The sequence below is a fragment of the Kribbella sp. NPDC048928 genome (assembly GCF_043197975.1).
Classification (GTDB): domain Bacteria; phylum Actinomycetota; class Actinomycetes; order Propionibacteriales; family Kribbellaceae; genus Kribbella.
The window spans coordinates 373,606-428,516 of sequence record NZ_JBICUC010000001.1; the positions used below are offsets into that span (position 1 = coordinate 373,606).

Consider the following 54,911-nt stretch of genomic DNA (forward strand, 5'->3'; position numbering starts at 1 on the left):
CCAACCCACCCCCCCCCCCCCCCCCCCCCCCCCCCCCCCCCCCCCCCCCCCCCCCCCCCCCCCCCCCCGCCCCCCCCCCCCCCCGCCCCCCCCCCCCCCCCCCCCCCCCCACGACCTGCTTCACTGCAACGCGCGGAAGTCGTCGATCCAGGCATAACCCGGTGTCGACATGGCGTCGCCGCGAGGTTGCACGGTCAGCGTCGCGAAGACGCTGTTCAGCAACCACGGCGCCTTGGTCGCACTCCAGTTGGCCGTCATCGACGGGATCTGGCGGAAGCCGTACGTCGCCACTGCGAGCCGTCCGGTGCTGCGGAAGCGCTGCAGTTCGTCGCGCAGAAAGTGCTTCCTGGACTCGAACCACGGGCTGCCGGCCAGCAGATCGTTCCACTTCCGCGAAGGGAACGGATGCTTGATCGCATCGCCGACGACCTGCCAGAACTGCATGTCCGCCGGGTAGCCGTACCGCCGGGCGAACGCCTCAGGGATGGGGTCGGTCAGGTGCTGTTGCCAGTACCAGACCAGCGAGAACTCGGTGACCAGGAAGGTCTGGTCGGGCCTCAGCCTGGGCAGGGCGTAGTCGAGAAAGTCCTGGATCGCGGCCTCGTCGGCGACGTGCGGATGCAGGTCGACGCCCTCGAGCTCGGGCGTCTCGCGGACGAACCGCAGGTACCGCTCGACCGCCGGGGTGCGGTTCTGTGGGAGATCGAGCCGGTTCAGTGCGCCGAGGTAGAGATGGGTCTTCGCCGCCATCCGGTCGCGCACCGAGATCACGTGCCGCGCGACCGTTTCGTAGAACTCGTTGAGCCGCTGATCACGCTCGGCGGGCAGGCTCTCGATGAACGGCTCGTTGCCGATGGTCACCACGTCGGCCGTCCCGAGCACCTCCGGCAGCACCCGATCGAGCCGCGCCAACTCCGCCGCCATCTCCGGGCTACCCGGCCGCGGAAACGACACGTTGGTCTTCGGAAACTTCAAGCTGAGCAGGGTTTTGTAACCGCGCTCGTGGGCCTGACGGATGACCTTGATCGTCTCACTCTGCGCCGGCGGCAACTTGTCGGCTTCCGGCAGCGCGTAAAAGCCCCGCACCCAACTGGCGTCTGCCGACCGCAGCTCGCGGTAGTTCAGCTGGTCGAGGTTCTCGTTGTAGTTGGCGCCCAGGGCTCCCAGTGCCGGCAATGGCTCGGCCAGTGTCGGCGGCAGGTCTGCCTTGTGCGCCGGGGCGGCAGCCGCTTGGCTGCCGCTCACCAGGATCAGCGCACCGACCAGTGCGACGAGTCGGCGTCTCACACGTGCCGCCGGCGTTGGACGTACAGGCGGTTGCTTTGTGGGCCGGTCCATTCCATTCGGACGACGCCGGGGACTGCGGCGTCGGCGGTGCGGGAGGGGTCTGCCCAGTAGCCGAAGGCGGGATTGCGGAAGAAGGTGGCCCACAGGTGGCCGGAGGCGTCCTCGAACACGTTGTTGTGGCCGGCGCCGACGCCTGCGGTCCATCTGTGCGAGTAGGGACCTTCGAAGCGATCGGAGACCGCCATGATCAGGTCGTACTGGTATTGCGTCCGGCCCGGTGCTGGTGGGTCGTACGCGTTGCGCGCACTGCCGTCGGGGTTGGTCGAGGCACGGTCCCAGGCGGCGTGCATGAGGTAGTACTTTCCGCCGTACCGGAAGACGTACGCGCCCTCGAGATAGGGCTCCGGCGCGTACGGCGACTGGTCGAACGTGGGCAGCGCCGTGGTCGGGACGATGTCCTCCATGTCATCGCGGAACGGTGCGTACAGGTTGTTGTGCAGGACCAGCCACGCCTTGTCGTCCTCGGAGTACAGCCCGCCGTCGATGTGGTGGTACGCACCGGGCAGCACGAACGCGGGTCCGCCGATGAACGAGTCCCCGAACGGCTTCTCGTAGTTGCCCTGAGCAACCCTGTACGGTCCCTCCACGCCGCCTTCACTGATCAGCAGGAACGAGCCGACCTTGCGCGAGTGGTCCCCCATGCAGGCGACGATGCACCAGGTTCCCTGGAAGTAGTGCAGTTCCGGAGCCCAGACGTTGCCCCGCTTGCCGAACTGCTCGTCGTACCAGTACTCCTGCCACGGGGCGACGACCGTACGACCCGGCCGGTTCTCGTCGGCGAACTCGGGCGACCAGACCTTCCCGCGCTCCGCGTCCGGCCGGATCCCCGTGGTGTCCGCGAGTCGCCACGGACCGTGCAGCGAGGGCGCTGTCCAGACGAAGATGCCGTCGTTCCACGGTCCCGCCGACGGACGGCCCGGTACGCGCGTCGTACCGGTCGCGACGTACACCGGACGGCCGTCGACGACGAAGCAGTTGACGTACGTGTCGCGCATCCACACCCGGCCGAGCTCCGCGTCCCGCGCCCGGTGCTCGAGCGGCAGCACGAACGAGTTGTCGTCCCGCGGCCACAGATCGAGCCTGGTGTCCGCGAGTCCGTACGGCTGCTCCTCGGGCCAGGCCTCCGGGTAGCGGCGGTGCGCGGCGTACGACGTCGCCGGCAGCCCAGTTGCCCCCGCGATCCCCGCGATACCGGCCAGAACCGACCTTCTCTTGATCTCCATGGCCACACGCTAATGAGCACCATTTCAACGGAGAACAGACGGCAAAAAAGTTTCAGCGGGGCTGTCGGATCGGTGCGACGGCGTTCGTTGCTGAGGTATGACCAACCAGAGCAAGAACGTCACTTACACCTTCGATGTCTTCAGCAGCCTTGACGGGTTCGGGGCGCACACCGGCGACTGGGGCGGGTACTGGGGCAAGCAGGGGCCGGAGTTCCTGGCACACCGGCTCTCCCAGTTCAGCGAGGACCAGCGGATGGTGTTCGGCGCGAACACCATGCGGGACCAGCTGCAGATGCTGTCCGCGGGCATCGACCCCGAGATTCTCGACGCGTGGGTGCCCCGGATGCAGGCGCTGCCCGCAACGGTGATCTCGTCGACAATGCGGGCCCCGCTGGACTGGCCGGACGCGACCGTCGTGGGCGGCGATCCGGTTGAGATCGTGCGCCGGCTCAAGACCGAGTCCGACGTACCGCTGCGCTCGCACGGCAGCCTCGCGCTGAACCAGACGCTGCTCGCCGCGGGTCTGGTCGACTACATCCAGCTGACCGTCTTCCCGGTCCTCACCGGCCGGACCGGCGTGGGGCCGATCTTCCGGGGCGAGGACTTCGACCTCGAACTCGTCTCGGCGAAGACGTTCGACGGCAACACCCAGGAGCTCATCTACCGTCCGTCGCTGCACGTTGCACGGTGAGCCCGGACGCGAGCAGGGCGACCGTGCGGCGGGCGTCGTACCGCCGGTCGTCGTTCGCGCCGATGCAAAGGTTGCCGATGGCCCGCATGAACTCGATCGCCTGGATGTCGGTCCGGACGATCTCGCCGGCCGCACCCGCGGCGGCGAGCAGGTCGGCGCACACCGGCACCAGCCGATCGAGGAAATACGTATGCAACGCCTCGAACCCCTCCCCCTGGCTCAGCGCACCCGGCAACCCGTGCTTGGTGACCAGGAAGTCGACGAAGTCGTCGACCCAGCGCAGCAGCGCGGCGTACGGCGTCGGCTCGGACTTCAGGTACTCCGGACCGGCCTGCGCGCACGCCTCGACCTGATGCCGGTACACGGCCACGACCAGCTCGGCCCGGCTCGGGAAGTGCCGGTAGACCGTCCCGACGCCCACCCCGGCCCGCGCGGCGATGTCCCGCACCGGTGCGTCGATCCCGGACGCCACGAACGCAGCCGCGGCCGCGTCGAGCAGCGCGCGCTCGTTCCGCCGTACGTCGGCCCGCTTCCTCGCCTCCGGCACACGTCCTCCTTGTGAATCGGAACGTCGTTCCGTATTGTCGTTAGCGGATCAATGTTCCGCTTTGCCTCCATCATGACATCCGGGGAAGGACAACTCATGCAGTACCGCACTCTCGGGCACACCGGCGTACAGGTCAGCTCGCTGGCACTCGGCGCGATGAACTTCGGAGCGATCGGGCGCACCGGCCAGGACGAGGTCACCGCGATGATCGACCGCGCCCTCACCGCCGGCATCAACCTGATCGACACCGCCGACATGTACTCGAACGGCCAGTCCGAGGAGCTCGTCGGCGCCGCGATCGCAGGCCGCCGCGACGACGTCGTACTCGCCACCAAGGGCGGCCTGCCGATGGGCGAGGACCGCAACCAGCGCGGCAGCTCCCGGCGCTGGCTGACCACCGCGCTCGACAACAGCCTGCGGCGACTGGGCGTCGAGTACGTCGACCTGTATCAGGTGCACCGCTGGGATCCGGCGGTCAGCGACGAAGAGACCCTCGCCGCGCTCACCGACCTGCAGCGCGCGGGCAAGATCAGGTACTTCGGTACGTCGGAGTACCCGGCGTACCGACTGGTCGAGTCGCAATGGACCGCCGAGCGGCACGGCCTGAGCCGATTCGTCACCGAGCAGCCGAACTACTCCATCCTGCAGCGCGGCGCCGAGGCCGAGATGCTGCCGGTCGCGCAGCAGTACGGACTCGGGGTCCTGACGTGGAGCCCGCTGGCTTCGGGGTGGCTGTCGGGTGCTGTCCGCGCGGGGCGGGAGGTGACGACGAGCCGGTCCGCGTTCATGCCGGATCGCTTCGACACCACGATCCCCGCCAATGCCGCGAAGCTGGACGCGGTCGAGAAGCTCGCGAAGGTCGCGGAACAGGCGGGCCTGACGATGATTCAGCTCGCGCTCGGGTTCGTCACCGCGCACCCCGGGGTGACCAGTGCGCTGATCGGCCCGCGGACGATCGAACATCTCGAGTCGCAGCTCGCGGCGGCCGGCACCGTCCTGCCCACCGACGTACTGGACGCGATCGACGAGATCGTTGCTCCAGGCATCGACCTTGCCGTGGCGGAGAAGATCGCCGTCGTCCCCTCGTTGACCGATCCGGCCCTGCGGCGGCGTGGATGAAGCCGGTCAGCTTCGGCATCATGACGCCACCGATGCAGACCTCGTACGAGGACCTGCTGCGGGTCTGGCAGCAGGCCGATGCGGCGCCCGAGATCGAGCACGCGTGGCTGTTCGACCACCTGATGCCGATCGGCGGGCCGCCGGACGGGCCGATCTTCGAGGGCTGGACGCTGCTCGCCGCGCTGGCTGCGCAGACGCGGCGGCTGCGCCTCGGGGTGATGGTCACGAGCAACCGGTTCCGGCCGCCGGCGATGCTGGCGAAGATCGCGACCACGGTCGACATCGTGTCCGGCGGGCGGCTCGACTTCGGCATCGGTGCCGGTTCGCGCCCGAGCCATCCGCTGGCGCGCCGCGAGTACGACGGGCACGGCCTGCCGTACGACGATTTCGGCGACTCCGTCGACGCGCTCGCCGAGGCGTGCACCGTGATCCGTCGCCTGTGGACCGAGACCGAGCCGTTCGACTTCCGGGGCACCCACGTCCAACTGACCGGTGCCCTCGGCAACCCACGGCCCGCTCAACCGCCGCCGATCCTGATCGGCGGCCGCTCCGCCCGGACCCTGCGCGTCGCCGCCGCCCACGCCGACCTGTGGAACATCCCGTCCGACACCGGCATCGCAGACGCGATCGAACGCAGCGCCCGCCTCGACCGCTACTGCCTCGAACTCGACCGAGACCCCGCCACGATCACCCGCTCGATGGTCATCCCGTACACCACACCCGAATCCACCCGCCACACAGCCGAAGCCGCCATCGCCGCCGGCTTCACCCACCTTGTCCTGATCCTCGCACCGCCTTGGCCGCCGGGGATCATCGACGTGATCACCCGAACCATCCAAGCCACAGCAGTCTGACCCCATCAGCCAGAGCTCACGCGAGAGCAGCGTTGCCCAGCAGGCCGAAGTGGTGCAGGGTGCGCTGAGCTACCTGGTGTGGGGCGAGTGCGCTGGTGTCGATGACCAGCTCGTCCAGGTTGGCTGCGTCGAGGCGTACAGCGATCTCGTCGCAACGCTCCAGGTGCCACTCGAGGGCAGCCCGCTGACTCGCGCTGTAGCGACCTTGCAACCGTTGCCTGGTCACCTCAGCATCGGCCGTGAGCCGAACCATCCGTACAGGGCCCTCGACCGCGGCCTCGTACCGCTCCCGAGCGGCCGGCGTCGAGATCACCCCACACATGACCAACTGCCGCGGCCCCACCGACCGATACCGCTTCCACACTGCGGCGATGTTGTCCGCCTCGACCAGCACGTTGTCCGGGTCGGCCGGCGGCCAGGAACGGTGGAACCAGTCGACATCCATCAGGCTGAACGGCCGACCCACTTGGGCAAGCAAATCCCCAAGGTGTTCGAGGGTTGACGACTTACCGACGCCGTAGCCGCCGTTCAGGAAGATCGCGTACTCCGGCGACACGTCGGCACTCACCCCACCATCGTCTCCTGCTGTGCACATCAGCACCTAAACCGGGTGACGGCGGCGGACGGTCTCGCCACAATGGCCGACGTGGACAAGGTCGAGGTTGTCGTCGCGCACAGTCAGCGCGCCACGCTGCGCGTCGGCGACACGTTCCTGAAGATCGACTCCGAACCGTCCAACCTGGACGTCGAAGTCGAGGCGATGAGGTTGGTTCCGGTTCCGACACCTGAGGTTCTGTGGCGGAAGCCGCAGGTGCTCGCGCTCGCCGCCGTACAGGGCACCGCACTCGGTCGACTCGGTGAGCCGTCGACCGCCTCGCCGGCAGCGTGGGCCGCGGCTGGTGCCGCCGTACGAACACTCCACGACGCGCCGCTCCCGCCTTGGACCGCTCCGAACGTCGACGCCGTCGCAGCGAACCTCGACCGCGCATGCGAATGGCTGCTGTCCAACGACGTACTGCCCGCCGATCTGGTCAAGCGCAACCGTGAGGTCGCTCAGGCAGCGCTCCGTCCGTGGACGCCCGTGTTCACACACGGCGATCTGCAGATCAGCCATGTGTTCCTCGACGACGACAAGGTCACCGGCATCATCGACTGGTCCGAGGCCAGTCGTGGGGACGCGCTGTTCGACCTCGCCATCCTCACGCTCGGACACGAGGAACATCTCGACGAGTTGCTCGCCGGCTACGGCACCGACGTGGACGTGGACGTGATCCGCGCCTGGTGGTCGCTGCGGAGCCTGGGCGCGGCGCGCTGGCTCATCGAGCACGGCTTCGACCCGAACTCACCGGGCTGCGAGTTCGACGTACTCAGAGCCCGGATGTGAGCCCTATGAGCGGTCGTAGTGCGACGGCGGGAACGGGTGCCGATCGGTGATCGGGTAGATCTCGCCCTCGGACTCCTCGCGACGCCGCTCCGCCTCGGCTTCCTGGTACTCGTCGGTGTCGCGCACGTCGGTCGGCACCGGATCATCCGTCGCCGGCGGTACCTCGTCCGGGTCGTAGTCGTCGACACCGGCCGCGACGCGTTCCTCTTCGGTACGGCGCGCCAGCTCGTCGTCGTCCGGGCTCTGTGGGGCGCCGCCGTGCTCGCGACGGTCGCGCCGGGCATTCTCGGACGTCTCGAAGGGTTCCTGGGTCATGGTTCCTCCTCGATCACACCGTACGCACGGTCGTCCCCTGAAGGAACAGCAGCCGTGCCGCCGGTACGCCACTGATGGGCAACAGCTACGGCCAGATGGACGGCGGCGTCGACCGTGCACTCGCCAACCACTGGCCCGGAGTCCAACGCGCCGTGTGGGCAGCAATCGCCGACAACCACCACGGCTACCTCCCAGTCGGATCAGCCACCATCACTCGCCTGGCCACCCCCGGATTCGGCACCGGCTACGGCCGCGTCCCACCCCACCGAGCAGCCCATCTAATGGCCACCGCCCACACCATGCACCGCCTCCCCCCGACCACTCAGATCAGCCACCGCGAGTCCCTACTCCAACACTCGTAGCGTCACGCCGTTCGCTGCGGGCTTGGTACTTACGGCATCTAGTCTGGGGGCCGTGCAAATTCCCGGTGTCGGTGTTGAACTTCTGCGGCGCGAGGCCGATGAGTCGCAGCTTGCGGCGTGGAGCGACGTGATGCGTACGGTAGGCGCGATCGAGCGCGGCGAGTATGCGCCCGCGCCTGCTCAGTCCCCCGAGCGTCTCCGCGAGCAGCTCACCGACCCGAGGACGACTCGGTGGGCCGGTCACCTGGACGGGACGCTGATCGGTGCAGCGGAAGTCCGTCCCGCCGGCGAGCCGAACACGGCCTTTACCCGGATCTACGTCCTGCCTGACGCGCGTGGCCACGGCGTCGGTCGGTCGCTGCTCACTCAGGTGGTACGCCACCAGCAAGCGGCCGGTACGCAGATTCTCGCCACGACGGTTCTCGCGGACACACCCGGCGCGAGGTACGCACTCCAGCTCGGCGCCACGATCGGCGACGAACTCGTCATCAACGTACTGGACTTTGCGACCCTCGACCGAACCGCCCTCGAACGAACCGTCAACACCGATCATGACGGCTACCACCTGGCGCATTGGTCCGGTCGCACTCCGGACCACCTACTCAACTCCTATGCCTCGGCGAAGCGCGCAATCGTCGATGCACCCAACAACCATCTGCCGCCGAATGCGGTGGTCGCGTGGGACGGCGACTTCATACGCCAGAGTGAGCGCGAACGTGCCGAGCGCGGAGCCGAGCTGTGGGTCACCGCCGCCGTCGCCGCCGGCACCTCCACGGTGGCAGCATTCACCGCCGTGGAGGTCGGCCGCTCGAGCATCGACGTAGGCCAGGAAGACACCGTCGTGGTCGGCGAGCATCGACGACAGGGACTGGCAACCTGGGTGAAGGCCGCCATGGCGCTCCGGCTCGCCGACGAATTGCCGACCGTACGTCGCCTGTCCAGCACCACCGCCATCGCCAACACCGGCATGCGAACAGTCAACGCCCGCACGGGATTCCGCGAACTAACCCGACGCCAACTCATCACCATCGACCTCACCACCCTGGCCAAGCGCCTCCAAGCCTGACGCTCCCACCACCCCTCAACCCTAAACAGGTGCGACCGGTGGGACCGGGACAGCAGGCTGGTGATCGATTACCCGGCCTCACGATTCAGCGGACGCCTCCGACCGTCGACCTGCAGGCTCAGTTGATCGGAACGCTGAAGGTCGACGCCGCAACAGACTGGTTGGTACTTCGCATGGAGGTCAGCGCGCCAGTCGGCGACGGCCGGCGCCCCATGCGCTTCGAGATCAGCTACCAGCTTGTCGACGTCGCTTGGCCGACAGGCTGGAGCACCGCGATCCGTGACGGCGAGGTTGCCTTGATCGATGCCATGGGGCAGACAGCCGCCCACTTGGGCGACGAGGTGTCCGTCGGGGGAGGTTTCGTGACCCCCGAGCAGGCCGACGCCATCCCATGCACAGGTCACCAGTCCGTGTTCCGGGCCAGCGGGCTCTCGGGCCCTTGACCCAGCTCGCCTCCTCCATGCCATTAACACCGAGCCACCGGACAGCGGTCCGCTCCCGCCCAGCCGCCGTCCGTCAGCGTTCCTGGTTGTCCAGCCACGTACCGCCCGTTGTCGCTCACTCACGATCTCGGCGTAGGAGGACAGTACTCAGTCGAGGGCCTGGGCGATCTCCCACACGTTGCCTGCCGGGTCTGCGAAAGCTGCGGTGCGCCTGCCCCACGGGCGATCGATCGGGCCGTTCAGCAGGGTGACGCCATGCGCCTGTAGCTCCGCGGCGGCCGCGTCAGCGTCGTCGACTCGGACTGTGTAGAGCGCCCGAGCACCGCCGGTCGGCGCGGCGACCGCATTCGGCGCGATCAAGGTGGGTGCTTCGCCGACAGTGATCAGGTTGAGCATCAGGTTTCGCAGCCTGAGCAAGGCCGAGTCGGCGTCCTCGAAGATCACCTCGAGACCGAACACGTCGAGGTAGAACATCTTGCAAGCCGCTACGTCCTCGACGAACAAGGTGATGACCTCGAGCTCGTCGAGGCCTTTGATCGGGCTGGTCCTCGTCATGCTGCTCTCCTGCTGCGTTGGGGCCGCTTGCCGGCCGCGGGTCTTTGACGACAACATCGAGACCCCACGACAGATCTCGACATTCTCGCCAAACCTCTCGCCTTCTGACAGCTCTATCGGGCCAGAACTGCAACCGCCTGCCGTTGGGGTCTCGGCCGTGGCACTGGATGGCACAGAGCGACCGCTCGCGCTGGGTGGTTGCGAGCCGACGACGAGACCTTCCCCGACCTCCAACTCTCGGGCACTTAGCCTCCCAGCTCATACAAAAGGCCGGCCTCCCGAGTGGGAAACCGGCCTCTGACCTGCGGTGGAGCTTAGGGGATTCGAACCCCTGACCTCTTCCATGCCATGGAAGCGCGCTACCAACTGCGCCAAAGCCCCGCGGTGTCTTGCGACTCCGGAAGTTTAGCGGATGAGTGCCTGCAAAGAAAAATCGGTTCCCTCGTGGGGCGGATGTGGTTCAGAACACCTGCAGAAGGTGGGGGGTTAGCTGGGGAACTCGTGGCCTGGAACAGGAAATAACCAGTGCCCACCCACCACTTCCTGTCGCACCCAACCACTCACCCACCGCGGGTTCGCGGCGGGCTCGGGGTGGGTCAGCGTTGGGGGTCGTCGCTCATTACTGGTTCGGGGAGGGAGCCTGCGTTCCATTCTTCGATGCGCCAGCCTTGGCGGCCGGGGAGGAGGGAGACCCAATTGCAGTTGGAGAGGCCGCCGAAAGCCGACCAGTTGGCCTCGGGGATGCCGAGGAACAGGCAGATGCCGACGCGGGCGGCCATGCCGTGGGTGGCGATGACGATGGTGTCCTCGGACGTGCCCTCCGCGGAGATCCGGGTGAGTGCGTCGGCGAAGCGGTCCGCGACCTCTTCGACGGTTTCGCCGTTGGTGCCGCGGCGTTGCGGTTCGCCGCTGGTCAGGCGGGCCTCGGCCTCGGGGTTGATCGCGGCGAGTTCGGCGCGGGTGAGGCCGGCCCAGTCGTCGACGTCGATCTCGCGGAGCGCTTCGTCGTACTCGACCTTGAGGCCGGTCAGTGCGGCAAGCTCACCGGCGGTGGCAGCGGCGCGCTGCAGATCGCTGGCGAACAGGCGGGTCGGGGCGAGCGACGCCAGCCGGGCAGCAGCCGCACGAGCCTGGGCGAAGCCCACCTCGTCGAGCGGGATGTCCGCCTGGCCTTGCATCTTGTCCTGCAGGTTCCACTCGGTCCGGCCGTGCCGCCAGACGATCAGCCGTCCCGCGCTCATTCAGCGGAGGCCGAACCGGGCACGGGCGACGGCAGCGGGATGACCGGGCAGTCGCGCCAGAGCCGCTCGAGGGAGTAGAACGCGCGCTCCTCGTCGTGCTGGACGTGAATGACGATCTCCAGGTAGTCGAGCAGCACCCAGCGGCCCTCGCGCGCGCCTTCGCGGCGGACCGGCTTGGCGTCGAAGTCGAGGCGGAGCTTCTCCTCGATCGCGTCGACGATCGCCCGCACCTGCCGGTCGTTGGAGGCGGACGCGACCAGGAACGCGTCGGTGATCGCGAGCTGCTCGGACACGTCGAACGCCAGAACGTTCTCGGCCTTCTTGTCGTGGGCCGCCTCGGCCGCCGCGGTGAGCAGTTCGATGGCGCGATCGGTTGCTGGCATTTGGTTCCTAACGGTTGGTGTAGAGCTCACGCTTGGCGATGTACTGGACGATGCCGTCGGGCACCAGGTACCAGGTCGGGTTGCCCTTGGCGACCCGGGCCCGGCATTCGGTCGACGAGATCGCCAGCGCCGGCACCTCGAGCAGGGTGATCCGATCCATCGGCAACCGGTCGAGCGGCAGCTCGAGTCCCTCGGTCCCCGGTCGCGTACAGCCGACGAACTGGGCGAGCTTGAACATCTCGTCGACGTCCCGCCAGGTGAGGATCTGGGCGAGCGCGTCGGCACCGGTGATGAAGAACAGCTCGGCGTCCGGGTACAGCCGGGACAGGTCCCGCAGCGTGTCGATCGTGTACGTCGGCCCGGGCCGGTCGATGTCGACGCGGCTGACCGAGAACCGCGGGTTGGACGCGGTCGCGATCACGGTCATCAGGTACCGGTCTTCGGCCGGGGAGACCTTGCGGTCCGACTTCTGCCAGGGCTGGCCGGTCGGTACGAAGATCACCTCGTCCAGGTCGAAGTACGCCTGGACCTCGCTGGCCGCGACCAAGTGACCGTGATGGATCGGGTCGAACGTGCCACCCATCACGCCGATGCGTCGTATCCGCTCCACGCCAGCCACTTTCGAGCCGCTCAGCTGTGCGGCCGGCCCTTGCCCATGATGACGGTGACGAGCAGCAGCAGGACGAGCACGAACAGCGCGAACCCGCCGAACCACCACTTCGAGATGTGTGAGGCGTCGACCGCGGCCTCTTCGACGGCCGCAAGCTGCGGCACCAGGAGCGTGAACATGAGGCAGAGCCTATCTCGTGACCGCGGGGACAGCAGCGACCGGTGGCCAACAGGCACACCGGTCGCGAACAGTCAGGTCAGCGGTGGCGGGCGGTACGGGTCAGCAGCCGGCGCCACGTGGACGGGACGGCGTGTGCACGGCGCGCCTGTGCCGCGACGCGGTGCCGCTCGTCGATGCGGGCACGGGCAACATCTGGGGTGATCATGGTTCCTTCACTGGGTTGGTACGGCGGAACCGGGGCGGACTCTCCCCGGTACCTCAAATTGTACGGCAGGAGTTACGCTCTCACAAACGAATTAAAGGCACGATGCATTCTCAGCCTTAGAATCTGCGGTGAACAGGAGGAGTCATGGACGCGATCGACCGGCAGCTGATCGAGGCGCTGCGGCTGAACGGACGCTCCAGCTGGGCCGAGCTCGGCCGCGAGGTCGGCCTGTCCGGCCCGAGCGTCCAGGAGCGCGTCCGGCGCCTCGAGGAGCGCGGCGTCCTGCTCGGCTACCGCGCGGTCGTCGCCCCGGACCAGGTCGGCCTCGGCACCAGCGCGCTCATCGGCCTGTTCCAGCGCGACGACGTCGAGACCGACGACATCGTCGAGCAGGTCCGGGAGATCCCCGCGGTCGAGGACTGCTGGTTCGTCGCCGGCGACCAGGAGCTCGTCGTCAAGATCCGGGTCGCCGACGTCACCCAACTGGAGGCGGTCGTCGGTTCGCTGCGCCGCGTGAACGGTGTGGTCAGGACACGGACGACTGTTGTGCTGTCGACCCGCTGGGAAGGACGTCCCGCGCCGTTGCCCGAGTGAGCAGCAGCACGGCACCAGCGGCGAGCGCCAGGCCGGCGGCGACGGGGTAGAGCAGTCGTGGTGCGTGCTGGTACGTCGTACCGCCGATCGCCGGCGCGAGGAACATCCCGCTGATCGACGCGGCGGCGTACAGGCTGGAGTACCGGCCGACCATCCCGTCCGGCGCAGCGTCGGCGACATGCGCGGTCGCGGTCGGTTTGTAGAGCATCTCCCCCGCGGTCATCACGGCGATCGCCACCGCAGCGCCGGCGAGTACTGGCCAGGCGCCGAAGGCCGCCAGCGCGACGACCGCCTGTCCGAGGCCGATGCACGCGAAGCCGGCTGCGATCACGCGGGTCGCGCGATGGCCGCGGAGCCGTACGGCGAGCGGCGCTTCGAACAGCACGATCACGACCGAGCTGCCACCGAGCAGTACGCCGTACGCGACAGCCGGTGTGCCCGCGTCGTGGAGCAGCAACGGCAGGGTCGCGAAGATCTGCCGGTAGACCGTGTCGACGACCACGATCGTCGCGAGCACGATCAGGACCTGACGATCTCGAAGGACCGTCTTCCACAATCCGATTGTCGACAATGCCTTTGTCTGCCGTGCGTTCGGCACCCAGCGCCACACGATCGCGGCCATCACCAAGCTGGTGACGGCGTCGACGAAGAAGACGAGCTGGAAGTCGTACGTCGCGAGCAGGCCGCCGAGCGGTGGGCCGATCGTGAAGCCTGCGTTGGTCGCGGTGCGGGACAGGGCGATGCCTTCGCGGCGACGTTCGGCAGGGAGTGAGGTCGCGACGAGGGCGCTGAGGTTCGGGCGACCGGCTCCACCGAACAGGCCGGCTAGTGCGGCGACGAGGGCGATCGACGGGCCGGGTACGAAAGGCATCGCGATACAGCTGACTGCCCACAGCAGTTGGCTGGCGAGCGCCACCGTACGCAGACCGAAGCGATCGCCGAACCAGCCGCCCCCGAGGTTCCCGCCGACCAGCCCGACGCCGTACGCCGCCGCAGCGAAGCCGGCCTGCTGCGCCGACATGCCGCGGTCCTCGACGAGGTACAGCGTGAGGTACACCCACGCGAGCGCGCCGGCCCCGTTGACCAGCTGGCCGACCATCACCGCCTTCAGCCAGGTGGGTAGCTCCGCGATCCGTCGCCAGTACACGGCCGCCCCTTGCAGTAGAGTGAGTTCCTGTTGGGAACTTAATGGGCCGGAGGTCGGGTCCGCAACTGGAATCGAAGGAGGAACGACGTGCGGCGGAGCACCTTCTCACCCGAGCCGGACTGTGCGATCGCGCAGTCCCTGGGTGTCATCGGCGACGGCTGGGAGTTGCTGATCGTCCGCGACCTGGCGCGCGGGCTGACCCGGTTCGACGAGCTCGCGGGCTCGTTGCACATCTCGCGGAAGGTGCTGACCGAGCGGCTCAACGGGCTGGTGGACAGTCAGATTGTTGACAAAACCGCCTACCAGGACCGTCCGACCCGGTACGCGTACCAGCTCACGCCCCGCGGACGCGCCCTGCTGCCGGTGCTCGTCGCATTGCAGGACTGGGGCGACCGGTGGCTGCTCGGCGACGGGTCGCTCACTGGCACGAACACCGCGGACGATCTGCCTGCGCAGCGCCTGCAGGAACTCGTCGGGCAGCGCGTGCCGTACGTCGGCCTGCCGTCGACCGCGGGGACAACGGTCGATGTGGTGGATGCCGAGGCGCGCGCGACCGTCCTGTTCGGGTACCCGGCGACCGGGCGGCCGACGCCGCTGCCGGAGGGCTGGGACGACATCGCGGGGACCACCGGTTGCACCTTGGAGAACCGGCTCTTCGCCGGGCGGTACGACGAGTTCGCGGCGAAGGGGATTGCGATTCGTGGCGTGAGTACGCAGCGGCCTGATGAGCAGAAGGCGTTCGCCGAGGTGGAGAAGGTCCCGCACCTGCTGCTGTCGGATCTGGAGCTGGAGTTGGCGGCGGCGCTGCGGCTACCGACGTTCCGGGCCGGCGGGTACGAGCGGTTGAAACGGGTCGTCCTGGTGGTCGGCGCGGACCGCACGGTGCAGGCAGTGCGCTACCCCGTCACCGACATCGCAGACACAGTCGACTGGGCCCTCACCACAACACGACACTGACGCCCGACCCGGCACGGCACGACGCTGAGGCTCGGTGTGGTGTCGGGGTTTGCTACTGCTGGAAGAAGGTCTTCACCTCGGTGGCGATTCGGCGTACGGCTTCGGGCTTGCCGGTGGGGTTGACGCCGCCGGGGTCCGAGGACGAACCGTGGTCGTAGCCGTCGAACTCGATCCGACGGACATGCGGCAGCACGTTCTCCAACGTGGCGCGGCCGGGACGCAACCCCGGGAGACCCTTGGTGCCACCGAGCAGCAGGACCTCCGCATCGACAGACGCGAACGCATCGAAGGTGCCGCCGAGCTCCGCAACGATCGTCCCCTCGGCGTGGATCGTCGGCGCCAGCTGCCGCATGGTGATCGTGTCGCCGTCGGCCGAACGCTCCTCCTTCGCCATCATCTTCTCGGTCGTCCAGCGGAGTAGACCGCGCGGCATCACCTTCAGGAACGCCGGCGCCATCTCGAACCCGAACATGCTGGTCACCATCGCGGCGGCCACGTCCCCCTGTGCGATCTCCTGATCGAAGCGGGCGAGCCACTCCCGGTGCGGCGCACCTTCCGCGACGATCGCGGGCTCGTAGAGCGCAATCTGCTTGAGAGAGGTGAGAGTGCGAGCCGCCTCCAGAACGACCGCTCCCCCGGCACTGATGCCGAACGCGCGCTCGGCGCCGGCCGCGGTGAGCACAGCCTCCAGGTCCTCGACCTCAGTGCGGACGCCGTGGTCCGGGCGGTGCGGACCGGAGAGCCCTCGGCCGCGACGATCCGGGAGGTAGACCGTGAAGTCGTCGGCCAGCGCCTCGGCGAAGAGGGTGTGACTGCGGGCCGACTCCATACTGCCGTGGAGGACGACGACCGCGGGGCCGGTCCCGGTCTTGTAGTACCCGATCTCGGTGCCGTCGCGGGAGGTGACGGCCCCCTGGGTCAGTTCTGCTGCGCTCATGGATCGATAGTTACATAGACTCTAGTTACATTGCAACTAGTTTCAATGCCCCTTAGAGTGAGGGCGTGACTTTTCGACGCTCATCGCTGGCGCTGGCGATCCTCGGCCTGCTCGAGAACGGGCCCCTGCATCCGTACGGGATCCAGCGGCTGATCAAGCAATGGGGCAAGGACCAGGTCGTCAATGTCGGGCAGCGGACCAGCCTGTACCGGATGATCGTGCGGCTGGAGGAGGCCGATCTGATCACCGTCGGCTCGACGGAGCGCGACGAGCGCTACCCGGAGCGGACGGTGTACCAGCTGACCGACCAGGGGCGGGAGGTGTGCCGGAGCTGGCTGGCCGAGATTCTGACCACGCCGCGGAACGAGTTCCCGGAGTTTCCGGCGGGGTTGTCGTTCGTGATGCTGCTCCCGCCGAAGACGGCGGGTGAACTGCTCGGTCAGCGCCGAGAGCTGCTGACCAAGCGGATCGCGGAGTTGCAGCTGGAGCTGCGGACGAAGGTGGACGGGCAGCCGATCCCCCGGTTCGCGTTGCTGGAGACGGAGTACCAGGTCGCGGTCACGGTCGCCGAGGCGAAATGGATCGACGGCATCCTCCACGACCTGCGGACCGGGAAGCTCAGCTGGGCGCCGGGCCCGGCATGACAGCTCCGGTCGTCGACATCTGGTGGGCGGACGTCGACGAGGCGCGCGACGAGTTCGTACAAGACCTGGACGAGGTGGAGCGCGAGCGGTTGGCGGCGTACGTACGGGACGTCGACAAGGCGCGGTTCCTGCTGGGCGTGACGATCGTCCGGCGCGTCCTGGCCGCGCGATTCTCGTTGCCTGCGGCAAAGATCGACCTGGACCGGACGTGCGCGGAGTGCGGGAAGCCGCACGGGAAGGTGCGCGCAGCCGGCGTGGAGTTGTCCGTGACGCATTCCGGTGAGCTGGTGGGTGTCGCGTTCTCCGACCGGCCGGTGGGGCTCGATGTGGAGCAGGTGGATCCGGGGCTGGACGTCGACGCCTTGGCGCGGATGGCTTTGAGCGCGGGCGAGGCTCAGGAGCTCAGTGGGTACGACGGGATCGCGAAGGTGCGCGCGTTCACGACGTACTGGACTCGGAAAGAGGCAGTGCTCAAGGCGACCGGAGAAGGATTGCGCGGGGACCTGCGCGCGGAGGTACCCGCTGGGATCCACGTGCAGGCGCTCGAGGTGCGGGCCGATCATCGAGCGGCGCTTGCGGTGGTAGCCGACGAGCCACCGCTCGTACGCCTGCATGAGGCAGCCGTCGTCCTGCACTGAGCGATGCAGCAGCGTCCTGCACTGAGCGATGCACTGAGCTACCAGCGCGCAACGATCAGGTCCGGATCTGGCCTTCGCCGGTGACGATGTACTTGGTCGAGGTCATCTCCGGCAGCCCCATCGGCCCGCGCGCGTGCAGCTTCTGGGTGGAGATGCCGATCTCGGCGCCGAAGCCGAACTCGCCGCCGTCGGTGAAGCGGGTGCTCGCGTTCACCACCACCGCGGCCGAGTCGACCGCCTGCGTGAACCGCCGCGCGGCCGCCTGCGAACGGGTGATGATCGCCTCGGTGTGACCCGAGCTGTACTGCCGGATGTGCTGCACCGCGCCCTCGAGCGAGTCGACGACCGCGGCCGACAGATCGAGCGAGTTGTACTCCGTCGCGAAGTCCTCCTCGGTCGCCGCCACCACACCGGACTGATCCTTGCCAGCAGCAACTACTGACGGATCGCCGTGCACGATCACGCCGGCCTCAGCCAGCGCGGGCAGCGCCCGGGCGAGGAACTCGTCCGCCACCGACGCGTGCACGAGCAGGGATTCGGCGGCGTTGCAGACGCTCGGTCGCTGGATCTTCGAGTTCAGCAGGATCTCCAGCCCGAGCTCGAGATCCGCGTCCGCGTCCACGTACACGTGGCAGTTGCCGACCCCGGTCTCGATCACCGGTACGGACGACTCGCTCACCACCGCCTGGATCAGCCCGGCGCCACCCCGCGGGATCAGTACGTCGACCAGCCCGCGCGCCTGCATCAATTCCTTCACCGCGGCCCGATCCGTCGGTACGCCCTGCACGACGTCCGCCGGCAGCCCGGCCGACTCGGCAGCGTCCCGCAGTACAGCGATGATCGCTGCGTTCGAGGCGGCCGCGGACGACGAACCGCGCAGCAGCACCGCGTTGCCGGACTTCAGGCAGATACCGGCCGCGTCGGCGGTCACGTTCGGGCGGGCCTCGTAGACGATGCCGACCACGCCGAACGGTACGCGCACCTGACGGAGCTCGAGCCCGTTCGGCAGGGTGTACCCGCGGACGACCTCCCCCACCGGATCGGCCAGGCCGGCCAACTGCTCCAGCCCGACGGCCATCCCGTCGACACGCGCCGGGTTCAGGGCCAGGCGATCGACCGTGGATTCGGGCGTACCGGCCTCACGGGCCGCCGCCACGTCCTTCGCGTTCGCCGCGACGATCGTGTCGGTGTGCTCACGCAGCGCTGCCGCCATCGCGTGCAGCGCCGAGTCCTTGGTCGCCCGGGACGCCTCCGCCAATGCGTACGACGCCACCCGCGCCCGCCGCGCCAACTCGATGATCTCGCTCACGCCCTCATCGTATTGCCCTGGCGCAGTCCCGGCGGAGCCGCATCTCACCAGGCAACGGTGGTAGGCGGACGCCGGCCACTCACCAAACCACCGCACGCGGCCACAATCACGCTCACCGCCGGCGGCACGCGGCCGGTAAGGCTGCGTTGATGAGTGGTGGAGGTCCGCCTTACCGGCGACGCTGGCGGCAGGGGTGGCTGGTCGGTGGTGCAGGTCCGCGTTCAGCGGCGACGTAGGCGCGGGACAAGTGGTGTCGTGATCAGGCCGGGTGCGTAGCGGCGCAGTACGGCAAGACTGCGCGAGGTGGGTGCCGGCGTGCAGACCGAATCCCGTCAGGGCCGCCTGAAACAACCGGCCGCGGCCACCCAGCCGGACGTGCAGTGCCGCTTCCAGGGTCAGGCGGTTGGGGCTGTCACAGGAGGACGAGGTCGTCGCGGTGGACTACTTCGCGCTCGTACGCCGCGCCGAGCTCGCGGGCCAGGTCGCGGGTTGAGCGGCCCAGGAGGGCGGGGAGCTCGGAGGAGTCGTAGTTGACCAGGCCGCGGGCGATCGTCACGCCGGTCGGCGAGACCATGTCGACCGGGTCGCCGGCGGAGAAAGTCCCTTCCACCGCGGAGATCCCGGCCGGAAGCAGCGACGCCCGGCGTTGCGTCAACGCCTTGACCGCACCTTCGTCCAACCGCAGGATGCCCTGCCCGGAGGTCGCGTGTGCCAGCCACAGCAGCCGCGTCTTGCGGCGCCGGCCGGTCGGATGGAACAGGGTGCCGACCGGGTCACCGCGGAGTGCCTCGCCGACACGCGCGGCCGACGTCAGGACCACCGGAATCCCTGCCTCGGTGGCGATTGCGGCCGCCTCGACCTTCGTCTGCATGCCGCCGGTGCCGACACCGGACGCCCCGGTCTTCCCGATCGCGAGCGGTTCGAGATCGGCAGCGCCGCGGATCTCGGTCACCATCGACGTACCGGCCTTGCGCGGATCGCCGTCGTACAGGCCGTCGACGTCGGACAGCAACAGCAACAGGTCGGCATGCACGAGATGGCTGGTCAGTGCGGCCAGCCGGTCGTTGTCACCGAAGCGGATCTCGGTGGTCGCGACCGTGTCGTTCTCGTTCACGATCGGTACGACGCCCAGCTCGAGCAGTCGCGCAAAGGTCCGGAACGCGTTGCGGTAGTGCGATCGCCGCGTCACGTCGTCGACGGTCAGCAGCACCTGCCCGACCCGCAGACCGTGCGCGGCGAAGGCGTCGCTGTAGCGGGCCATCAGCAGCCCCTGGCCGACCGATGCCGCCGCCTGCTGCGTCGCCAGGTCCCGCGGTCGGGCCCGCAGACCCATCGGCGCCAGCCCGGCGGCGATCGCGCCGGAGGAGACCAGTACGACCTCGGTCCCCTCGACCCGCCGCGCCGAGATGGCGTCGACGAGCAGCCGCAGCCGCTCCAGGTCGATCCGGCCGCGCTGCGTCAGCGACGACGAGCCGACCTTGACGACGATCCGCGTTGCATTCGATACCTCTGCGCGCCCTGCTGTGGGGTGCACCGTCATGAAATCAACCGTTCTGGTCGAGTTCCTCGGCCGCGGCCAGCTCGCGCGCTTCCTTGCGCGCCTGCTTCGCCGCGGCCACTGCCGCTCGTTTCGCCTCGGCCGGGGACAGGTCGACGTCGTCGTTGTCCCAGTTGCCGCCGTACTCCGACCAGTCCTCGGTCCGCTCCCCCTCGCGGAAGGCGTGGTACTCCGAGTCCTTCTTCTGCCGCCGTTGCGCCGCCGGACGAGCCTCTTCGAGCCGGTGGTCCTCGCCACGACGGGCCAGGATCTCCGCGCCGGCCAGGATGTCCGGAGCGAAGTCGAAGACGATCGCGTTCGGCCCGTCGCCGATCACGACCGCGTCGCCCGGGTTCGCACCGAGCTTGAGCAGCTCCTCCTCGACACCGAGCCGGTTCAGCCGGTCCGCCAGGTAGCCGGTGGCCTCCGCGTTCGCGAAGTCGGTCTGCTTCACCCAGCGCTCGGGCTTCTCGCCCTGCACCAGCCAGCCGCCGTCGTCCGGCAGCTTCTTCACCTTGAACTCAGGCCCGCCCTGCGCGTGCGGCCGGATCACGATCCGCGTGGTGTCGGGCTTCTCGACCTCGGCGCGCCGCCGTACGACGATGTCGGCCATCGCGAACTTGAGCGCCTCGAGCCCCTCGTGCGACGCGGTCGAGATCGGGAACACCCGGTACCCGCGCTGCTCCAGCTCGGCCTGCACCATCTCCGCGATCTCCCGCGCGTCCGGTACGTCGATCTTGTTCAGGGCAACCATCCGCGGCCGGTCCTCGAGCCCGCCGTGCGCCCGCAGCTCCGCCTCGATCGTGTCGAGGTCGCTGAGCGGATCCCGGCCCGGCTCGTACGTCGCGCAGTCGATGACGTGGACGAGCGCGGCGCAACGCTCCACGTGCCGCAGGAAATCGTGCCCGAGTCCGCGGCCCTCGCTCGCGCCCTCGATCAGGCCCGGTACGTCGGCGACCGTGAAGGTGGTGTCGCCGGCGACGACGACCCCGAGGTTCGGAATCAGAGTGGTGAACGGGTAGTCGGCGATCTTCGGGCGGGCGCGGCTGATCGACGCGACCAGCGACGACTTGCCCGCGCTCGGGAAGCCGACCAGGCCGATGTCGGCGACGACCTTCAGCTCCAGGACGAGGGTGCGCTCCTCGCCGTCCTCACCGAGCAGTGCGAACCCGGGGGCCTTGCGCGCGCTGCTCGCCAGCGCCGCATTCCCCAGGCCGCCCTTGCCGCCCTGCGCCGCGACGAACTCGGCGCCCGGACCGACCAGATCCGCCAGTACCTCGCCGTTCGCGGCGCTGATCACGGTGCCGTCGGGCACGCCGAGGACCACGTCGCCGCCGTTGCTGCCGGCCTGGTGGTCCCCCTTGCCCTGGGCCCCGTTCGTCGCGGTGCGGTGGCTGGAGCGGTGGTAGTCGACGAGCGTCGTCACGTCCGGGTCGACGCGCAGGATCACGCTGCCGCCGTCGCCGCCGTTGCCGCCGTCGGGACCGCCGAGCGGCTTGAACTTCTCCCGGTGCACCGAGGCGCAGCCGTTCCCGCCACGGCCCGCGGCAACCTGCACCGTGACCCGGTCGACGAAACTGGGAATTGCCATCGGTGTTTCTCTACTTCCTGTCGGAGCCACCTCCCCCGCCCCGAGCGAAGCGAGGGGTTGCTGGTGGCCACTATCCCCCGCCCCGAGCGGAGCGAGGGTGGTCCTTTATCCCCCGCCCCGAGCGGAGCGAGGGTGGTCTTCTTCGTTCTTTCCCTTGAGACAGCAAAAGGGCGGGTGCGCGGTATTCCGCGACCCGCCCTTGTGCAGAGCTTCGTGAACCGGGTGGCGGTGTTACTCCGCCGGCGCCGGGACGATGTTGACGACGCGACGACCGCGCCGGGTGCCGAACTCCACGTGGCCCTCGGCGAGCGCGAACAGCGTGTCGTCGCCGCCACGGCCGACCAGGTTGCCCGGGTGGAAGTGCGTGCCGCGCTGCCGGACGATGATCTCGCCGGCGTTGACCAGCTGACCGCCGTACCGCTTCACGCCGAGGCGCTGGGCGTTGGAGTCACGACCGTTGCGGGTCGAGGCCGCTCCCTTTTTGTGTGCCATCTGTTGATCAGCTCACTTCTTCTTCGAGTCGATCGCGGTGACCTTGACCTGGGTGTAGTGCTGACGGTGCCCCTGGCGCTTCCGGTAACCGGTCTTGTTCTTGTACTTGAGGATGTTGATCTTGGGGCCCTTGGTACGGCCGAGGACCTCGGCCGACACAGCCACATTGGCCAGCGCCGCAGCGTCGGCCGTCACGGTGTCGCCATCGACGACGAGGACCGCAGGCAGCGACACAGTGTCGCCGACCTGGTCGGTCAGGCTGTCGATCTCGATGACATCGCCGACGGCGACCTTCTGCTGGGTGCCGCCACTGCGCACGATCGCGTACACCGTGGATCTCACTCTCTGCTGGATCGGAAACGAACGGGTGTGATGGTGTGAGGCCGTCGCGAGGACGAGATCCTCACACACTTACACACCGACACGAGTAGGGTGCGCCGAGCGCACCCGCTCAACTTTACAGGGTTGAGCCTGCAAAGTTGAAATCGGCTTAGCTGCCGGTGGTGACGAGCTCCGATGCCTCGGATCCGTCACCTTCGGTAGCGGTCTTGCTCCGGCTGCGGCTGCTGCGCCGCCGCCGGGTGCTCTTCGAGGCGCCGTTCTGCGCCGCTTCGGCACCGCTCGCTGCCTCGTTCCCGTCCGCGGCCTCGGCTGCGGCGGTAGCGGGCTCAGGAGTGGCGTCCGGGGCCGGGAAGCCGGTGGCCTCGGGGCTGACGTGCTCGTCGGCGCCCGCGGCGACCGGGTAGCCGGTCGGTTCCGGCGTACCTTCGGCGGTCCCGTCGTCCTTCTTCACCGACGCGGCAGCGATCTGGGCCAGCTTCTGGGCGGCGTCGCCGTTGGCCGGCGACGCCTCGGCCTCGGCGACCTGCTCGTCGTCGCCACGGCCCTTGCCGCGACGCCGGCGCGAGCTCTTCCGGCCACCTTCCTCGGCCTGACCGGACTTGCCCTGGTCGTGACCGTTCTGCTGGCCGTTCCCGTTCCCGTTGCCGTTCGCGTTGCTGCCGCCGCCGTTCTGGCCGTTGCGGCCGTCCTTGCGACGGGACTCCTTCGGCTCGTCGTGCAGGATCAGCCCGCGGCCACCGCAGTGGTCGCAGTTCTCGCTGAACGCCTCGAGCAGTCCGGTACCGATCCGCTTCCGGGTCATCTGGACCAGGCCGAGCGAGGTCACCTCGGCGACCTGGTGCTTGGTCCGGTCCCGGCCCAGGCACTCGACCAGCCGGCGCAGGACCAGGTCGCGGTTCGACTCGAGCACCATGTCGATGAAGTCGATGACGATGATGCCGCCGATGTCGCGGAGCCGGAGCTGCCGGACGATCTCCTCGGCCGCCTCCAGGTTGTTCTTGGTGACGGTCTCCTCGAGGTTTCCGCCGGACCCGGTGAACTTGCCGGTGTTCACGTCGACCACCGTCATCGCCTCGGTACGGTCGATGATCAGCGAGCCGCCGGACGGCAGCCAGACCTTGCGGTCGAGCGCCTTCTTGATCTGCTCGTCGATCCGGAAGTTCGCGAAGACGTCGCCGTCGCCGCCCCACTTCTCGACCCGGTCGGCCAGGTGCGGCGCGACGCCCTCGACGTACTCCCGGACCTGGTCGTACGCGTGGTCGCCGGAGATCACCAGCTTCGCGAAGTCCTCGGTGAACAGGTCCCGTACGACGCGGATCAGCAGATCCGGCTCGCCGTACAGCAACTGCGGCGCCTGCCCGTTCTTGGACTTCTTCTCGATGTCCTCCCAGGCGGCCTGCAGGCGGCTGACGTCGGAGGTCAGCTCCTCCTCGGACGCCCCCTCGGCGGCGGTCCGGACGATCACGCCGGCCTCGTCGGGGACGATGTCCTTGAGGATCGTCTTCAGCCGGTTCCGCTCGGTGTCGGGCAGCTTGCGGCTGATGCCGCCGTTGCCACCGCGCGGTACGTACACGACGTACCGGCCGGGCAGGCTGATCTGGTTCGTCAGGCGGGCACCCTTGTGGCCGATCGGGTCCTTGGTCACCTGGACCAGGACCGCCTGACCGGACTTCAGCACCTGCTCGATCTTCCGCGGGCCGTTGGCGCCACCAAGCGTGGCCCAGTCCACCTCACCGGCGTACAGCACCGCGTTGCGGCCCTTGCCGATGTCGATGAACGCGGCCTCCATGCTGGGCAGCACGTTCTGTACGCGGCCGAGGTACACGTTGCCGATCAGCGACGTCTGCTCGGCGGTGGTGACGTAGTGCTCGACCAGGACGTTGTCCTCGGAGACCGCGATCTGGGTCAGGTCGTCGCGCGACCGGATCACCATCGTCCGCTCGACCGACTCGCGGCGGGCCAGGAACTCGGCCTCGGTCACGATCGGCGCGCGGCGGCGGCCGGCGGCGCGGCCCTCGCGGCGGCGCTGCTTCTTCGCCTCCAGGCGAGTGGAGCCCTCGACCGCGGTGATCTCGTTCGCGGTGTTCTTGCTGCGGGGTTCGCGGACCCGTACGACGGTCTCGTCCGGGTCGTCGGCGGCACCACCGCTGTCCTCGCCCTTGCGGCGGCGACGACGGCGGCGCCGGCGCGACGATCCACCGGCCTCGTCGTCCTCGCCCGACTCTGCCGCGCCGTCCTGGGCCGTACCGTCCTGGTCGGCGGCGTCGGACCGGCCGTCCTGCTCCGCGTCGTCGTCCTGCTCGTCGTCGGAGGTCTCGTCGGCGCTGTCATCGGCACCGTCCGCGTCACCGGACTTGCGGCGACGACGGCCACCGCGACGGCGGCGCCGGCGGCGAGTCCCCTCGCCACCTTCGTCGCCATCGTCACCCTGACCATCGGAGTGCGCCTCAACCTCAGCCTCGGCGTCGTCAGCCTCGGCGTCGGTGCGGTTGTCGGCCTGGCCGTCGGACTTGCGCCCGGACTGTCCGTCGGTGCGGTTCTCCGCGTCACCGTCGGCGCGCGCGGCGGCGCGGTTGCCCGAGCGGTTACCGCGGCGGCTGGAGCGGCCCGTCGGCGCGGCTTCCTCGTCAGTTGCCACCTCGACGGTCACGCCGGTGCCTGAGGTGCTGACGGCCTGCGGCTGGTTGTCGGCCGCGCCGGCCTCGGCCTGACGGGCGTCAGCGCTGCGGGCGTCCGTGCTGCGGGCGTCCGTGTCGCGGGGTTCGGCGTCGCGGCCGCGGCGGCTCCGGCGGCGGCGGGTGCCGGCCGGCTGCTCGTCGGTCCCCGGCTCCGGGGTGCTCTGGGTGCTCTCGGCCTCCGCCTGCGCCTGCGCCTGCGCGGCTGCCTCGGCAGCCTGCTGCGCGTCGGTCGGCGCCTGGAACAGCACCGCTGCGGCAGCTGCAGGACGTCGGCGCGAACGCCGGGCGCTCGGCGCAGCGGTCGCGCTGTCCGACGCCTGACCCGTCGCGTCCGCCGACCCACCAGCAGCCACATCCGCAGCCGGGGTGTTGGCAGCTCCGGCCTGAGCGTTGGAGGTCCCGGTCTGGGCGCTGGCGGCCTGGCCGGTGGTCCCGGCGTCAGCGGTGCCGGCGGTGGTCTTAGCGGTGCGGCGGCGGGAGGTGGTCTTCCGCGCGGGAGCCTCGGCCGGGGTCTCGGCCGTGGCGGCTGACGCGTCAGCGACCGGGCCGTCGGTGACCGGGGAGTCGGTGCTCACCAGGTCCGGAGCGGCGGCCGCCTTCTTGCTCGTACGCTTGCGCGTCGTCTTCTTGGCCGCGGACGCGCTCTCCACGACCGGCTGGGCGATCGGCGCAGCGACCGACTCGGCGCCTGCCGCGGTGCCTGCCTCAGTGGCCGGCTCGGAGGCCGGCGGGAAGATGGCGTCGGCCGTCTTCTTCGTGGCGCGCTTCGCGGTCTTCTTGGCGGGCGCCTTCGCCGCGGCCTTCTTGGCCGGGGCCTTCTTCGCGACGGCCTTCTTGGCGGCCGCCTTCTTCGCCGGCGCCGGGGCCGGGTCGGCCACCTGGTCGTCGGACTGGGTCGGAACGGCCGTCGCGTCGGCGGCGGCCTTCTTCACCGTGCGCTTGCGCGTCGCGGTGGTCTTCTTCGCGGCGGGGGCCTTCTTGGCGGCCGCTTTCGTCGAGCGCTGCCGCGTGGAAGCGGCGGGCTGGGCGGTGGCAGCCGTACCGGCTGCGTCGGTGGTCGGCTCGTTGTCGAGCATGTAGTGCGGGTCTCCTCAAGCCCTGCGGCGCATCCCTGACCCCTGTCACGGGTCCGGGCGCCGGCCGCAAGGCGGTCACGGTTCGCCACACCTTGCCCTGGATCCTGCTTTTGGGTATTGCTCGGGCCGCGGGGTGGCGGAAGCCTGCTGGATCCGCTCCGCCCGCGCTCAGGGCACAGAGGGAGCGGCGGCGTCGCCCTCCGCAGTTTGCGTCTGGCGGGGACCTGCCTGGCCGGTCGCGGTCGCCTGGTTGGCGTCGCGGTCACGAGCGAGCGGGTCTTCCACCGTGCCGGTGTCCGTGGTGAGCGGGCCCTGGGCGAGCCTGGTCAAAAGAGCCGGGCCCGTCACCGTGAGCGTCGCTACCTCGAGCACGCCGGCGAGAACGTCGTCGGGTCTCACGGCCGGGGTTCCGTGCCGTAACACCACTTGCAGTATCGCACACGTCGCAACCGACCCCGGTTCACTCGCGACGGTGAGTCGGAGAACGGCAGCCCGACAGTCGAACGAGCGAAGCCCGCGTTTGGTCATGCGCTCGACCAGAATTTCCTCCCGCCCGAGGAACGCCTGCACCGCCGCCGCGGCTGCCTCGGGATCGGCCCCCGGCAACGCGATCCGCCACTCGCTGGCCTCCAGCCGCTCGGCCAGCGCACCCGGCCCCGCGACCACCACCTCGAGCACGTCCAGACCGGGCGGCAGCGCTTCGTCGAGGGCGGCCCGGACCTGTTCGGCGTCCCGCTCGTGTGTGAGCGAGATCTCCAAGTACTCCGCCTCGGAGGCGGCGCCGGTCGGCGCGGCCCCGGCGTACGAGATCTTCGGGTGCGGGCTGAAGCCGTGCGAGAACGCGACCGGCAGCCCGGCGCGCCGGACGGCCCGCTCGAACGCCCGCTGGAAGTCGCGGTGGGAGGTGAATCGCAGCCGCCCCCGCTTGGCGAAGCGCACCCGCAGTTTCTGGACGGCGGGGAGCTGCTGCGAGGGCGGAGCTTGAACTGGTGGCACAGCCGCATTGTGTCAGGCTCAGGGCTGGACCACAGCCTTGCCCGTCAGGAACAGCGCCCAGCCGAGGAACCCGAACGAGACGGTCGCGAGCACCGTACGGACCAGGTTGAACGCCTGCCATTTGGTCTCGTCGAACGCCGCCCGCGCCGCGGCGACGTCGATCGTGGCCGGGTCACCGGCCGCCTTCAGCGCATCGTTCATCGGGACGTTCACCGCCATCGTCACGATCATCGAGATCACGTACAGGACGAAGGCGACCGCGATCCAGGGCAGCGCCTTCTCCTTGAGGCCGAGCAGCCCGGCGAGCAGCGTGAACAGCGCGGCACCGAGGAACCCGAGGCCGAGGAACAGTGGGTTCAGGATCGCCCGGTCGACGGCCTGGAACGCGGTCACGAACGTCCGGTCGTCGGTCGTCGCCAGGCCGGGCATGAACGCGTTCGAGTAGATCGCGTACACCCCGGCCACCAGGCCCGTCGTCATCGTGGCCGCCATCAACGACGCCACCCGCAGTCCGTTCATCTCACTCCCTCGGTACGGCGGGAACTCCCCGCACCACAGAAGCTAGAAGTTCCCGGGGCCCGCGAACATGTCACCGAGACTCACGTCCATGTCCGGACAACTCACTGTTGCCGACGGCAAGAATCGCGGCACCGATTTGAATCCGTGACGGGCGACTGATCCCGTTCCGGGGTGCCGTACGGCATCATGAAGGCTCGGGGAACGCGTGAGGAGAGGACACCGATGACGGAACCGGCACAGTCGCCGCGGCGGGAGCCGGACCCTGCGGTCGTGGATGCCGGGGACGGCGACGGCAAGGGCATCTACTGGATGCTGAAGAACGTGGTGGTCGGGCCGCCGGTGAAGCGGATCTTCCGGCCGAACGTGATCGGCGCCGAGCACGTGCCGCAGACCGGGGCCGCGATCATCGCCAGCAACCACCTCTCGTACGCCGACTGGGTCTTCATGCCGGTGGTGCTGCGGCGGCGGGTGACGTTCGTGGCGAAGTCCGACTACTTCACCGGCGCGGGGATCAAGGGCCGGTTCCAGCGCGGGTTCTTCAAGGGCACCGGGCAGGTGCCGATCGACCGTTCCGGCGGGTCGGCGTCCGAAGGCGCGATGCGGGCCGGGATGAAGGTGCTGGAGCGCGGCGAACTGTTCGGGATCTACCCGGAGGGCACCCGGTCGCACGACGGCCGGCTCTACAAGGGCCGTACCGGGGTCGCGCGGCTCGCGCTGGAGGCGAAGGTGCCGGTGATCCCGTGCGGGGTGATCGGGACCGACGTGGTCGCCCCGCCGGGGAAGATCGTGGCGTCGTTCGCCTCGCCGACCGTGAAGTTCGGCGAGCCGCTGGACTTCTCGCGGTACGAGGGGATGGAGAGCGACCGGCTGATCCTGCGGGCGGTCACCGACGAGATCATGTACAAGATCATGGAGCTGTCCGGCCAGGAGTACATCGACATGTACGCGACCAAGGCCAAGGCGCTCGAGGGCCGCGCAGTCACCGGCGCCCCGGAGAAGGTCCGCAAGACGGACACCTGATCCGGCTTGTGAGACAGCGGGGGTCTACGCTGGGAGATCGTGGACGGACCGATCGCTTACCAGGGTGAGCCAGGCGCCAACTCGGCGATGGCGTGCACCGACATGTTCCCGGACCGCGAGCAGCTGCCCTGCACGACGTTCGAGGACGCCCTCGAGGCGGTCACGAGCGGACGTGCCGGCCTCGCGATGATCCCGGTGGACAACTCGATCGCAGGCCGGGTCGCGGACATCCACCACCTGCTGCCGGAGTCCGGCCTGCACATCGTCGGCGAGTACTTCCTGCCGATCCACTTCCAGCTGCTCGGTGTTCCCGGGACGTCCCTGGACCAGATCCGTACCGTACGCAGCCACGTGCACGCGCTCGGGCAGTGCCGCAAGATCATCCGCGAGCACGGATGGTCGACGGTGGTCGCCGACGACACCGCAGGGGCTGCCCGCGAGGTGTCCGAGCTCGGCGATCCCACGGTGGCGTCGCTGTCGCCGCGAGCCGCCGCCGAGCTGTACGGGCTGGACACGCTGGCGTCGGACGTCGAGGACGAGCACCACAACACGACCCGCTTCCTCGTACTGTCGCGTGAGCCCGAGGTACCGCCGGTGGACTCCGGCCCCGTCATCACCTCGTTCGTGTACCGGGTACGGAACGTGTCGGCCGCGCTGTACAAGGCGCTCGGCGGGTTCGCCACGAACAGCGTCAACATGACCAAGCTGGAGTCGTACCAGCTCGGCGGCATGTTCTTCGCGACCCAGTTCTACGCCGATATCGAAGGTCACCCCGAGGAGCCGAACGTCGCGCTCGCCCTCGAGGAGCTCGCCTTCTTCTCGGTGGAAGTACGCATCCTCGGCGTCTACCCGGCCAACGAGTTCCGCGCCCAAATAGCCGAACCAGCCGCCAACCGAGCCCTCCGCCCCCACCACTAGTTCATCCGCTAGCCGGCGAGCGTCAGCACCTCAGCCACGGCGGCGCTTAGGCGGGTTCTGTTGCCACTGTGGAGGTTGAACCACTCCGCACCACCGGTGTCCGCCGACGGACCGGGGCGACAGACGCTGGGTAGGCGTGGAAGGTCCTGAAAGACGCCACGGTGGTGAAAGTCAATGGGCTCGCCGGTCGACGAGTGGTGGACGTGGATGCTGAACGGCTTGAACTCGCTGGTGACCGGTAGGACCAGGCCGAGTTCTTCGTGGAGTTCGCGTTGGAGGGTTTGGGGCCAGGACTCGCCTGGCTCGGGGGTGCCGCCGGGGAGGTCGAGCAGGCCGGTGTAGGGGCCGCGGACCTTGTGGACCAGGAGGATCCGGTCGCCGTCGCGGATCCGCGCGTAGACCCCGAAGTGGTGCTGCGCTGCCGGCATCCCGCGATGCTAGCTGCGCTAAGGACAGGATGTGTTGGTCCGGCACCTAGTGCACTTGAGCGTGAACGGCGTTGTGCGTACAGCGTCTCGCGGGTGCACTACCTGTCCTTAGCGAGGAAATCGAGAGCGTGCGTGGGTGCAGGGCGCATAGGGTCGGCGGATGGAGATTGTGGGTGTGGACGGGCGGGATGCCGGGGTGTTTCGGCGGTTCTACGAGGTGAAGTTCGGGGTTCGGCGGGAGGAGCTGGAGTTCCCGGTCGGGATGGGGCTGGAGGAGGCCCGGGTGATGATGGCTCGGGAGCAGGGTGAGGTACGGGCCGAGGGGCTCGGGCTGGTCGACGGGGATGTCTGGCTGGGCGTCGCGTGGCTGGACTGGTGGCTGGTCGGGAACACCGACACCGTGGACGTGGAACTGGCTGTCGTGCCCGAGCACCGGCGGCGTGGCGTGGCGAGCCGCCTGCTCGAGACCACGATCGCGAAGGCGCGGCACGAGGGCCGGCGAATCGTGTCGGGGACGAACATGGCGGGCGATCCGGTGACCGGCGAGAGCCCGGGTACGGCGTTCGCCCGGCAGCGCGGGTTCGTGAAGAAGCATGCCGAGCTGCACCAGGTCGCCGAGCTGCCGATGGACAACCTCCCCGAGCAGCCCGTCGACGGGTACGAGATCGTGCAGTGGCGCGAGCACGCGCCGGACGAGTGGGTCGAGCAGTTCGCCGCGCTGCTGACCGGGATGAGCGAGGACATCCCGAGTGGCGACCGTACGTCCGAGATCGTCCGCTGGACGCCCGAGCTGGTCCGGGACGCCGAGGCGCGCCGCCTTGCTCAAGGGCGCTTCACCTACACCACGGCCGCCGTACATACCGCATCCGGCGAACTGACAGCGTTCACAGAGATGGGCGGTACGCCCGAAACACCGGACCGGCTCGGCCAGTACGGCACGTACGTACGCCGGGATCATCGCGGCAACGGCCTAGGTATCGCGGTGAAGGCGCCGAACCTCCGCGCCCTCCAGGCCGGCGTCGCTCGCCCCGCTGTACTCCACACCTCGAACGCGCCCGAGAACGCCCCGATGATCGCCGTCAACACCAAGCTGGGCTTCCGCCCTGTCGCTCAACGCACCATGTGGGAACGCGAAATCTAGGCGTCGCGGATCAGGTGCCAGACGCCGGTGACGGTCAGCGCGGACAGTGCCAGTGCGGCGAGCTCATCGCGAAGCTCCCGGCGTACTTCGGAGTTGTCGCCGGCGCAGTCCGCGAGGTGCAGGATCTGGGCGCGGCCGGAGTGATGTTCACCGGCGCAGAGGACGACTTCGGTGCTGACGGCGTGGATCTGGCCGCGGTGCTGGATCGCGTCCGGGAAGGCCCAGGCGAGCAGTACGAGGAAGGCGGCGCCGGTGAGCATCAGCCAGGCCAGGAGTCTCCGCGTCATCCGACCCGCTCCGCCCGATGCCGGCGTACCCGCCAGACCACGATCGCGGCCACGACGACGGCCACCACGACCAGCGCTGCGACGCGGCCGAACGTCTTCTCCACGCGGGTGTAGGAGTTGCCGGCCAGGTACCCGACCAGTACGACAGCGGTCCCCCACACGATCCCGCCGGCCGCGTTGAACGTCAGGAACTTCAGGTACCGCATCCCCGACATCCCTGCCAGCGCAGGCATCGTGGCCCGGAAGAACGCGACGAACCGACCCAGGAAGACCGCCGTACCGCCGCGCTCGGCAAGCATCCGGCGCGCCGACTCGAGTCGCTCGCCGCGCCGCTTCACGAACCGGCTCGCCAGCAGCCGCGGACCGAAGTAGCGCCCGATCTCGAACCCGACGGTGTCCCCGAGGATCGCGGCACCGATCACCACGATCAGGATCACCGCGAGCGACGTGTGACCGAGCGCGGCCGTCACACCACCGAGGACCGCGGCCGTCTCCCCCGGCAGAACGAACCCGACGAACAACGCATCCTCGGCGAACACCAGCAGACCGACCATCGCGTAGACGGCGATCCCGTGCAGACCGAGCAGCCAGTCCGTCAGCCCTTTCATGACAGCAGAACCGCCCGCAAGCGGGTGCCTGCAACCAGTTCCACGAACCAGGTCAGCGCTCGCCGAACGAGCAACCAGGTGCCAACGGCAACAATTGCGCCGAGCAACAGTCCGGCCAGTACGTCGGCCGGATAATGGGCCGCGATGTAGACCCGGGTGGCGGCCATCAGTACCGCGGCCGCCGCGGCGACGATCCCGAGCCGCCGGTTCACGATCCAGACACCGGCCGCGACCGCGCCGGCCATCGTCGCGTGGTCCGACGGGAACGACGGGTCGGTACTGCGGTTCGCGAGCACCAGGATGCCGGGCAGCGACGTGTACGGGCGGGCCTCGTGAACCGCCTGCACGATCGGTTGGTTGACTGCCACAGCCAACAGCGTCGCACCTCCCGCGCTGATCGCCGCAACCACCCCCGCGACCCGGCCCGCGCGCCGCGCGATCCACCATCCGGCGAGCAGCAGTACGGCGAACAGCGCGATGCCGTACGCCGCGAACGCCTGCGCGGGTGCGTGCAGCCACGGGGTGGCCCGGGCGAACGCGTTGACCTGCTCGAACGACCACTGATTCACACTGGATCCCATCTACTACAATTCAGGTAGTAGATTGATGCTACTACGTTCTTTGTAGTAACAGTGAGGAGAAGCGGCGATGAGTCGTGCCCGGGGCGATCTCGAGCAGCAGGTGTTCGCCGCGCTCGCCGCGGACGGCGGCGCGATGACCACGTCTGACGTCCGGGACGCGCTCGGTGGCGGGCTGGCGTACACGACTGTGATGACGGTGCTCGGCCGGATGGCCGCCAAGGGCCTGGCGACGCGGCAGCAGGTCGGCCGCTCGTACGCGTACACCGCTGTCGTCGACTCGGCCGAGGTCGCCGCGCATCAGCTCCACCGATTGCTGGATGAGCGCGGCGATCGTGCCGCCGTCCTGACCCGGTTCGCGCGCGGCCTGTCCCCCGAGGAGTCGCAGCTCCTCGTCGACCTCCTCCAGGACTCCGAATGACCACGGCGGCCGTCCTCGGCCTGATCGCGATCGTCGGGTACGCGCTGCTCGCACCGATCGCGAGCCGGCGACTCGCGCCGTCGGTCGCGACCAAGCTGCTCGTGGCCGGCAATCTGCTCTCGGCAGCCAGTGGCGTGTTCATCTTGGCCGTGCTGGCCTTCACCTGGATCGGGCAATTCCCGCTGGTTGCTCAGCGCGGCGCCTGGTCCCCCGCGGCGCTCCACAGCGACAGCCCGGTCCCGGCCTGGCCGGCCGCGCTCGCCGGTTGTCTTGTGCTGCTCGCGCTGTTCTCGGTGCTCGTCACGGGCCTCCGCCAGATGCGTGCGCTCGTCGAGGTCCATCGTGCCTGCCGTGGGCTCACCGCGGTCGGCGATCTCGTCGTACTCGACGACGAGCGTCCCGATGCGTTCAGTACGCCGCAGCCCGCGGGACGGGTGATCGTGACGAGCGGTCTGCTCCGCGCGCTCGATCCGCGCCAACGCGACGTACTGCTGGCCCACGAGAAGGCACACCTCCTGCACCATCACGCCTGGTGGAACCTCGCCGCCGGCCTGACCGCCGCGGTCAATCCGGTCCTGCGTCCCGCGGCCCGGGCCGCCGCGACCGCGGTCGAGCGCTGGGCCGACGAGGATGCCGCCCGCGCCGTCGGCGACCGCCGACTCGTGGCGACGACGCTGGTGCGGGTCGCCCAACTGCAGACGCGTTTCGCCCACCCGGCGTCCGTCGTCGCGGCGACCGGCGGCGATCTGGAGACGCGCGTCCGCGCCCTGCTCGCGCCGCCGCCGCGTCCCCGGCCGCTGGTGATCGCGGCGCTGATCGCCGTGTTCGCGGTCGGTGCGCTGCCGGCCGCCGCGGTGCAGCACACCGGCGAGCGGCTCTTCGAGCACGCCGAGCGGCCGGTCGCCGGGCAACACACCTGATTGCTTGAAAATCCCCAACCTTGTAAGGGATCCCGGCGAATCTCACTGCCGGTGCGCGAGGGGTTGTGCACGGCCCGTGATGCGCGGATCGTAAATCGCAGAGCAGTGACTTGGGGGCCGGCTGTTCGGTGGGGGAAGACGGTGGGACCGTCTTCGGTCGAGGGGTGCGCTGGGGGTGATCGCTTCGGTTCGGCGTACCCGCGCCGACCTGCTCCGGTGCCCCCGCGGAAGGGGGAGAAATGCCCAGGAAGGCCAACGGGCGAGCGGACAAGCACCGCGACGAGTACCGGATGCCAGGCGAGGCGGCCGGGCCGAACGGGCACGCCACGAACGCATCGCCCGCGGACGGCGGGATGTCGGCGGGCGGCGGGATGCCGGCGGCGGGGGCTCCGGAGAGCGGTAGCAGTACGACGAGCATGAGCGGCGGCGGGTCGCCGGCCGCGGACATGGGCGGTGGCGGATCACCCGCGGCCGACATGGGCGCCGGCGGATCACCGGCGGCGAACATGAGTGGCGGTACGCCCAGCGGTCTCGGGATGAGTGGCGACGGTACGCCGAGTGGTGCCGGTATGAGCGGCGCGACCGACGACAGCCGTACGGAGACCCCTTCGCGACGCCAGTGCGGCGTGATGGACGTCCACCGGCGACTGCTGTCGACATCTCCGGCGTACGCCGCGGCGCGGTCCGCGCTCGAAACGGCGACGATCGGCTACCTCGCCGGTGCGCAACGGTTCGCCGGGATCGCGCGGATCCCGGTCGTCGTGCACGTCGTCTGGAACACCAACGCACAGAACATCGCGCAGGCCCAGATCGACAGCCAGCTCGACGTACTGAACCGCGACTACCGCGCCACCAACCCGGACACCAGCATCGTGCCGAGCGTCTTCAGCGGCCTGATCGCGGACTCGATGGTCGAGTTCTTCCTGGCCACGGAGGACCCGAACGGAAACCCGACGAGCGGCGTGACCCGGACCCAGACGAGTACGGCGTCGTTCTCCACCGACGACAAGGTGAAGGCGACGGCGACCGGCGGGATCGATCCGTGGCCGACCGACAAGTACCTGAACATCTGGGTGTGCCAGCTGGGCGGCGGCCTGCTCGGGTACGCGCAGTTCCCGGGCGGCCCGGCGGAGACCGACGGTGTGGTCATCCTGCACAGCGGGTTCGGTACGAACGGTACGGCGGCGGCGCCGTTCGACCTCGGCCGTACGACGACGCACGAGGTCGGGCACTACCTGAACCTGTTCCACATCTGGGGCGACGACGGCAGCGGCTGCAGCGGCAGTGACGAGTGCGCCGACACCCCGAACGCGGCCGGCCCGAACTTCGGCGTACCGACGTTCCCGCACGTGACCTGCAGCAACGGGCCGAACGGGGACCTGTTCTACGACTACATGGACTACACCGACGACCGTGGCATGGTCATGTTCACCACGGATCAGGTCGCCCGGATGCAGGCGACGCTGGACACCGTTCGCAAGGACCTCGCAACAGTCGGCTCGGCAGGCACCCCGGAACCGGCCGGCTCGGTGGTGGCCTGGGGCGCGAACCGGCTGGACACATTCGTGCTCGGCACCGACCTCGCGATGTATCACAAGTGGTGGGACGGATCGGCCTGGGGACCGTCCGTCGCCGGCTACGAGTACCAGGGTGGTATCTGCATGAGCGCTCCTGAAGTCGCGTCCTGGGCGCCGAACCGGCTGGACGCGTTCGTACTCGGCACCGATCGGGCGCTCTACCACAAGTGGTGGGACGGCTCGGCCTGGAACGGGTACGAGTACCTCGGCGGGGTCTGTATGAGTCCGCCGCGGCTGGCGACCTGGGGCCCGGATCGGTTGGACGCGTTCGTCCTCGGTACGGATCGGGCGCTCTACCACAAGTGGTGGGACGGCTCTGCGTGGAACGGGTACGAATACCTCGGCGGGATCTGCATGAGTCCGCCCGAGGTCGTTGCCTGGGGCCCGGATCGGCTGGATGCGTTCGTACTGGGGACGGACAACGCGGTCTATCACAAGTGGTGGGACGGGTCGTCGTGGAACGGGTACGAGTACCTCGGCGGCGTCTGCACCTCACCGCCGCGAGTCGTTGCCTGGGGCCCTGATCGGCTGGACATGTTCGTGATCGGGACCGATTCGGCGCTGTACCACAAGTGGTGGGACGGCTCGACGTGGAACGGCTGGGAGTACATGGGCGGTGTCTGCACGACCGCGCCGACCGTCGTCTCGTGGGGCTCCGACCGGCTCGACGTGTTCGTACTCGGGACGGATTCCGCGCTGTACCACAAGTGGTGGGACGGAAGCGCCTGGGGACCGTCGCTGACCGGGTACGAGTACATGGGCGGGATCTGCACCGACGAGCCGCGCGTGGTCTCGTGGGACGCGAACCGGCTGGACGTGTTCGTCACCGGCACCGACAAGCAGCTGTACCACAAGTGGTGGGACGGAACCGCCTGGGGACCGTCGATCACCGGGTACGAGGCGCTCGGCGGCGTGATCAGCGACTTCAAGGTCACGATCCCCGAATCGCCCGCCACGATCGGACAGGCGGTGGGGATCTGACAACCACACCGGTCGGGCGCTGGACGCACTCCTTCGAGGAGGACCACGACGGAATCACCGTCTACCGCCGCGACGACTACGCCTTCCCGCCGGCCCGCGGCCGGCGGGGAGTCGAGTTACGCCCCGACGGCACCCTCATCGAGTACGCAATAGGCCCCGCCGACGCCCCCACCCCCCAACCCCCCGGCCACTGGACCCCCACCGGCCGCCTAACCCGCCCCACCTCCGCGAGCACCGGCACCAGCAACGCCGGCAGCACGGGCCAAATCGTCACCACAACCCCCGACCGCCTAGAAATCACCTGGCAAGAATGACCGGCCCCACCCCAACGACCCGACCCAGGAGCGGGGCGGGAGCGGAGCGGGGGCGGGGGCGGGCGGGGGCGGTCCGTTAGGACTTTGTGCACCGGATCCGTACGCCCGGCGCGCCGCAGTGCGGATCCGGTGCACAAAGTGCCCCGCTCTCAACGGCTTGGGGTTGGCGCTTGGGTTGGGCGCTTGGGGTTGGGCGCTTGGGGTTTTGCGGTGTGGGTTGGGCGGTGGTGGCCGTGGGGGTGGGTGGAGCTAGGCGAGAGGAGCGATGATGGCTGTGGGAGCTGTGCGTTATCTGGTTGTGCCGACTGAGGATGTTGCTGGGGGTGCGCAGGCGGCTCGGTTCGGGGAGAAGACTGTTCTCTGGGTGCCGGCTGAGCAGCGGCTCGGGCGGGCCTCACGGACTGTGCCTGGGTTGCTGCTCGTTACGCAGGTCGGGCGGAGCTTCCAGGACGAGTACCCGGAGGTCACGCCGTTGCTCGATCGCGGGCGGCATCTGGTGATCTCGTCCGCCGACCGGCCCCGGCGCCGTTCGAACCACTGCTGGCGGATCGACGTACTGCGGGCCGGCATGAGGATCGTCGACAATCCGACTGTCGGCATTGCGCGTGCCGACCCTGTGGTCGCGGAGTTGGTGGCCGACGTGTCCACAGCGTCGTACCAGAGCGACCTGACCTGGCTGGCGAGCCTGCCGACGAGGCACTCGTTGAGTACGACGTTCACCCAGGCAATGGACTTCGCCGCCGACCGATTGGTTGCCCTCGGCTACCAAGTACGCAGGATGCCGATCACGGTAGGCGCCGGCCAATCCACCAACCTGATCGCCGACCGCCCAACCACCCGGGCGGACGGTGAGCGAGCGGACGATGCGCGGGATGAGAAAGGGCTGGTGATTGTTTGCGCTCACCTGGACTCGATCAACATCGCGGGTGGTCCGGGTGCGCCCTCGCCGGGTGCGGACGACAACGGCAGTGGTTCGGCAGGGGTGTTGGAGCTTGGTCGATTGTTGACAAACCGATTGTGGAAGAACGACCTTCGGCTGATCCTCTTCGGCGGCGAGGAGGAGGGCCTGTTCGGCAGCAAGCAGTACGTCGCCACGCTGCCGCAAACGGAGCGCGCCCGGGTCCGCGCCGTACTGAACATGGACATGATCGCGACGAAGAACACCGCGACCCCCACCGTTCTCCTGGAAGGTGCTCAGGTCTCGGCCGACCAGATCAACGCACTCGCGACCGCCGCGGCGACGTACACCGGGCTGAAGGTCGAGACCTCGCTGAACCCGTTCGCCAGCGACCACGTGCCGTTCATCAACGCGGCGATGCCGGCCGTCCTGACCATCGAGGGTGGGGACAGCGCGAACGGCCACATCCACTCCGCGAACGACACCTTGAACTTCATCGACTACCCGCTCGCCACCGAGATCCTCCGGATGAACATCGCCGCCCTGGCGGGCTGGCTCGAACCAGCAGCCGTTGCCCACCGACCCCGGCCAGCGGGCTCGGTGGTCTCCTGGGGACCCGGCCGGATCGACGTCTTTGCGGTCGGTATGGATTCCGCCTTGCACCACAAGCCGTTCGACGGCGCCTGGCACGACTTCGAGACCCTGGGCGGTGGTGTCTTAAGCTGACAGGTATGTGGAGCCCGAATGCGCGTGATGTTGGCGGACTTCCGACCCGGTACGGGGTGCCGACGCGCTCCCGGGCGCTGCTCCGGAGCGAACTCCTCGAAGCTGCCTCCCGTGGCGAGCTCGAACAGCTCGGCGCCGGCCTGATCCTCGATCTACGGTCCGACTGGGAGCTGAAGCAACCACATCCGCTCGACGGCACACCGGCGTACCGGCGGATCCCGTGGATCGATCCGGAGGCCGAGAAGCTGCGCGACCCGGACGCCGAGCCGCGGCTGCTCGATGTCTACCGCAACAGCCTGACGCGCAACGCCGCCCACATCGCCGAAATCTTCGCGGCGATCGCCGACGTGCCGGCGGACCGGCCGGTCGTCGTGCACTGCAAGTCGGGCAAGGACCGTACCGGGCTGACGGTCGCGGTCATGCTGGAGCTGGCCGGCGTACCGCGGTCCGAGATCGCCGCCGACTACGCGGTGAGCGAGGTCAACCTGGGGACGCAGGACGGTCCGGAGTTCGGGCGGACCCGTCCCGAGACGATCCTCGGTTCGCTCGAGCATCTCGACGGACTTGGCGGAGTGCATGCGTACCTGTCCTGGCTCGGGCTGAGCGCGGGACAGATCCACCGGCTCGCGACCCGCCTGCTGCCGGCCGACGTACCGGCGATCGTCTTCGACTTCGACGGTCTGCTGATGGACACCGAGACGACGATGGTCACGAGCTGGCAGGCCGAGTGGGCGTACCACGGGCTCGAGCTCGACCTGAACGGGTTCTGGCCCGGCCACGGCGGTGACATCAGCGAGGAGCGGTACGCGATCCTCGCCGCGGCGGTCGGCACCGGGTACGACCGGACCGCGAGCCACGCGCGCCGGCTCGCGCACCGCGAACGGATGCATGCCGACCTCGACTTCCGCCCGGGAATCCTCGACTGGATCGCGGAAGCGCGCGAACTCGGCGTCGACATCGGGATCGCGAGCAGCTCGCCGCGCGCCTGGGTGCTCGGCCATCTGGAACGGGTCGGCGCGGTCGGGCTCTTCGACCAGATCGTCACCGGCGATGAGGTCGCGACCCACAAACCGGACCCGGCGATCTACGAGCTCGCCCTGCATCGCCTCGGCGTACCGTGGGCGATCGCCGTCGAGGACACCCCGCACGGCATCGCGGCCGCACAAGCAGCCGGGATGTACGCGGTCGCCGTACCGAACCCGTACGTCACCCCCGCAGCCGTCCAGGCCGCCGACCTGGTCCTGACCAGCGCCGACGACCTCCTCCTCACCGAACTACTGCTCTCAGCAGGCTCAAAAGCGTCCACGCTCATCACCGACTGACCTGACGCGGCGGTTTCGCAGACGGGCGCACTGCTCAGCGCTGAGGATGGACGGCAGCCCGCCGGTGGGCTGCCACCCCGTAGCCGACGGCAGCAGCGACGGACAGCGCCAGTACGGCGTTCACCGTGCAGGCCCATGCCATGCCGACCCCTGCGCCATGCTCGGCTGCCGCGAAGTAGATGGTGCCGACCGACGCCACGCCTGCCGCACTGCCGAACTGCTGGGTCGTCGTGAGTGCGCCCGCTGCGGCTCCCGCGTGGTGCGGCGGCACGTCTCGCAGCGCCGCGCCGATCAGTGCGGGAAGGATGAGGCCGTTGCCGAAGCTGATCGCCGCGGTGATCAGAACGATGACCGCAACCGACGTATCGGCGCCGCCCGTCGCCGTGACCGCAGCCAGCGCGGCCAGGCCGGCGGCGGCCAGCAGGCAGCCGCCGATCAGCACGGATGATCCGTACCGGACCGCGAGGCGTGGCGCGAGCAACGCGCTCACCGAGAACGTCAGGCCGGCCGGCACGAAGACGAGGCCCGCCTCGAACGCCCCGAGCCCGAGACCGCCCTGCAGCAGCAGCGCCAGCGTGAACATGTAACTGGGGAAATACAGCATGAAGGCCAGGTTCGACAGGACGCCCGAGCGAAACGACACGGCGCGGAACAGCGAAAGCTCCAGCAGCGGCTGACCACCGCGCCGGTACAGCGTTTGCTGCCACCGCAGGGTCACCGCCAGAGCCGGTACCGACGCGGCCATCGAGATCCAGGCCCACAGCGGCCATCCAGCGGCGCGACCAACCGTCAGCGGCACCAGCAGCAGACCGAGCCCGACTGCGAGGCCCAACGCGCCGAGCGGGTCGAGTTTGGCGTTGGCGCCCCGGCCAGGCTCTCTGGGCGGCAGGACCCGCCGGGCGAAGAGCGCACCGAGCACACCGATCGGCACGTTGATCAGGAAGATCAGGCGCCACCCGAGGCCGGCCAGATCCGCGGTGACGAGCAGACCACCGAGCACCTGACCCGCGATCGAGCCGACGCCACCGGCTACGCCGAACCAAGCCATCGCCCGGGCACGGCCGTGACCGGACGAACCGGACGAACCGGACGAGATCAGCGCCAGCACCTGCGGGAGCATGAGTGCTGCCGCGAGTCCTTGACCGAGCCGCGCACTGATCAGTTGCCCCGGGCTGACAGCGAGGCCGCACAGGGCCGACGTCACGGCGAACGCGATCATCCCGCTCACGAAGAGCCGCCGGTACCCGAACAGGTCGCCGAGCCGGCCCCCCAGCACCAGCGCGCCGGCGTAGGCGAATGCATAGCCCCCGACCACGAGCTCCAGCTCGGCTTCGGAAGCCTGCAGATCGAGCCGGATCGACGGCGCGGCCACGTTCACCACGAAGAAGTCGAACTGGGCCATGAAGGTGCCCGTCAGCAGCGCAACGAGGACCGCTGCACGGACCGTGCGATGACCAGCGTCGGGATCGACGTCAAGGCGACTCATGGTGAACATATCTATCATAGATACGCATTAACCACTATATCCATGAAGTGCTACCGTTCCGGGATGAAACTGTCCCAGGGTGTGGAGTGGATGCTGCACAGCGTCGCGGTGATCGCCCAGGCGCCTCCGGGCGTCGCGGTGGCACGCCGCGTGCTCGCGGAGAACTACGACCTGCCCGAGGCCTATCTCGCCAAGCACCTCAAGGCCCTGGTGCGGGCCGGCATCCTGGTTGCGACCACCGGACCGACCGGCGGGTTCCGGCTCGCGCGCGCGCCGGAACAGATCACGGCGCTGGACATCGTCGAGGCGATCGAGGGCAGCGCCTCACCGTTCACCTGTCAGGAGATCCGGCAGCGGGGGCTTGCGGCGACCCCGCCGGAGCTGTGTCGCCGGCCGTGCGGGGTCTCCGCGGTGATGGATCGCGCGCACCAGGCGTGGCGCTCGACGCTGCGGGAAGTCACCGTTGTCGACTTAGTCAAACTGACGCCAAAGCCGCTGCGCGACGAGCTCGCCGCCCGGCTGGGGGCGGCCCGCTGACAGCGGCTCAGACGACAGACAGCGGCAGGAGCTTCTTGCCGGTCGGGCCGATCTGGATCTCCGTGCCCATCTGAGGACACACGCCACAGTCGAAGCAGGGGGTCCAGCGGCAGTCTTCGACCTCGATGGCGCCGTCTTCCTCGAGGGAGTCCTGCCAGTCCTCCCAGAGCCAGTCGCGGTCCAGGCCCGAGTCCAGGTGGTCCCACGGCAGGACTTCGGCGTACTCGCGCTCGCGCGTCGTGTACCAGGCGAGGTCAACGGGCTCGTCGGCCAGCGCGCGCTCGGTGCACTCGATCCAGCGGTCGTACGAGAAGTGCTCGCTCCACCCGTCGAAACGGCCGCCGTCGCGCCAGACGGCCTCGATCGCCCGGCCGACCCGGCGGTCGCCGCGGGACAGCAGGCCTTCGATGATGCCGGGCTTGCCGTCGTGGTACCGGAAGCCGATCGCCTTCGCGTAGCTCTTGTTCGAGCGGATCGCGGCGCCGAGCTTCGCCAGCCGCGCGTCGGTCTCCTCGGCGCCGAGCTGCGCGGCCCACTGGAACGGGGTGTGCGGCTTCGGTACGAACCCGCCGATCGACACCGTGCAACGGATGTCGCGGCGGCCGGACACCTCACGACCGGTCTCGATCACGCGCTTCGCCAGGTCGGCGATCGCCAGCACGTCCTCGTCGGTCTCGGTCGGCAGGCCGACCATGAAGTACAGCTTCACCTGCCGCCAGCCGTGGCTGTACGCCGCCGCGACCGTCCGGATCAGGTCCTCCTCGGTGACCATCTTGTTGATCACCTTGCGCATCCGGTCCGACCCGCCCTCGGGCGCGAACGTCAGCCCACTGCGCCGTCCGTTGCGGGAGAACTCGTTGGCGAGAGTGATGTTGAACGCGTCGACCCTCGTCGACGGCAACGACAGTGAGACGTTGCTGCCCTCGTACTGGTCGCCGAGGCCCTTCGCGACCTCCGCGATCTCGCTGTGGTCGGCCGACGACAGGCTGAGCAGACCGACCTCCTCGAAGCCGGACTGCTTGAGCCCGTTCTGCACCATGTCGCCGATCGTGGTGATGCTGCGCTCACGCACCGGGCGGGTGATCATGCCCGCCTGGCAGAACCGGCAGCCGCGCGTACAGCCGCGGAAGATCTCCACGGAGTACCGCTCGTGCACGGTCTCGGCGAGCGGGACCAGCGGCTTCTTCGGGTACGGCCACGCGTCGAGGTCCATGACCGTGTGCTTCGCGGTCCGGAACGGTACGCCGGGGCGGTTCGGGGTGACGCGCTGGATCCGGCCGTCGGCCAGGTAGTCCACGGTGAAGAACTTCGGGATGTAGACGCCGCCGGACTTCGCCAGCCGCAGCAGCACCTCGTCGCGACCGCCCGGGCGGCCCTCGTCCTTCCACTCCCGGATCACCTCGGAGATCGCCAGCACGATCTCCTCGCCGTCACCCAGGACGGCGGCGTCGATGAAGTCGGCGATCGGCTCCGGGTTGAACGCGGCATGCCCGCCGGCCAGCACGATCGGGTCCTCGTCGGTCCGGTCGACGGCGTGCAGCGGGATGCCGGCCAGGTCCAGCGCGGTCAGCATGTTCGTGTAGCCGAGCTCGGTCGAGAACGACAGCCCGAACACGTCGAACGCCCGCACCGGCCGGTGGCTGTCGAGCGTGAACTGCGGGATCGCGTCCTCCCGCATCATCTTCTCCATGTCCGGCCAGACGGAGTACGTCCGCTCGGCCAGGATGTGGTCGCGCTCGTTCAGCACCTCGTACAGGATCTGGACGCCCTGGTTCGGCAGACCGACCTCGTACGCGTCCGGGTACATCAGCGCCCAGCGCACACTGACCGCGTCCCACTCCTTGCTGACCGAGTTCAGTTCACCCCCGACGTACTGGATCGGCTTCTGCACACCCGGCAGCAACGCCTCCAGGCGGGGAAACAGCGATTCAACAGTCATAGCAACTTCCAGTCAGCGGTCCAGAGCACCCACCAGCCTAACGCCGCCCCCCTCCACCCCCGGAATCGCGCGCTCAGGTGAGGTGGGTCAGGAGGAGAGGGTTGATGGTTTGGGGGTGGGAGTAGGTGACGAGGTGGGCGGCGGTTTCGATGATTTCCAGGTGGGCGCTGGGGATTTGGGGTGCCAGGGGTACGACGGTTTCTGGGGGGACGGACTGGTCGGAGTCGGTGGTGATGAGGAGGACGGGGGCGGTGATGTCGGGGAGGTCCGGGAGGAGGTTCAGAGCGCTGAGGGCTTCGCAGCAGGCGGCGTAGCCCTCAGGCGGGCAGTCGAGGAGCAGCTGGCGGACCGGGTCCGTGTCGGTGAACTCGGGCAGGAACCAGCGGCTGAGGGTCGCGTCGGTGATCGACTTGGTTCCCTCGGCGCGCACCTGTGCGGCGCGGTCGATCCAGGGCTGCGGGTTGGCTGCGGTGTTGGTCGGCGGGCAGATCGCGACCAGGCGGTGGATGCGCTCCGGGGCATGCTCGGCGAGCCAGAGGCCGATTGCGCCGCCGAGCGAGATGCCGACGTACGACGCCTGCTCGACCTCGAGCGTGTCGAGCAGTTCGAGGACGTCGCCGCCGAGGTCGTCGATCGTGTACGGGCCGGCCGGGACCTCCGATCCGCCGTGGCCACGATGGTCGAACGCCACCACCCGGAAGCGTTTCGCCAGTACGTCGACCTGGGGCGCCCACATTGCCTGGCTCGCCCCGAGCGACGATCCGAGCAGTACTACGGGCGCATCGGCCGAACCTGTCTCCACGTAGTTGAGTCGCATACCCACCACCCTACGAAGTCAGCGGCATGATCGTGGTGCGGCGGTGGTGCTCGAAGACAACCGAACTGCGGATGTCGGCGATCTCCTGGCGTTTGGCGAGCGCCAGGACCAGATCACGGAGCGCCTGCGTGTCCTTGACCGCGACGTGAGCCAGGAAGTCCGAGCCGCCGGAGACCATGAACATGTCCAGCGTCTGCGGCAGGTCCATCACGTACGCCTGGAACGCGGTCGCGACCGCCATCGCCTGCGGCCGGAGCTTGATCGAGATGATCGCCTGCGTGGACCGGTCGATCGCCTGCAGGTCGACCGCCGCGTGGTACCCGCTGATCACGCCCCGGTCCCGCAGCCCGCGGATCCGCTCCAGGCAGGTCGACGGGGCGATCTTGAGCTCGGCCGCCATCTCCCGGTTGGTGCGGCGGGCGTCGTCCTGCAGCATCCGCAAGAGCGCCGTATCAAGTTCGTCCATGGCCCCCAGTTTCGCAGATCTGCCGAACGATGTTCGGAGTACGCCTGAGATCCCCGTTCATCGGTCTACTGTGACCGGCGTGCTGACGAACAAGATGGTCGTGATTATCGCGACCGACGCCCCCATCGGCGTCGCCCTCAATACCGCCGCCCTGCTCGGCGTCGGCCTCGGTCACCACCACGACGGAACCGTCGGGCCTAGGACCATGGACGGCGCCGCTACACCGCACACCGGCATGTGCGCGTACCCGATCCCGATCCTCCGCGCCGATGACCTCAGCACGCTCCGCGCCCAGGCTGCCGCGCGCGACGACATCACCGTCCACGACATGCACCAGGTCGCGCAGCAGGCCAGCACGTACAACCAGATGTCCACCACACTCGCCGGCACCAAGCCCGACGACATCCAGTACCTAGGCCTGGCGCTCTACGGTCCCCGCCAATCCATCGACTCCCTCACCGGTGCGCTGCCTCTGTACCGCTAACGACAGGAGGTAGTGCCGCCGACGACGGCCCCGCGCGCTCACGCGGGCGGCCGATGGGCTCGCTCCGGGCACTACCTCCTGTCGTTAGGCCGGTCACGCAGGCTTGAGGAGCTGGCGGGCCTTGGTGACGGCTACCTCGGTGGCGGGCTCCAGCTCGGTGCCCTGGCCGGCGAGGACGCCGACGGACAGGATCACGTCGCCGACGCCGGTGACCACGGCGGCGTACTCGAGACCGCGTTTCGGGCCGCTGGTGCCGGTGAGGCGGAATGCGAACGGCTCGCTGCCGTACTCCGGAGCGGTGATCTTCTCGACCTTCATCGACGTGCTGCCGGCGCCCTCTGTCTTCAGGGTCACCTTGGAGCACGAGTCGACGGCCTTCGCGTACGAGTCGCGGAGGTCGGTCACCTCGTCGGAGGTGCCCATCGAGTCCAGGCCGTAGTCCACGTACGGGCCCTCTTGGCCGCCGGTGAACGTCCGGGAGACGCTGACCTTCGCGCCGGGCGCCTTGGTGGCGTTCAGGTACTTCACCAGGGTCTTGCAGCGGCTGCTCGGCGTCGAGAACGGCTTCGAGCCGTCGTCCTCGGACTTGTCCACGCTGAAGCCGCTCGGCAGATCGCTCAGCCCGGGCAGTGCGCCGGTCAACTCCGTGCTCGTCCGAGTGACCCGCACGGCGGGCGTCGACGCCGTGCCGGTCGGTGTCTTGCTCGGTGTCGCGCTGGGAGTCTGTGATGGCGTGAAGGGCGGCGGCGCGGCGCTGTTCTTTTCGTCCCCACCACAGGCGGTCATCGACAACGCAAGGGCAGCGGCTAGCGCGAGGTACCTGGTCACGGGGCCTCCCGGCCTGGACTGAGGAGCGGAGGGAGCCCGGTCCTGGGGCCTCCCGTTCTGGACTGAGGAGCGGAGGGAGCGCAGCGACCGGAGTGACGAGGGAAGAACGGGAGTGACAGCCCCAGGACCCGCCGCGACGGAGTCGCGGCATCCAATTCAGTCATGGGCCTTCCGGAGGCTCTGGGCGGGCCGAGCAGGCAGCAGCGTACCTGACAGGACAGTCAGTGGCGGTGCGAGCGTAGGTGGATGTTCTGCAGCAGGCCGACGGCCAGCAGGCACGCGAACATCGACGAGCCGCCGTACGACACGAACGGCAGCGGCAGGCCGGTGACCGGCATGATGCCGAGCGTCATCCCGATGTTCTCGAACGCCTGGAACGCGAACCAGCAGACGATCCCGGTCGCCACCAGCCGGCCGAACGCGTCCCGCGCGTTCACCGCGATCCGCAGCCCGCGGAACAGGATGATCGCGAACAGCACGATGATCGCGCCGGCGCCGATCAGCCCCAGCTCCTCCCCCGCGACCGTGAACACGAAGTCGGTGTGCTGCTCGGGGACGAACGCGTTCTGCGTCTGGCCGCCGTGGAACAGGCCCTGCCCGAAGACCCCGCCGTTCCCGATCGCGATCCGCGCCTGGTTCACGTTGTAGCCGATGCCCTGCGGGTCCGACGACGGATGTGCGAACGCCGTGAAGCGGGCGATCTGGTACTCCTTCAGCACGTGCAGCTTGATCGCGATCGTCGCGACCAGCACGCCCGCGGTGAGCAGACCGAGCATCCAGCGCTTCGGGACGCCGGAGACCGCGATGATCCCGAACACGATCGACCCGAGCACCATCACCGTGCCGAGGTCCGGCTGCAGCATCACCAGGACGACCGGGACGGCGGCGACCGCGACGGCCTGCGCGACGTCGATCGTCCGGGCCTCCTCGTTGCGGTCGGTCTCGCTCTTCTCCGCGATCAGCAGCGCCATCCCGACGATCACCGCCAGCTTGGCGAACTCGCTCGGCTGGATCGACATGAACGGCAACTGGATCCAGGACCGGGACCCGTTGATGGTCGCGCCGATCCCGGGCACCAGCACCAGGATCAGCCCGACGATCGAGCCCGCGTACAGCACGGGGGCGAGGATCCGGACCCGGCGGTGATCGGTGACCGCGGCACCGATCGCGAGCACCAGGCCGATCGCGAAGTTCAGCGCGTGCCGGAACAGGTACGCGTCCGGGTTGCCGCCGGTGAGCGACGTCCGGTTGTGGGTCGCGGACCAGATCAGCATCGCGCCGAGGAACGACAGCGCGACCACCGCGAACACCAGCACCCAGTCGACCTGCCACACCGTCGACCGGCGGTCCATCCGCGGCCGTGTCCGGATCGGAGTCAGTAGCGCCATGGCCGCCCCATCAGTGCTTCGGCTCCTTGCCGGGCGGCGGCGCGGGCTTGATGTTGTACAGCGTCTCGTAGATCTTCCGGACCGCGTCACCGCCGGCGCCCGAACCGGTACCGGCCTGGCTGATCATCATCACCACGGCATACCGATCGGTGTACGTCGCGAACCAGGACGTGGTCTGCTTGCCGTAGACCTCGGCCGTCCCGGTCTTGGCGCGGACCGGGATCTTGTCCAGCGGAAAGCCCTGGAACTTCCAGGCGGCCGTACCACTGATGGTGGTCTGCTTGAGTGCGTTGTCGATGTACTTCAGGTTCTTCGCCGGGACGGGGAGCTTGGCCTTCACCACCGGCTTGATCTCGTGCGACTTGCCGTTCGCCCCGATCCAGGACTGGACGACGCGCGGCTCGTACAGCGTGCCGCCGTTCGACAAGGCGGCGTAGACGGTCGCCAGCTGCAGCGGGGTGACGGTGGTGTCGCCCTGGCCGATCGCGAAGTTCACCGCGTCACCGGCACGATACTTGTACCCGTCGACGCAGAACTCGCGAGAGAACTGCTTCAAGAACGCCGACGTCCCCGCGGGCGGGTTGGTCGAGATCTTGCAGTAGTAGTCCTTCATCGAGTCGTAGTAGGTCTTCTTCCACTTCCGGTCCGCGATCCGGCCGCTCACCTCGCCCGGCAGGTCGATGCCGGTCGGCTTGCCGAGGCCGAACTTCTGCGCCATTTCGACCAGCGGGTCGTGGGTGGTGATGTCGCTGGAGTTGCCGCCCTCCTTCAGCCAGAGCGCGTACGCGATCCGGTAGAAGAACGTATCGCAGGACAGCGCCAGCGCCCGGTCGAACCCGATCATCCCGTACGACGCGGACTCGTAGTTCTTGAAGCGGCGGTTGCCGACCTCGAAGTACGACGAGCAGTCCAGCCTGGTCTTCTGGCTGTACCCGGCGCCGAGTGCGGCTGAGGTGGTGATCGGCTTGAACGTCGACCCCGGCGCCAGCTGCGCCTGCAGCGCGCGGGAGACCAGCGGTGTGCCGGACTTGGCCGAGTACAGCGCGTCGAGCTCGCGCTGGCTGATCCCGCCGACCCAGACCCCAGGGTCGTACGTCGGGTAGCTGGCCATGCCGACGACCCGGCCGGTCTTGGTGTCCAGCACGACCGCGGCGCCGGAGTCGGCGACGTACTTGCGGTGCGTCACCGGGTCGGTCTGCTTGCGCGCGGTCAGGATCGCGTTCTTCAGCTGGGCCTCGACCGACGCCTGGATCCGCGCGTCGATCGAGGTGACGAGCGTGGCGCCCGGGACCGGGGCGGTCTGCTTCTGGACGCCGGTGGTGTACCCGACCGCGTCGACGATCACGTCCTTCTCACCGGGCGTGCCGCGCAGCAGTTTGTCGTACGAGCGCTCGACGCCCGCGCGGCCGACCAGGTCGGAGCGGTGCGGGACCGAGTCCTGCCCGGCCTTGTCCATGTCCTCGAGCTCTTCGGTGGTGATCGGCGAGAGGTATCCGAGGATGTGCGCGGCGTTCACCTTGTACGGCCCGGGGTACGCGCGGAGGGTCTGCGAGTCCGCGGAGACGCCCGGAAAATCCTCGCGGCGCTCCATCACCTCGATCGCGACCTGCTCGCTGACGTCCTTCGCGACCGGGATCGGCTGGTACGGCGTCCCGTTCCAGCAGGCGGGAGGCTTGGACGCGCCGGGCTCACCGCAGAGCATCGTCCGCGCCTTGAGGTCCTTCGGCGTCTGGCCGAGCACCTTCGCGAGCCGGGCGATCACGACGTTCTGCTGGCTGTCCGGGAGCTTCGCGAGCACCGAACGGTCGACCGTGATCATCAGCGAGACGCGGTTGCCGACCAGGGTGCGGCCCTGGGAGTCGACGATCGTGCCGCGCGGGGCCGGGATCAGGACCTGCCGGATGTGCTGCTGGGTGGCCGCCTGCGAGTAGTCGGCGCTCGACATCACCTGCATGTACCAGAGGCGGCCGAACAGCGTGCACAGCAAGGAGAAGACCAGCACTCCGATCACGAACAACCGCAGCCGCGCCTTGAGCGGCGCCTCGAAACCGTCCCAGTTCATGACGACCTCCCGCGGACGGTGGAGGTGCGCAGTTCGGCGGTCATGGTGCGACTCGGCGGCGTTCGCGGGCGGGTTTCACCCGGCCGAGGATCCACATCACGAGCGGGATCACCACGATCGCGCCGACCACGTCGTACCCGGCGGCGATTCCGAGGCGGACCCCGAACTCGCCCCAGTCGACCGACGGGTCGTGCAGCAACGAGCCGGTCGCGCTGAACAGGAAGAACGAGATCGCCGTCCCGAGCACGACGGTCAGCGCAACACCGAGCGGCCCGACCGGGCCGGTCGAGGTCCGCTGGCGGCGGATCAGGCCGGCGACGTACCCCGCGATGGCCAGCGACAACGCCCAGCGACCGGCCGTGTGGTCGGCGGGCGGTGCGATGTCCAGCAGCAGGCCGCCCGCGAACCCGGCGATCGCACCCCACTCCGGCCCCCGGGACAGCGCCAGCGCGATCACCACGATCAGCGTCAGGTCGCAGGTCACGCCCGCGACCGCGATGTTCGCCAGCACGGACGTCTGGAGGGTGACCGCGATCATCAGGAACAGGGCGGCCAACCCGATCCGTAGTGCTATCACGTCAGTTCCCCTTTCCTGTGATCTGTGTGCGTGGTGGGCGGGCGGGTGGCCCGGTCACAACGCCGACGGTGTCGATCCGGGTCGGATCGACGTACGGCTTGATGGTTGCGGTGGATCCGAGCGCACCCTCGTTCGGCGTCACGGAGGTGACGACACCGATCGGGACCCCCGGAACGTACGGCGCGTTGTCGCTGGAGCCCCAGCTCACGATCCGGTCGCCGACCTTCGGACGCGCCTTGAGGTCGACCAGCTTGTAGTCGAGCGTGCCGGCCACGTCGCCACGTCCGGAGACGAAGCCGAGCGCAAGCGTCGAGTTCAGCCGGCCGCCGACGGTCGAGTTTCGGTCGCCGATCAGCAGCACGGTCGCAGTCCCCTGGGTCGCCCGCACCACCCGGCCGACCAGACCCGTCCCGTTCAGCACGGTCATGTCCGGGCGCACACCGTCCGCCGTCCCGGCATCGATCGTCACTGTGTGGCTGAAGGTCTGGGCACTGCCGAACCCGATCACCCGCGCGGGCGTCATCGTGTACTTCGGAGCGAGCTTGAGCAGCTTGTCCAGCTCCTGCGCCCGGCTGCGCGCGTAGTCGGAGGTGTTCAGCTGCTCGGTGAGGCCTTGGTTGTCCTGCTTCAGTTTTTCGTTCTCTGCTTTCAACCTATCCATTTCCGCGAAACGGTCGCGAAGGTTGTCCACAGGCTGCCGGGCCGAGGTCGCGGTCGACTCCAGCGGGCCGAAAACAGCGGCCGCACCCTCCCGCAGCGGCTCGACCGGTGAGCCGGCCGAGCGCCTGGCATCGAGCACGATCAGCGTGAAACAGGCCAGGATCACCAGCGCCAGTACGGATCGGCGGCGGCGCACCTCCCGCGGCGTCCCCGTCGATCGCAGCGGCGTCTCGCCCGCCGAGCGGAACGCGCTGCGCGTCGAGGTACTCCTGGCGGGGGTGTTGCGCGAGGGCGTACCGAGGTCCTTGAGCATCGGTCGGGTCTCAGCGCCGGTTGTCGGTGACCAGGATGCGGTTGAGGGTCTCGATGTTGTCCACGCACTTGCCGGCGCCGAGCACGACGGCGTCCAGCGGGTTGTCGGCGACGTGGATCGGGATCCCGGTCTCGTGCCGCAGGCGCTCGTCCATGCCCTTCAGCAGCGCGCCGCCGCCGGTCAGCACGATGCCGCGGTCGACGATGTCACCGGCCAGCTCCGGCGGCGTCTTGTCCAGCGTGGCCTTCACGGCGTCGACGATCGCGGTGATCGGCTCCTCGATCGCCTGCCGCATGTCGGCCGAGGACACCTTCACGGTGCGCGGCAGGCCGGAGACCATGTCCCGCCCGCGGATCTCGCTGTCCGGGCCGTCGGTGGTCGGGAACGCGGACCCGATCGTCATCTTGATCTGCTCCGAGGTGGCCTCGCCGAGCAGCAGCGAGAACTCCTTCTTGCAGTAGTTCACGATCGACTTGTCGATGGCGTCGCCGGCCACCCGGATCGACTGGCTGGTGACGATGCCGCCGAACGAGATGACCGCGACCTCGGTGGTCCCACCGCCGATGTCGACCACCATGTTGCCGGTGGCGTCGCGGACCTCGAGGTTCGAGCCGAGCGCGGCGGCCATCGGCTCCTCGATGATGTAGACCTTGCGGGCGCCGGCCATGTACCCCGCGTCCCGGACCGCGCGCTGCTCGACCGCGGTGATCCCGGACGGCACGCAGACCACGATCCGCGGCTTGGCGAAGTACCGCCTGCGGTGGACGCGCTGGATGAAGTACCGCAGCATCTGCTCGGCGGCGTCGAAGTCGGCGATCACGCCGTCCTTCAACGGCCGGATCGCGGTGATGTTGCCGGGCGTCCGGCCGATCATCTTCTTCGCCTCGTGCCCGAAGGCGACCGCTTCCTGCGGCTCGTCCGTCCGGGTCGCGACCACGGACGGCTCGTTCAGCACGACGCCCCGGCCACGCACGTACACCAGAGTGTTCGCCGTTCCGAGATCGACCGCCATGTCGCGGCCGAGCATGCTGTTCGCCACCGCGGCACCTCCCACTCGGTCCCCGACCAGGCTAGACGCTGCCACGCCCTGCCCGTGGACCGACACGACCGGTCCGCCCAAGCACGTATCGTATCTGTCTCTTCACCTGTAGTCCGCATTGACCCGGAACGACCTGCCCCGCAAGGCCGCTCCGCGCGGCATGCCTGTCCGTCAGGGCAGGTCGGGGAACCAGATCTTGATTTCGCGGGAGGCGGACTCCTCGGAGTCGGAGCCGTGCACGAGGTTCTCGCGGTTGGACAGCGACAGGTCGCCGCGGATCGTGCCGGGGGCGGCCTTGCGGCCGTCGGTGGCGCCGTTCAGCGCGCGGACGACCTCGATCGCCTCGTCGCCCTCGAGCACGAGCGCGACCATCGGGCCGCTGGTCACGAAGTCCCGCAGCGGCGGGTAGAAGGCCTTGTCGACGTGCTCGGCGTAGTGCTGGTCGGCCAGTTCGCCGTCGATCGTCCGCTGGTCCATGGCGACGATCCGGAGACCTTTGGCCTCGAACCGGCCCAGCACCTCACCGACCAGGCCGCGGCGGACCGTGTCGGGCTTGAGCAGGACCAGGGTGCGCTGCGACATCTGTCAACTCTCTCTAGAAGTAGATCGGGCGGCTGAGCCTAACCGGTTGCGGCCTCGTGGGCCTTTTTGGCTTCCTCGATGCGGCGGCCGAGGACGATCGCGGCCACCCAGAAGGCGGCGAACGCGATGCCGAGGACGAACATCACCGGTACGACGAAGCCGAGTCCGACGGCGCCGACCTGGACCAGCGAGCCGATCACGTACCCGGCCCGGAACCGCAGCAGACCGGCCGCAAGCAGGGCCAGGACGAACAGCCCGAGGCAGACCGGGATCGCCACCGCGGGACGGACGTCGGCGACCGAGATCATCACCGGTGTGACGAGGGCGAGCACGACGGACTCGAACGCGAGCACGATCGAGGCGAGCGACCTCACTTCTCGTCCTTCTGCTTGCGCACGAGCAGCGCCCGGGCCTCGCCGGCGGTGATCACCGAGCCGGTGATCAGTACGCCACCGCTGCCGAGCGCGACCGCGTCCTCCTCCGCGAGCCGGATCGCGTCGTCGATGGCGTCGATCAGGTGCGGCCGGACCAGTACCCGGTCCTCGCCGAACACCTCCGCGGCCAGCTCGCCCAGCTCCTCGGCCGGCATCGAGCGCTCGACGAAGCTGTTCCGGGTGCAGACCACGGTGTTCATGATCGGCTCGTACGCCTCGAGAACGCCGTACACGTCCTTGTCCTTCATACAGCCCAGGACGCCGATCAGCGGCTGGAACTGGAACACCTCCGAGACCGTGGCCGCGGTCGCCTCCGCGCCGTGCGGGTTGTGCGCGGCGTCGACGACGATCGTCGGGCTCTGCCGGACGACCTCCATCCGGCCCGGGCTGGTGACCTGCTCGAAGCCGGCCTGCAGCAACTCGGTGGTGACCCGCCCCTCGGTCTCCGGGCTCGCACCGAACAGCGCCTCCACGGCGGCCACCGCGGTGGCCGCGTTGTGCGCCTGGTACTCACCATGCAGGGGGACGAAGAGCTCGTCGTACTCCGCACCGAGGCCCTTGATCGACACCACCTGGCCGCCGACCGCGAGCGTACGGCTGACGATCCCGAACTCGATGCCCTCGCGAGCCACCTGTGCGCCGACCTCGGCGGCCTTGCGGAGCAGCACCTCGAAGACGTCCAGGCTCTGCACCGACATCACGGTCGTGCCGCCGGGCTTGATGATGCCGGACTTCTCGCCTGCGATCGTGACCGGATCCGCGCCCAGCAGGTGCGCGTGGTCGACCGCGATCGGGGTGATCACCGAGACCGTACCGTCGGCGACGTTGGTGGCGTCCCAGGTCCCGCCGAGGCCGACCTCGATCACCGCGACGTCGACCGGGGCGTCCGCGAACACGGCGTACGCCATCGCGGTCATCACCTCGAAGAACGTCAGCGGGTGCTCCTGCTCGGCGTCGACGACGTCCAGGTACGGCGCGATCTCCTCGTACGCCTCGACGAAGCGCTGCTCGCTGATCGGCTCCCCGTCCAGCGTGATCCGCTCCCGGACCGACTCCAGGTGCGGGCTCGTGAACCGGCCGGTTCGCAGCCCCGCCTCGCGGAGCAGGGTGTCGATCATCCGCGCCGTCGACGTCTTGCCGTTGGTGCCGGTCAGATGCACCACCGGGTAGGCCTTCTG

Annotated in this window: 58 protein-coding genes and 1 tRNA gene (1 of these 59 running past the window's edge); 20 read left to right on the plus strand and 39 right to left on the minus strand. The window is 69.0% G+C overall.

Annotation, left to right across the window (positions count from 1 at the left end; genetic code table 11):
• Positions 1-120: 120 nt before the first annotated feature.
• Positions 121-1,287: a hypothetical protein gene (locus ACGFI6_RS01690; RefSeq protein ID WP_393114425.1), complete on the minus strand. Its 1,167-nt coding sequence runs from the start codon at positions 1,285-1,287 to the stop codon at positions 121-123.
• Positions 1,284-2,570, minus strand: a complete 1,287-nt coding sequence (locus ACGFI6_RS01695) for a family 43 glycosylhydrolase (RefSeq protein WP_393114428.1) — start codon at positions 2,568-2,570, stop codon at positions 1,284-1,286. The genes ACGFI6_RS01690 and ACGFI6_RS01695 overlap by 4 nt, the downstream gene beginning before the upstream one ends.
• Positions 2,571-2,667: 97 nt before the next feature.
• Between ACGFI6_RS01695 and ACGFI6_RS01700 the strand changes: the two genes are divergently transcribed.
• The gene (locus ACGFI6_RS01700) at positions 2,668-3,261 is read left to right on the plus strand and encodes a dihydrofolate reductase family protein (RefSeq protein WP_393114431.1); all 594 of its coding nucleotides are present in this window, start codon (positions 2,668-2,670) and stop codon (positions 3,259-3,261) included.
• Here ACGFI6_RS01700 and ACGFI6_RS01705 read toward each other — a convergent pair.
• Positions 3,227-3,808 (minus strand): TetR/AcrR family transcriptional regulator, encoded by a 582-nt coding sequence (locus ACGFI6_RS01705; protein ID WP_393114434.1) that lies wholly within the window; start codon positions 3,806-3,808, stop codon positions 3,227-3,229. The genes ACGFI6_RS01700 and ACGFI6_RS01705 overlap by 35 nt on opposite strands.
• 96 nt (positions 3,809-3,904) lie before the next feature.
• Here ACGFI6_RS01705 and ACGFI6_RS01710 point away from each other — a divergent pair, with 96 nt between their 5' ends.
• Together ACGFI6_RS01710 and ACGFI6_RS01715 are read left to right on the plus strand one after the other, a co-directional pair.
• Positions 3,905-4,927 (plus strand): aldo/keto reductase, encoded by a 1,023-nt coding sequence (locus tag ACGFI6_RS01710; RefSeq protein ID WP_393114437.1) that lies wholly within the window; start codon positions 3,905-3,907, stop codon positions 4,925-4,927.
• Positions 4,924-5,781 (plus strand): LLM class flavin-dependent oxidoreductase, encoded by an 858-nt coding sequence (locus tag ACGFI6_RS01715; RefSeq protein ID WP_393114440.1) that lies wholly within the window; start codon positions 4,924-4,926, stop codon positions 5,779-5,781. The genes ACGFI6_RS01710 and ACGFI6_RS01715 overlap by 4 nt, the downstream gene beginning before the upstream one ends.
• Before the next feature lie 16 nt (positions 5,782-5,797).
• On the opposite strand, the gene ACGFI6_RS01720 is transcribed toward ACGFI6_RS01715, so the two are convergent.
• Entirely contained in the window at positions 5,798-6,349 is a 552-nt protein-coding gene (locus ACGFI6_RS01720; protein ID WP_393114442.1) for a hypothetical protein, read from the minus strand.
• 78 nt (positions 6,350-6,427) lie between these two features.
• On the opposite strand from ACGFI6_RS01720, the gene ACGFI6_RS01725 reads away from it, so the two are divergent.
• The gene (locus tag ACGFI6_RS01725) at positions 6,428-7,165 is read left to right on the plus strand and encodes a phosphotransferase family protein (protein ID WP_393114445.1); all 738 of its coding nucleotides are present in this window, start codon (positions 6,428-6,430) and stop codon (positions 7,163-7,165) included.
• A gap of 3 nt (positions 7,166-7,168) precedes the next feature.
• Here ACGFI6_RS01725 and ACGFI6_RS01730 read toward each other — a convergent pair whose 3' ends face one another.
• Positions 7,169-7,480 carry a hypothetical protein gene (locus ACGFI6_RS01730; RefSeq protein ID WP_393114448.1) on the minus strand — a complete coding sequence of 104 codons (312 nt, stop codon included), beginning with the start codon at positions 7,478-7,480 and terminating at the stop codon, positions 7,169-7,171.
• Between the two features lie 492 nt (positions 7,481-7,972).
• Here ACGFI6_RS01730 and ACGFI6_RS01735 point away from each other — a divergent pair, with 492 nt between their 5' ends.
• Both ACGFI6_RS01735 and ACGFI6_RS01740 read left to right on the plus strand, forming a co-directional pair.
• Positions 7,973-8,908 (plus strand): GNAT family N-acetyltransferase, encoded by a 936-nt coding sequence (locus ACGFI6_RS01735; protein WP_393114451.1) that lies wholly within the window; start codon positions 7,973-7,975, stop codon positions 8,906-8,908.
• Between the two features lie 38 nt (positions 8,909-8,946).
• Entirely contained in the window at positions 8,947-9,351 is a 405-nt protein-coding gene (locus ACGFI6_RS01740) for a hypothetical protein (RefSeq protein WP_393114454.1), read from the plus strand.
• Positions 9,352-9,498: 147 nt separating this feature from the next.
• Here ACGFI6_RS01740 and ACGFI6_RS01745 read toward each other — a convergent pair whose 3' ends face one another.
• From ACGFI6_RS01745 to ACGFI6_RS01775, 7 genes are all read right to left on the minus strand, one after another.
• Complete coding sequence (locus tag ACGFI6_RS01745; protein WP_393114457.1) at positions 9,499-9,906, minus strand: VOC family protein; 408 nt, start codon at positions 9,904-9,906, stop codon at positions 9,499-9,501.
• Positions 9,907-10,214: 308 nt separating this feature from the next.
• Positions 10,215-10,287: transfer RNA gene (locus tag ACGFI6_RS01750), tRNA-Ala, on the minus strand.
• Positions 10,288-10,502: 215 nt separating this feature from the next.
• Entirely contained in the window at positions 10,503-11,147 is a 645-nt protein-coding gene (locus tag ACGFI6_RS01755; RefSeq protein ID WP_393114460.1) for a histidine phosphatase family protein, read from the minus strand.
• The gene (gene rsfS / locus ACGFI6_RS01760; protein ID WP_393114463.1) at positions 11,144-11,530 is read right to left on the minus strand and encodes a ribosome silencing factor; all 387 of its coding nucleotides are present in this window, start codon (positions 11,528-11,530) and stop codon (positions 11,144-11,146) included. Before rsfS ends, ACGFI6_RS01755 begins: the two co-directional genes overlap by 4 nt.
• Positions 11,531-11,537: 7 nt before the next feature.
• The gene (gene nadD, locus ACGFI6_RS01765) at positions 11,538-12,149 is read right to left on the minus strand and encodes a nicotinate-nucleotide adenylyltransferase (RefSeq protein WP_393114466.1); all 612 of its coding nucleotides are present in this window, start codon (positions 12,147-12,149) and stop codon (positions 11,538-11,540) included.
• Between the two features lie 11 nt (positions 12,150-12,160).
• Positions 12,161-12,319: a hypothetical protein gene (locus ACGFI6_RS01770; protein ID WP_393114468.1), complete on the minus strand. Its 159-nt coding sequence runs from the start codon at positions 12,317-12,319 to the stop codon at positions 12,161-12,163.
• Positions 12,320-12,396: 77 nt separating this feature from the next.
• The gene (locus tag ACGFI6_RS01775; protein WP_393114470.1) at positions 12,397-12,525 is read right to left on the minus strand and encodes a hypothetical protein; all 129 of its coding nucleotides are present in this window, start codon (positions 12,523-12,525) and stop codon (positions 12,397-12,399) included.
• 144 nt (positions 12,526-12,669) lie between these two features.
• On the opposite strand from ACGFI6_RS01775, the gene ACGFI6_RS01780 reads away from it, so the two are divergent.
• Complete coding sequence (locus tag ACGFI6_RS01780) at positions 12,670-13,119, plus strand: Lrp/AsnC family transcriptional regulator (protein ID WP_393114473.1); 450 nt, start codon at positions 12,670-12,672, stop codon at positions 13,117-13,119.
• Here the strand turns inward: ACGFI6_RS01780 and ACGFI6_RS01785 are convergent.
• Entirely contained in the window at positions 13,052-14,266 is a 1,215-nt protein-coding gene (locus ACGFI6_RS01785) for an MFS transporter (protein ID WP_393114475.1), read from the minus strand. The genes ACGFI6_RS01780 and ACGFI6_RS01785 overlap by 68 nt on opposite strands.
• Positions 14,267-14,353: 87 nt before the next feature.
• On the opposite strand from ACGFI6_RS01785, the gene ACGFI6_RS01790 reads away from it, so the two are divergent.
• A complete protein-coding gene (locus ACGFI6_RS01790) occupies positions 14,354-15,223 on the plus strand; it encodes a winged helix-turn-helix transcriptional regulator (RefSeq protein ID WP_393114478.1) in 870 nt (289 codons plus the stop codon).
• A 52-nt stretch (positions 15,224-15,275) separates the two neighbouring features.
• On the opposite strand, the gene ACGFI6_RS01795 is transcribed toward ACGFI6_RS01790, so the two are convergent.
• The gene (locus ACGFI6_RS01795; RefSeq protein WP_393114480.1) at positions 15,276-16,160 is read right to left on the minus strand and encodes an alpha/beta fold hydrolase; all 885 of its coding nucleotides are present in this window, start codon (positions 16,158-16,160) and stop codon (positions 15,276-15,278) included.
• Between the two features lie 65 nt (positions 16,161-16,225).
• Between ACGFI6_RS01795 and ACGFI6_RS01800 the strand changes: the two genes are divergently transcribed.
• Both ACGFI6_RS01800 and ACGFI6_RS01805 read left to right on the plus strand, forming a co-directional pair.
• The gene (locus ACGFI6_RS01800; RefSeq protein ID WP_393114482.1) at positions 16,226-16,804 is read left to right on the plus strand and encodes a PadR family transcriptional regulator; all 579 of its coding nucleotides are present in this window, start codon (positions 16,226-16,228) and stop codon (positions 16,802-16,804) included.
• Positions 16,801-17,442, plus strand: a complete 642-nt coding sequence (locus ACGFI6_RS01805) for a 4'-phosphopantetheinyl transferase family protein (protein ID WP_393114485.1) — start codon at positions 16,801-16,803, stop codon at positions 17,440-17,442. The genes ACGFI6_RS01800 and ACGFI6_RS01805 overlap by 4 nt, the downstream gene beginning before the upstream one ends.
• A gap of 55 nt (positions 17,443-17,497) precedes the next feature.
• Here ACGFI6_RS01805 and ACGFI6_RS01810 read toward each other — a convergent pair whose 3' ends face one another.
• The 8 genes from ACGFI6_RS01810 to ACGFI6_RS01845 all read right to left on the minus strand — a co-directional run bounded on the left by ACGFI6_RS01810 (position 17,498) and on the right by ACGFI6_RS01845 (position 27,982).
• Complete coding sequence (locus tag ACGFI6_RS01810) at positions 17,498-18,751, minus strand: glutamate-5-semialdehyde dehydrogenase (protein ID WP_393114486.1); 1,254 nt, start codon at positions 18,749-18,751, stop codon at positions 17,498-17,500.
• A gap of 412 nt (positions 18,752-19,163) precedes the next feature.
• Positions 19,164-20,291, minus strand: a complete 1,128-nt coding sequence (proB, locus tag ACGFI6_RS01815; protein ID WP_393114488.1) for a glutamate 5-kinase — start codon at positions 20,289-20,291, stop codon at positions 19,164-19,166.
• Between the two features lie 4 nt (positions 20,292-20,295).
• Complete coding sequence (gene obgE, locus ACGFI6_RS01820) at positions 20,296-21,879, minus strand: GTPase ObgE (protein WP_393114490.1); 1,584 nt, start codon at positions 21,877-21,879, stop codon at positions 20,296-20,298.
• 231 nt (positions 21,880-22,110) lie between these two features.
• On the minus strand, positions 22,111-22,371 hold the full coding sequence (gene rpmA, locus ACGFI6_RS01825) for a 50S ribosomal protein L27 (RefSeq protein ID WP_130381076.1): 261 nt from the start codon (positions 22,369-22,371) through the stop codon (positions 22,111-22,113).
• A 12-nt stretch (positions 22,372-22,383) separates the two neighbouring features.
• Positions 22,384-22,701 carry a 50S ribosomal protein L21 gene (gene rplU / locus ACGFI6_RS01830; protein ID WP_393114492.1) on the minus strand — a complete coding sequence of 106 codons (318 nt, stop codon included), beginning with the start codon at positions 22,699-22,701 and terminating at the stop codon, positions 22,384-22,386.
• Positions 22,702-22,861: 160 nt separating this feature from the next.
• On the minus strand, positions 22,862-26,467 hold the full coding sequence (locus ACGFI6_RS01835) for an Rne/Rng family ribonuclease (protein WP_393114494.1): 3,606 nt from the start codon (positions 26,465-26,467) through the stop codon (positions 22,862-22,864).
• Positions 26,468-26,635: 168 nt separating this feature from the next.
• Entirely contained in the window at positions 26,636-27,463 is an 828-nt protein-coding gene (locus ACGFI6_RS01840) for a TIGR03936 family radical SAM-associated protein (protein WP_393114496.1), read from the minus strand.
• Between the two features lie 18 nt (positions 27,464-27,481).
• Positions 27,482-27,982 carry a DUF1772 domain-containing protein gene (locus ACGFI6_RS01845; RefSeq protein ID WP_393114498.1) on the minus strand — a complete coding sequence of 167 codons (501 nt, stop codon included), beginning with the start codon at positions 27,980-27,982 and terminating at the stop codon, positions 27,482-27,484.
• Between the two features lie 222 nt (positions 27,983-28,204).
• On the opposite strand from ACGFI6_RS01845, the gene ACGFI6_RS01850 reads away from it, so the two are divergent.
• Positions 28,205-29,002, plus strand: a complete 798-nt coding sequence (locus ACGFI6_RS01850; RefSeq protein ID WP_393114500.1) for a lysophospholipid acyltransferase family protein — start codon at positions 28,205-28,207, stop codon at positions 29,000-29,002.
• A 39-nt stretch (positions 29,003-29,041) separates the two neighbouring features.
• Positions 29,042-29,920: a prephenate dehydratase gene (locus ACGFI6_RS01855; RefSeq protein WP_393114502.1), complete on the plus strand. Its 879-nt coding sequence runs from the start codon at positions 29,042-29,044 to the stop codon at positions 29,918-29,920.
• A gap of 8 nt (positions 29,921-29,928) precedes the next feature.
• Here ACGFI6_RS01855 and ACGFI6_RS01860 read toward each other — a convergent pair whose 3' ends face one another.
• Positions 29,929-30,348, minus strand: a complete 420-nt coding sequence (locus ACGFI6_RS01860) for an NUDIX domain-containing protein (protein WP_393114504.1) — start codon at positions 30,346-30,348, stop codon at positions 29,929-29,931.
• Positions 30,349-30,508: 160 nt separating this feature from the next.
• Here ACGFI6_RS01860 and ACGFI6_RS01865 point away from each other — a divergent pair, with 160 nt between their 5' ends.
• A complete protein-coding gene (locus tag ACGFI6_RS01865) occupies positions 30,509-31,489 on the plus strand; it encodes a GNAT family N-acetyltransferase (RefSeq protein ID WP_393114505.1) in 981 nt (326 codons plus the stop codon).
• On the opposite strand, the gene ACGFI6_RS01870 is transcribed toward ACGFI6_RS01865, so the two are convergent.
• The 3 genes from ACGFI6_RS01870 to ACGFI6_RS01880 are packed head-to-tail and all read right to left on the minus strand — an operon-like array spanning position 31,486 to position 32,953.
• Entirely contained in the window at positions 31,486-31,776 is a 291-nt protein-coding gene (locus ACGFI6_RS01870; protein ID WP_393114507.1) for a hypothetical protein, read from the minus strand. The two genes, ACGFI6_RS01865 and ACGFI6_RS01870, sit on opposite strands and share 4 nt — an antisense overlap.
• A complete protein-coding gene (locus tag ACGFI6_RS01875; protein WP_393114509.1) occupies positions 31,773-32,384 on the minus strand; it encodes a DedA family protein in 612 nt (203 codons plus the stop codon). The genes ACGFI6_RS01870 and ACGFI6_RS01875 overlap by 4 nt, the downstream gene beginning before the upstream one ends.
• Entirely contained in the window at positions 32,381-32,953 is a 573-nt protein-coding gene (locus ACGFI6_RS01880; protein ID WP_393114511.1) for a phosphatase PAP2 family protein, read from the minus strand. The genes ACGFI6_RS01875 and ACGFI6_RS01880 overlap by 4 nt, the downstream gene beginning before the upstream one ends.
• A 79-nt stretch (positions 32,954-33,032) precedes the next feature.
• On the opposite strand from ACGFI6_RS01880, the gene ACGFI6_RS01885 reads away from it, so the two are divergent.
• The 5 genes from ACGFI6_RS01885 (at position 33,033) to ACGFI6_RS01905 (ending at position 40,121) form a co-directional block, all read left to right on the plus strand.
• Entirely contained in the window at positions 33,033-33,383 is a 351-nt protein-coding gene (locus ACGFI6_RS01885) for a BlaI/MecI/CopY family transcriptional regulator (RefSeq protein WP_393114514.1), read from the plus strand.
• Positions 33,380-34,303, plus strand: a complete 924-nt coding sequence (locus tag ACGFI6_RS01890; protein ID WP_393114517.1) for a M56 family metallopeptidase — start codon at positions 33,380-33,382, stop codon at positions 34,301-34,303. Before ACGFI6_RS01885 ends, ACGFI6_RS01890 begins: the two co-directional genes overlap by 4 nt.
• A 239-nt stretch (positions 34,304-34,542) precedes the next feature.
• Positions 34,543-36,861, plus strand: a complete 2,319-nt coding sequence (locus ACGFI6_RS01895) for a M43 family zinc metalloprotease (RefSeq protein WP_393114519.1) — start codon at positions 34,543-34,545, stop codon at positions 36,859-36,861.
• Between the two features lie 678 nt (positions 36,862-37,539).
• Complete coding sequence (locus ACGFI6_RS01900; protein WP_393114521.1) at positions 37,540-38,799, plus strand: M20/M25/M40 family metallo-hydrolase; 1,260 nt, start codon at positions 37,540-37,542, stop codon at positions 38,797-38,799.
• A gap of 5 nt (positions 38,800-38,804) precedes the next feature.
• Positions 38,805-40,121 carry an HAD-IA family hydrolase gene (locus ACGFI6_RS01905; RefSeq protein ID WP_393114523.1) on the plus strand — a complete coding sequence of 439 codons (1,317 nt, stop codon included), beginning with the start codon at positions 38,805-38,807 and terminating at the stop codon, positions 40,119-40,121.
• 34 nt (positions 40,122-40,155) lie between these two features.
• Here ACGFI6_RS01905 and ACGFI6_RS01910 read toward each other — a convergent pair whose 3' ends face one another.
• Positions 40,156-41,607, minus strand: a complete 1,452-nt coding sequence (locus tag ACGFI6_RS01910) for an MFS transporter (RefSeq protein WP_393114525.1) — start codon at positions 41,605-41,607, stop codon at positions 40,156-40,158.
• A gap of 63 nt (positions 41,608-41,670) precedes the next feature.
• Between ACGFI6_RS01910 and ACGFI6_RS01915 the strand changes: the two genes are divergently transcribed.
• Entirely contained in the window at positions 41,671-42,144 is a 474-nt protein-coding gene (locus ACGFI6_RS01915; RefSeq protein ID WP_393114527.1) for an RrF2 family transcriptional regulator, read from the plus strand.
• Positions 42,145-42,151: 7 nt separating this feature from the next.
• Here the strand turns inward: ACGFI6_RS01915 and ACGFI6_RS01920 are convergent, their stop codons facing one another.
• The 3 genes from ACGFI6_RS01920 to ACGFI6_RS01930 form a co-directional block, all read right to left on the minus strand.
• Positions 42,152-44,083 (minus strand): TIGR03960 family B12-binding radical SAM protein, encoded by a 1,932-nt coding sequence (locus ACGFI6_RS01920; protein ID WP_393114529.1) that lies wholly within the window; start codon positions 44,081-44,083, stop codon positions 42,152-42,154.
• Between the two features lie 73 nt (positions 44,084-44,156).
• Positions 44,157-44,900 carry an alpha/beta fold hydrolase gene (locus ACGFI6_RS01925; protein ID WP_393114530.1) on the minus strand — a complete coding sequence of 248 codons (744 nt, stop codon included), beginning with the start codon at positions 44,898-44,900 and terminating at the stop codon, positions 44,157-44,159.
• Between the two features lie 10 nt (positions 44,901-44,910).
• On the minus strand, positions 44,911-45,366 hold the full coding sequence (locus ACGFI6_RS01930; protein ID WP_393114532.1) for an Lrp/AsnC family transcriptional regulator: 456 nt from the start codon (positions 45,364-45,366) through the stop codon (positions 44,911-44,913).
• A gap of 79 nt (positions 45,367-45,445) precedes the next feature.
• Here ACGFI6_RS01930 and ACGFI6_RS01935 point away from each other — a divergent pair, with 79 nt between their 5' ends.
• A complete protein-coding gene (locus tag ACGFI6_RS01935) occupies positions 45,446-45,850 on the plus strand; it encodes a DUF2000 domain-containing protein (protein WP_393114534.1) in 405 nt (134 codons plus the stop codon).
• 93 nt (positions 45,851-45,943) lie between these two features.
• On the opposite strand, the gene ACGFI6_RS01940 is transcribed toward ACGFI6_RS01935, so the two are convergent.
• The 9 genes from ACGFI6_RS01940 to ACGFI6_RS01980 all read right to left on the minus strand — a co-directional run.
• The gene (locus ACGFI6_RS01940) at positions 45,944-46,678 is read right to left on the minus strand and encodes a hypothetical protein (RefSeq protein ID WP_393114536.1); all 735 of its coding nucleotides are present in this window, start codon (positions 46,676-46,678) and stop codon (positions 45,944-45,946) included.
• A 221-nt stretch (positions 46,679-46,899) separates the two neighbouring features.
• Positions 46,900-48,066: a rod shape-determining protein RodA gene (rodA, locus tag ACGFI6_RS01945; protein ID WP_393114538.1), complete on the minus strand. Its 1,167-nt coding sequence runs from the start codon at positions 48,064-48,066 to the stop codon at positions 46,900-46,902.
• Between the two features lie 10 nt (positions 48,067-48,076).
• Positions 48,077-50,128 carry a penicillin-binding protein 2 gene (gene mrdA / locus ACGFI6_RS01950; RefSeq protein WP_393114540.1) on the minus strand — a complete coding sequence of 684 codons (2,052 nt, stop codon included), beginning with the start codon at positions 50,126-50,128 and terminating at the stop codon, positions 48,077-48,079.
• Positions 50,129-50,168: 40 nt separating this feature from the next.
• A complete protein-coding gene (gene mreD / locus ACGFI6_RS01955) occupies positions 50,169-50,705 on the minus strand; it encodes a rod shape-determining protein MreD (protein WP_393114542.1) in 537 nt (178 codons plus the stop codon).
• Position 50,706: 1 nt separating this feature from the next.
• Complete coding sequence (gene mreC, locus ACGFI6_RS01960; protein ID WP_393114544.1) at positions 50,707-51,678, minus strand: rod shape-determining protein MreC; 972 nt, start codon at positions 51,676-51,678, stop codon at positions 50,707-50,709.
• Positions 51,679-51,688: 10 nt separating this feature from the next.
• Complete coding sequence (locus tag ACGFI6_RS01965) at positions 51,689-52,705, minus strand: rod shape-determining protein (RefSeq protein WP_393115741.1); 1,017 nt, start codon at positions 52,703-52,705, stop codon at positions 51,689-51,691.
• A gap of 183 nt (positions 52,706-52,888) precedes the next feature.
• Entirely contained in the window at positions 52,889-53,299 is a 411-nt protein-coding gene (ndk, locus tag ACGFI6_RS01970; protein ID WP_393114547.1) for a nucleoside-diphosphate kinase, read from the minus strand.
• Positions 53,300-53,337: 38 nt separating this feature from the next.
• The gene (locus ACGFI6_RS01975; RefSeq protein WP_393114549.1) at positions 53,338-53,673 is read right to left on the minus strand and encodes a DUF4233 domain-containing protein; all 336 of its coding nucleotides are present in this window, start codon (positions 53,671-53,673) and stop codon (positions 53,338-53,340) included.
• Positions 53,670-54,911 carry the 3' portion of a bifunctional folylpolyglutamate synthase/dihydrofolate synthase gene (locus ACGFI6_RS01980; RefSeq protein ID WP_393114551.1) on the minus strand. The gene runs 117 nt beyond the window's last position, so only the last 1,242 of its 1,359 coding nucleotides appear in the window; its start codon lies beyond the right edge, outside the window; the stop codon is at positions 53,670-53,672. Before ACGFI6_RS01980 ends, ACGFI6_RS01975 begins: the two co-directional genes overlap by 4 nt.

What these genes read in the sequence shown, in the direction of transcription:
- ACGFI6_RS01770 (WP_393114468.1), bottom strand. Translation starts at nt 12,319, where the DNA reads ATGTTCACGCTCCTGGTGCCGCAGCTTGCGGCCGTCGAAGAGGCCGCG.
- ACGFI6_RS01755 (WP_393114460.1), bottom strand. Translation starts at nt 11,147, where the DNA reads ATGAGCGCGGGACGGCTGATCGTCTGGCGGCACGGCCGGACCGAGTGG.
- ndk (WP_393114547.1), bottom strand. Translation starts at nt 53,299, where the DNA reads ATGTCGCAGCGCACCCTGGTCCTGCTCAAGCCCGACACGGTCCGCCGC.
- ACGFI6_RS01730 (WP_393114448.1), bottom strand. Translation starts at nt 7,480, where the DNA reads ATGACCCAGGAACCCTTCGAGACGTCCGAGAATGCCCGGCGCGACCGT.
- mreC (WP_393114544.1), bottom strand. Translation starts at nt 51,678, where the DNA reads ATGCTCAAGGACCTCGGTACGCCCTCGCGCAACACCCCCGCCAGGAGT.
- ACGFI6_RS01735 (WP_393114451.1), top strand. Translation starts at nt 7,973, where the DNA reads ATGCGTACGGTAGGCGCGATCGAGCGCGGCGAGTATGCGCCCGCGCCT.
- ACGFI6_RS01700 (WP_393114431.1), top strand. Translation starts at nt 2,668, where the DNA reads ATGACCAACCAGAGCAAGAACGTCACTTACACCTTCGATGTCTTCAGC.
- ACGFI6_RS01865 (WP_393114505.1), top strand. Translation starts at nt 30,509, where the DNA reads ATGGAGATTGTGGGTGTGGACGGGCGGGATGCCGGGGTGTTTCGGCGG.
- ACGFI6_RS01805 (WP_393114485.1), top strand. Translation starts at nt 16,801, where the DNA reads ATGACAGCTCCGGTCGTCGACATCTGGTGGGCGGACGTCGACGAGGCG.
- mrdA (WP_393114540.1), bottom strand. Translation starts at nt 50,128, where the DNA reads ATGAACTGGGACGGTTTCGAGGCGCCGCTCAAGGCGCGGCTGCGGTTG.
- ACGFI6_RS01780 (WP_393114473.1), top strand. Translation starts at nt 12,670, where the DNA reads ATGGACGCGATCGACCGGCAGCTGATCGAGGCGCTGCGGCTGAACGGA.
- ACGFI6_RS01850 (WP_393114500.1), top strand. Translation starts at nt 28,205, where the DNA reads ATGACGGAACCGGCACAGTCGCCGCGGCGGGAGCCGGACCCTGCGGTC.
- ACGFI6_RS01930 (WP_393114532.1), bottom strand. Translation starts at nt 45,366, where the DNA reads ATGGACGAACTTGATACGGCGCTCTTGCGGATGCTGCAGGACGACGCC.
- ACGFI6_RS01715 (WP_393114440.1), top strand. Translation starts at nt 4,924, where the DNA reads ATGAAGCCGGTCAGCTTCGGCATCATGACGCCACCGATGCAGACCTCG.
- rsfS (WP_393114463.1), bottom strand. Translation starts at nt 11,530, where the DNA reads ATGCCAGCAACCGATCGCGCCATCGAACTGCTCACCGCGGCGGCCGAG.
- ACGFI6_RS01895 (WP_393114519.1), top strand. Translation starts at nt 34,543, where the DNA reads ATGCCCAGGAAGGCCAACGGGCGAGCGGACAAGCACCGCGACGAGTAC.
- obgE (WP_393114490.1), bottom strand. Translation starts at nt 21,879, where the DNA reads ATGGCAATTCCCAGTTTCGTCGACCGGGTCACGGTGCAGGTTGCCGCG.
- ACGFI6_RS01835 (WP_393114494.1), bottom strand. Translation starts at nt 26,467, where the DNA reads ATGCTCGACAACGAGCCGACCACCGACGCAGCCGGTACGGCTGCCACC.
- ACGFI6_RS01860 (WP_393114504.1), bottom strand. Translation starts at nt 30,348, where the DNA reads ATGCCGGCAGCGCAGCACCACTTCGGGGTCTACGCGCGGATCCGCGAC.
- ACGFI6_RS01915 (WP_393114527.1), top strand. Translation starts at nt 41,671, where the DNA reads ATGAAACTGTCCCAGGGTGTGGAGTGGATGCTGCACAGCGTCGCGGTG.
- ACGFI6_RS01920 (WP_393114529.1), bottom strand. Translation starts at nt 44,083, where the DNA reads ATGACTGTTGAATCGCTGTTTCCCCGCCTGGAGGCGTTGCTGCCGGGT.
- ACGFI6_RS01710 (WP_393114437.1), top strand. Translation starts at nt 3,905, where the DNA reads ATGCAGTACCGCACTCTCGGGCACACCGGCGTACAGGTCAGCTCGCTG.
- ACGFI6_RS01870 (WP_393114507.1), bottom strand. Translation starts at nt 31,776, where the DNA reads ATGACGCGGAGACTCCTGGCCTGGCTGATGCTCACCGGCGCCGCCTTC.
- rpmA (WP_130381076.1), bottom strand. Translation starts at nt 22,371, where the DNA reads ATGGCACACAAAAAGGGAGCGGCCTCGACCCGCAACGGTCGTGACTCC.
- ACGFI6_RS01910 (WP_393114525.1), bottom strand. Translation starts at nt 41,607, where the DNA reads ATGAGTCGCCTTGACGTCGATCCCGACGCTGGTCATCGCACGGTCCGT.
- ACGFI6_RS01775 (WP_393114470.1), bottom strand. Translation starts at nt 12,525, where the DNA reads ATGATCACCCCAGATGTTGCCCGTGCCCGCATCGACGAGCGGCACCGC.
- ACGFI6_RS01745 (WP_393114457.1), bottom strand. Translation starts at nt 9,906, where the DNA reads ATGACGAGGACCAGCCCGATCAAAGGCCTCGACGAGCTCGAGGTCATC.
- rodA (WP_393114538.1), bottom strand. Translation starts at nt 48,066, where the DNA reads ATGGCGCTACTGACTCCGATCCGGACACGGCCGCGGATGGACCGCCGG.
- ACGFI6_RS01890 (WP_393114517.1), top strand. Translation starts at nt 33,380, where the DNA reads ATGACCACGGCGGCCGTCCTCGGCCTGATCGCGATCGTCGGGTACGCG.
- ACGFI6_RS01905 (WP_393114523.1), top strand. Translation starts at nt 38,805, where the DNA reads ATGTGGAGCCCGAATGCGCGTGATGTTGGCGGACTTCCGACCCGGTAC.
- ACGFI6_RS01795 (WP_393114480.1), bottom strand. Translation starts at nt 16,160, where the DNA reads ATGAGCGCAGCAGAACTGACCCAGGGGGCCGTCACCTCCCGCGACGGC.
- ACGFI6_RS01875 (WP_393114509.1), bottom strand. Translation starts at nt 32,384, where the DNA reads ATGAAAGGGCTGACGGACTGGCTGCTCGGTCTGCACGGGATCGCCGTC.
- proB (WP_393114488.1), bottom strand. Translation starts at nt 20,291, where the DNA reads ATGACGGTGCACCCCACAGCAGGGCGCGCAGAGGTATCGAATGCAACG.
- ACGFI6_RS01925 (WP_393114530.1), bottom strand. Translation starts at nt 44,900, where the DNA reads ATGCGACTCAACTACGTGGAGACAGGTTCGGCCGATGCGCCCGTAGTA.
- ACGFI6_RS01845 (WP_393114498.1), bottom strand. Translation starts at nt 27,982, where the DNA reads ATGAACGGACTGCGGGTGGCGTCGTTGATGGCGGCCACGATGACGACG.
- ACGFI6_RS01885 (WP_393114514.1), top strand. Translation starts at nt 33,033, where the DNA reads ATGAGTCGTGCCCGGGGCGATCTCGAGCAGCAGGTGTTCGCCGCGCTC.
- ACGFI6_RS01695 (WP_393114428.1), bottom strand. Translation starts at nt 2,570, where the DNA reads ATGGAGATCAAGAGAAGGTCGGTTCTGGCCGGTATCGCGGGGATCGCG.
- ACGFI6_RS01965 (WP_393115741.1), bottom strand. Translation starts at nt 52,705, where the DNA reads ATGCTCGGCCGCGACATGGCGGTCGATCTCGGAACGGCGAACACTCTG.